Genomic DNA, 56,605 nt, shown 5'->3' with positions numbered 1-56,605 from the left:
CGCCGCAGGGTCACCGCCAGCAACGGCTGACCGTCGCAGAGTCACCGCAAGCAACGGCTGACCGCCGCAGAGGTCGGCCGCGAAGGGCCGCAGTCACTTCCGCACAGGGAAGGGGCTGCGGCGCTTGCGTTCTCCGCAGCGCGCGACCGTATGGATTCGGTAAATATGCGCGGGCGTGCCGCATGGTCCCCGTCAAGGCGGCTGCCGCCATGGCCGGACTGCGAATAGCGTAGGGCCGAGCAAGGATTCGGCCCCGAAGGTGAGGCAGCGGTTCGATGGACAACCAGGCGTACGAGCTGAGCGCACTGCGCGAGCTGGTGAATCACCGTGGGGTGGTGGAGCTTATGGACCTGCTGGCCCAGGAGCCGCAGACCGTCGATGAACTGCGAGGCGCGCTCGGCATGCGCCGCCAGGGCGCGGCGCGCGTGCTGCGCGTGCTCGCCGCGTACGGGCTGGTCGCCACCGACGGTATCGGCAGCTGGGACGAGTCGCTGCGATTCCAAGGAACGGTCCGGCTGACCGAGACCGGCTGGCGCACAGTCGAAATGCTCTCCGATTTCGCGGTCTGGGTCGAGCTGTACGAACAGTCTGGCACGGCCCGCGACCGGTGAATCAGCTCGGCCACGGCTGATCAGCTCGGCCACGGCTGATCACCTCGGCGACAGCTGATCACCTCGGCCACAGTCGCCGCCCCCCGAGAGCGGCGGCTGTGGCCGGGCCGGCTCACGGGGTGCAGGACGCCGGGTCGGGAAGCTCGCTGCACGGGGTATTACCCGCAGCGCGCAGCACGTCCTTGCCCGCGCCGTTCGTGAGATAGCGCAGGAACGAGGCCGCCAGGGAATCGGCGGGCAATTCCCCGTTGCTGTAGGCGTATTCGACGCTCCAGAACGGATAGGCGTGAGCGAGGACCTGCTCCCGGGTGGCGGCGTGGCCGCCGATGGTCACGGTGCGCACATCGGTAGCCGCTGTGGCGTCGGCGTTTTCGCTGTAGCCGATGGCCCCGGGCAGTTCCGCGACGGCGCGCAGCATGTCCTTGGTGACCGGCACCTCGCAGAACGCGGGGCCCGGCGGATTGGTCACCGCGAGGGTCCGGCAGCTGGTGGTGGACGGTGCAGGGGGCTGGTCATCACCGAGCAGCCGGGCTCGGAAGGACTCCCGGGTGCCGGAGCCCAGCATGCGATTCACCACGCGCACAGGCAGATCCGGGCCGCCGATCGATTTCCAGTTGCTCACGCGACCGGCATAGATATCGCGGATCTGCTGGACGCTGAGGTCGGGTATGCCGACGCCCGGGTGCACGACCATGCTGAACACCGATTCCGCCAGGGTGCGGGGGAACAGGGTCGGATAACCGACGCCCTTGGGGCCGTCGCTGACGGCCAGGATGCCGGGATTGTTGCGGCCCTCCTCGTCGACGCGGGTGAGGCCGCGGTCGCTGCCGTCGAATTCGAAGGTGAAACCGGCTCCGGTGCAACGCTTCCCGTACGCGGCCGCGGCGGCGCGGACGGTAGGCTCGAAGGCCGATGATCCCACCAGATCGAGAGCGCCACTGGCGCATTCGGCATCCGGCGGGGCCTCGGGGCCGCGCAGTCCGACGACGTACTGGACTGCGATCATGACCGCCAGGAATGCGACGAGCGCGAGCAGGCGCGGTGACTGCCCGGAGTTGCTGCGCGTCTCGGCGACCCTGCCGCCCTTGATCTTCGCGCGCACGGTGGGCGCGGGCGATTCGTGCGGACCGGTGATCCGCTGCAGAATGGCGAGGATCTTGTAGTGGTCGCCGCGGTTCATCGGCACCTTCGGCAGGTCGATGATGCCGACCTGGTGTGCGGTGTCCTCGGTGGTGCCGATCCCGGTGCCGGGACGCAGCCAGTCGCCGAGCGTCGGTTCGCTCAGTTCGGTGACCGCCATGCCGATGACCCGCCGGTCCGGGAAACGGATGCGCACACCGACGCGCTCGGTCTCGGGGACGGCGTAATCGCTGCTGTCGATGGTGGTGGCGCCGCTGTTCTCGATGCGCACCAGCACCACGGACAGGTCCTGAAGTGCGGGCGAGGCTCCGGTGCCGCCGGGCCGCAATTGCGGTAGGACACCGGGGAATACGGATTCGATCTCGCCGGTGACGGGCGTGTCCATCTGCACCCGGTAGCCCAGTCGCTTGCGGCCCACCAGTACGAATTCCCAGACGAACGCGCCGACCGGCACCGCGATCCCGATGATCGCCAGCACGATATCGATAGGAAACCCGTTCACTGCGCCGCCTCCCCAGGGCTTCAGCGCCCGGTTCGGGCGCCGTCGACAGTGGCAACACGTGTCGGCGTGTGAGCGCCGAACCGATTCCGGGTGCACCCCGGGAGTTACCCGGCACGCACGATATCAGTTGCCGCGCTGGGGAGCCCGGTCACCACCAGCCCAGGATCGGCTGTAGTTGGCGGTCGAGTTCTGGTGCGAGAGAACGTGAATAGCTTGCTGTCAGGTGGTGTTCATCGTGGTAGACGAGGATGTTGCCCTCGACTACGGCGCAGACGGCGGGTTCGCAGACGGCGTTGTTCAGGTCGATATTGTGCACATTGGGCAGGCCGGCGGCTGCGGCGATGGCGGGGTTCACGGGGTTGAGGGCGTCGGTGCGCTTCATACCGCATTCGACGCGATTGCCGCCCGAGGCCAGACAGTCGATGGCGCGGTAGCGAATACCGTTGCGGCGCAACCACGGGGTGTCCCGGATGGTGATCAGCTGTAGGCCGCGGTCCGACAGGGCCGACCACACATCCCGGTAATCGTCGGGAACCTCGTCACCGCCATTGTCCGCGGGGCGGGTGCCGGTGGTGAAGACGAAGTCGGGGCGTTCGGTGCCGAGTCGTTCGAGCACATCGTGCGACCAGTCGCGGCAGTCCGGATTGTGCTGGCCCTTGTACATGGGGTCCTCGTCGGCGACGGTGAGCGGACACCCCATCTTCAGGTACACGACAATGCGGAAGCGGTACTTCTCGCCCAGGATCTGCAGCGCCGGAATCCAGTGCTCGGCATGGGAATTGCCGACCACGGCCAGCGTGCGATGCGCATTGGCGTCACCGTAGTTGCAGGTGATGACCGTGCGATTGTCGAAGTCGGCAATGCAGCCGTCCCGGGTGGGATAGGCGATATCGGCGGGCGCCTCTTCGGTGGTGGGGCGCATGGGCGCACGCGGTACCAGGGCGTGATCGGTCAGGGCCGCGGCGCCCGGGTACTTCGCCGGGTCCAGTTCGCCCACGGCATGGGCCTTGGCGCTATTGCTCCACTGCCATGCCAGCGTCGAACCCAGCAGCAGCACACCGACGGTCGAGACCGCGACCCCGGTGAGCATGCGGGTGCGGGACGGGAGGATCGGGCCCGAGCGCAGCCGCAGCGGCTCCTCCACGAACCGGTGGATGCCGTAGGCCACCACGAACGAGATCGCGATGATGATCAGGCCGCCGAGCGCGCCCGCCTCGCGTTCGTGACGCTCACCCAGATAGAAGATGAGCATCGGCCAGTGCCACAGGTACAGCGCGTACGCGAATCCGCCCAGCCCCACCATGGGCGCGGTGGCGAGCAGCCGGTTGACGACCGGTTGATCGGCGGTGTCCTGCCCGGCCCCGGCCAGAATGAGCGCGGCGGTCGCGGCCACCGGCAGCAGTGCGGCCGGCCCGGGGAACACCATGACGCCGTTGACCAGCCAGCCGCAGGCCACGATCGCGGCGATACCGGCCCAGGCGAATATTTCGCGCACCGGTTTCGGGAGCTTGACCAGGGGAGCGGCAATGGCCAGCAGCGCGCCGGCGAGCGGTTCCCAGGCGCGGGCCAGGGTGTCGTAGTAGTTCCAGCCCTGCTGTGTCGAAACACCCTGGGCGGCATACCAGAACGAGGCCGCGGCGATACCGGTGAACAGCACGGCGGTCGCCAGGCGCAGTCGTTCGGGGTGTGCGGCGCGGCGGCAGCACCAGGCCAGCAGCGCGATGAGCAGCAGCATGCCCAGATAGCACTGGCCCTGCACCGACATCGACCACAGGTGCTGCAGCGGGCTCACCGAGGGATCAGCGGCCAGATAGTCCGACCAGGACAGGGCCAGATACCAGTTCTGGTAGTAGAAGAGCGAGGCGAGCGTCTGTCCCGCGATATCGGACCAGCGGGTGTGCGGGAGCAGGATCACCGTGGTGACCACGACCGCGGCCAGCACCACCACCATCGCGGGTAGTAGGCGGCGCAGGGTCCGCCGGATGGTCGCCGGGACGCCCACCGGGCCGTGGTCGGCGCGGCGCAGCAGCATGCCGCCGAAGAAGAAACCGGACAGCACCAGGAAGACGTCCACGCCGCCGGAGACCCGCCCGAACCAGATGTGGAAGGCGACGACCAGGGCGATGGCGATACCGCGCAGCCCGTCCAGATCGTGCCGGTAGGCGCCGGGAACTCGACTCGGCGCCGGCGCGACCTGCGGGTCGCTGTCCGGCGTTCTGGGCGTGGGTTGCTCGGTGCTGGATAAGGACATGGCGGCGACCATTCTTGTATCGGCAACGCGAAATTTGCCAATCGCCACACATATCTTGACCTGAATGTGCTCTTCGTCCCTGTTCGAAGGGGTGGTCAGACGAAGGCGAAATACCGCAACCACAGATACGGCGCAGCTACCACGATGGTGACCACCGTCACTGCTATGCCCTTGCGGGTGAATTCCCAGAACGAGATGGGATGGTCCGAGCGCCGTGCGATTCCGAGCATCACCACATTCGCACTCGCGCCCACGGCGGTCAGATTGCCGCCGAAATCCGCGCCCAATGCCAGCGCCCACCACAGCGCATGCGCCTGACTTTCATTGCCGACGGTCGCTGCCAGCTGTGCTACCAGCGGACTCATGGTGGCCACGTACGGAATATTGTCGATGACGCCGGACAGGACCGCGGAGACCACCAGGATGAGCATGGTGGCCACCAGGGCATTGCCGCCGGTGAGCTCGGTCGCGTATTTCGCGAGTCGCCCGATCACACCGGTTTTCACCAGTGCGCCGATCATGACGAACAGACCCGCGAAGAACAGCAGGGTCTCCCATTCCACCGCGGCCAGGTAATCCCGCTGTGGCAAACCCGAAATCAGCACGAGCGCGCCCGCGCCGAGCAATGCGACGAGTGACGGTTCGAGGTGGAAAAGCGGCTGCCCGAAGAAGCCCGCGAATACCGCGGCCAGTACGACCGCGCACTTGATCAGCAGTTTCGGATCGCGAATGGCCTCACGCTCGTTCAGTGCCATGATGTCGGCCACGCGTTCGGGATCGACGGTGAACGAGCCGCGGAACAGGCGCGGCAGCAGCAGGGTGAACACGGCAAGTTCGATCAGCACGATCGGAGTCATATTCACCACGAAGTCGTTGAACGACAGGCCCGCCCGGCTGCCGATGATGATATTGGGCGGATCACCGATCAGGGTGCCGGCGCCGCCGATATTGGAGGCCAGCACCTCGGCGATGAGGAACGGCGCGGGCGGGATATCCAGGCGCTCGCACACCAGCATGGTCACCGGGGCGATGAGCAGGATCGTGGTGACATTGTCGAGGAAGCCCGAGGCCGTGGCGGTGATGAGGGTCAGCAGGATCATCACCCGCAGCGCGGAACCCTTGGCGCGCTTGGCCGCCCAGATGGCGGCCCATTCGAAGACGCCGGTCTGCCGCAGCACGCCGACAATGATCATCATGCCGAGCAGCAGGAAGATGACATTCCAGTCGATGCCGGTCTCGTGGGAGTAGAAGGCATCGTCGGAGTCCATGACACCGAGCGCGATCACCACGCCCGCGCCGGTCAGCGCCGCAATGGTTTTGTGGACGCGTTCGGTCGCGATCAGGATGTAGGCGATCGTGAAGACCGCCACGGCCACCGCGGTCACGTGGACCGCGCCGGGGTCAGTGCGTCAGTGACATCTCGCGTCAGTGACTCAGGGCCACTTCGAGCAGCCGCGACGCGGTGATCACGCCGAGCAGCTGCTTGCCGTCCAGCACCGCGATGAGCGGCGTCTTGTACCGCGCCATGAGCGCCGCCACCTCGACGGTATTGTCGTCGGCCTGCGCCGCCGGAATCTTGGTCAGCCGCTCCGGAATCACATCGCGAACCTTCTTGCCGCGCAGCCGATTCGCCACCTGATTGCACATGCTCTCGTTGAGCACCCCGGCCAGTGACGGATCGTCCTGCACATACTTCGGCACGATGAACAGCACCACCTGCGAGGCCGGCAGCACCGAATGCGGCGCGCCCTGGTCGTCGGTCACCAGGATGCCCGGTAGTCGATGTTCGGCCAGTAGTCGCGCCGCGTCCATCGCGTCCGAGTCCAGGTCGATCATCGGGTATTCCTCGGCCATCTGAGCGGCATGCATAACTGCAGGATACGACGCTGCGCCGGGGTATCACGCGAAGAGAATACGTCAAGATCGAATACAGTCGCCGCACCGAAGCTCCCACGTCGAGGCGCACGACCCGAGGCTTCGGGCCGCACGCCGACCAGGCTTCCCGGCACACCGCAAGACAGAATTCCGTTGAAGAATACGTCCGGCGGGCCACTTGTTCGGCATCGGCGAATGGACTGCCCCTTCAGGGCCGCGGGTAGGGGTCCATGGTGCAGAGGCGTTGCCGGTGTAATTCCTGCAGCTCGCTCACCCGGGTGAGAAAGCCTGCGATCATTTCGAGTTCGGCGGGGGAGTACCAGCTCAGCATCATCTTGTAGCCCTCGTCGATCAGTGACGAGATGAGGTCCTGTACGCGGCGGGCGGCGAGTTCGGTGGCCACCACGATCACCCGGCGGCGATCGGTGGGGTGCAGCGAGCGGGCGATATAGCCCTGCTTCTCCAGCCGGTTGAGCATGATCGTGGCGCCCGCGGCGGTGAGGCCCAGCCGTTCGGCCAGCATTCCGGGGGTGGTGGATTTCGCGTCTCCGAGCAGGACGATTTCCAGCGCGCGCCGATCGGTCTCGTTGACGCCAAGCAGCCGGATCAGTTCGCGGGCAAGATCTTCGAGCGTTCCGTGATAGAACTCCAGGGCTTTTCTGAGCTCTACCGCGATCGGGGCCGGTTCGGTTGATATCGGACGCACAGGCTCCCACCCTCGAACAGTTGAAACATGAAACCTCTCAACAGGAGTCACCGTCCACGTCTGGGCCGGACATGCACTGTACGACACAGTGGCGTTGCTATAGTCCGCATTACACACCCGGGCCAGATCGGTTTTCGCGCATGAAAACCGAAGCGGGGCACGGTAATTACCTGATACAACCCGTGGAACCTGGACCGGGCCGCTGCGGGCAGCCCGGTCCAGGCCTTCACCACATGGCGCCGGCGTGTATCCCGGCGGTCATGCTGATCCTTCTGCCCTGCGGATCAGCTGACGGTTGTTGTGGTGAGCGTGGGGGACGGGCTCGGGTAGCACGCGGTCGCGACATTGCCGACGATGGCCACCTTGGTCGTCATGGTCATCCCGGGGTTGGAATAGCTGGTCCCCGCGTATTTGCTGGTGATCGGCGTTCCGGGGGTGCCGGCCGTGACATTGATGGTCACCGCCGGCGGGGTGAAGCTGGTGCCGCCCGCGATCGGACCCGGCACGGTGAGAACGACATTCCCGCCGGAGGTCGACACGGTGCCGGCGACGCTACCGCCGGAAGCGGTGGCCGAGACCAGCGTCGAATTCGCCGGAGTCGGGAAGGTCATCTTCAAATTGCTGATGTTCGTCACCGTGAAGCCGGAGGCCGAACTGGGCACCGAGGACGCACCCGGGGTGAGGGTGATGGCCACGGCGGAGCCCGATGTCGTCGAGCCCGGCGCGGTGCCGGTGACCGAGGTGGACATGCTCGAGGTTTGGCTGATGCCGAAAATGGTGCCCTGACAACTCCAGTTCACGCTGACCGGGGTGGCGCTTGCGGGTGCGGCCAAACAGAAGAGAGTGGCAAGTGCCACCGGAGTAACAACACCGGCACGAAGCAGCACAGATGCGGTCGATCTCATAATAATCTCCAAAATGTGAAGCAATGGCGCGACCCGAGGGGTGGTGGGCCGTAACCGTAAGAGATTTGAAATGTAACCTGTTCTCATCTGGCCGCGGGCGGAATTGAAAATAACGGTTTGGCATCGATGATACATGCCGGACGTTCTGTCCGGTATGTATTTATCTGCAGTTAGTAACTCACTCTGGAAAATTAATATGAGCTCTGAACAGGGGTTCGGTCATATTGTCGACCATCAATTTCCCGGCATATTATTCGGCCTCGATAATTCTTTCTTTCGTCGAGCGGAGATATCGATACGATTACGGCCGGGTCAGTGCCGCATAGCGGGCGGTGTGGTGGGCGGTGGTGCCGTATTCGTACTGGATTGCGGTGAGGCGCTTGAAGAAGTGACCGATGGGCAATTCCTCGGTCATGCCCATGGCGCCGTGCAGCTGGACCGACTCCTGGCCGATGAGACGGGCGGCGCGGCCGATGGTCACCTTGGCAGCGGCGGCCGCCTTGGCCCGTTCGGCGGGGTCGGCGGTCAGTTTCAGCGTCACCAGATATGTTGCGGCTACCGCCTGTTCGAGCTCCAGGTGCATGTTCACCATGCGGTGCTGCAGGGCCTGGAAACTGGCGATCGGGACGCCGAACTGGTGGCGCTGCTTGGCGTATTCGACGGTATCGCCGACCACCTTGCGCATGATGCCCACCGCCTCGGCGGCGACGGCGGCAATGGCCTCGTCGAGGGTGGCGGCCACGGCCTCGCCCGCCTGCGCCAGCAGCAGGGAATCCGCTGGGAGGCGCAGGTTTTCGAAGGTGAGATCGGCGGCGGGGCGCTCGTCGATGGTGCGGAACGCTTCGACGGTGAGACCGGCGGGTGGGGCGGCGGGGTCGACATCGACGACGAAGAGCGCGATTTCACCGTCCGCCACGGCGGTCACCAGCAGGTGGGTGGCCAGCGGCGCCGAGGTGACCACGCACTTGCTGCCGGTGAGCAGCCAATCGTCGCCGTCGCGGCGGGCGATGGTGGCGACATTGGTGTAGTCGTAGCCCGATTGTGCTTCCAGAGCGGCGAATCCGGTGATGACCGCACCCTCGGTGATACCGGCGAGCAGATCCTCGGCCCGCTTACCGGTGGCGCGCCGCAGCAGGCCGCCGCCCACCACCACGGTGTCGATATACGGCTCGACCACGAGCGCGCCGCCCAGTGCCTCGGCGATGATCATCGTCTCGACGGGTCCGCCGCCGATGCCGCCGACCGATTCGGGCAGCGCCGCGCCCAGGATGCCGACCTCCTGCGCCAGTCCGCGCCAGACCTGCGGCTGCCAGCCCGCCCCGATTCGGGCTGCGGCGCGGCTGTTTTCGAGGTCGTAGCGGGCCGCGAGGAACTCCGTGACGGTGTCGCGGAGCAGTTCTTGTTCAGCGGTGAAGGAGAAGTCCATGGCTACAGTCCCAGGGTCGCTTTGGCGATGATATTGCGCTGAATCTCATTGCTGCCGGCATAGATCGAACCGGCGCGGTCGTTGAAATACCGCAGGGGTGCGACCGCCTGCCACTCCTGGCCGCTGACGAAACCGTCTGCGGGCGGGGTGAAGTCGGCGATCGGGCCGCCCGGCATGGTGGCGTGCGGCTGATACGCGCGACCGCGCGGGCCCGCGGCCTCCAGGGCCAGCTCGGTGAGGACCTGGCTCAATTCGGTGCCCAGGATCTTGATGGTGGAGGCGGCCGGGCCAGGATCCTTGCCGCTGGAAACCAGTGCCAGCGTGCGGTATTCGAGAATCTCCAGCACATCCGCGCGGATCCGGGCATCGGCGAGCTGCGCCGCGAAGGCCGGATCATCGATCAGCGCACCGCCGTTCGGCCCCGGCTGGGTTTGCGTGGCCTGGGCCAGCTCCTCGGCCATCACCTGCAGCGCCGGTGCGGCCGCGCCGCCGCCGCGTTCGAAATTGAGCAGGAATTTGGCGACGGTCCAGCCATCGTCGATGCGGCCCAGCACATTCGCCTTCGGCGCCCGCACCTGATCGAAGAAGACCTGGTTCTGCACCTGCTCACCGGAGGTCATGACCAGCGGCCTGATCGTCACGCCGGGCGCGTCCATCGGCATCAGCAGGAAGGTGATGCCCTGCTGCTTCTTGGCCTGCCGGGAGGTGCGCACCAGGGCGAAGATCCAATTGGCCTCGGTGGCATGGGTGGTCCAGATCTTGGAGCCGGTGATCACCAGATCCTCGCCGTCCTCGACCGCGGCCATGGACAGCGAGGCGAGGTCCGAACCGGCCTCGGGCTCCGAATAGCCTTGGCAGAAGAAGACTTCGCCGGTGAGGATGCGCGGCAGGAAGAAGTCCTTCTGCTCCGGCGTGCCGAACGCCATGATGGCGTGCGAGACCATGCGAATACCCATGGGGGACAGGTTCGGTGCGCCGGCGAGGGTGCATTCGCGGCCGAAGATGTAGTGCTGGGTGAGGCTCCAGTCGCAGCCGCCGTATTTCACCGGCCACGCGGGCGCGGCCCAGCCCCGGGCGTGCAGGATGTGCTGCCACTCCATGCTGGCTTCATGATCCGGGTAGACGCTGGTGGCCAGCCGCCCGGCCCGCCGCAGTCGCGGGGTCAGATTCTCATCGAGGAAGTGGCGCACTTCATCGCGAAACGCCAGATCACCGGGTGACCAGTCGAGGTCCACAAAAACTCCTCTTGTGCGAAGAACTGACCCCAACCATCTCACTGCCTCACCCCCGCTGGCAAATGTGCTGGCACCCGCCCTCACTTGCGGCTCTTGACACTCCAATGTGGAGGTTTATTCTGGGCTATACATTCCACTTTGGAATATCTCCGAAAGGCTCGACATGGACATCACCGCCGGTACTCGCGCCGCCGACGCCTCGAATCACCACCAACGCCACCACGTCCGGTAAATGGCCATGGCCGGATACACGGCGCTGCTCGGCCTTCACATCGTCGCGGGCACAGCCGGTCTACTGCTCGGCCCGCTGGTCGCCTGGGCCGCCGCGCGCGGCCGTCGCAGCTCCCGGGAACTCGGCGGCTGGTATCTGGGAATCGTTGTCGCCGTCGCCATTACGGCAACAGCACTGGTGATCTGGAAACGCACAGATCTGCGGTGGCTGGTCCCGGTCTCGGCGCTGACCGTGGCTCTCGCCGTCCTCGGCCGTCATGCGACCGGTCGCCCCGGCAGGTGGACGCACGGCTATGTGCACGGCCTCGGTGGCTCCTACATCGCGCTGGTCACAGCCACGGTCGTGGTGGCCTTTGCCCTGCACGGCCCGCTCCACGGCCCCGCGGAACTCATTGCCTGGCTCACCCCGACGGCCCTGCTCGCCCCGCTGCTCGAAATCTGGCGGCAGCGCTACAACCTCACCGTCATCGTCAGGTGAATGCCGGCGGCCTGCCTGGTCGCGGCATGACAAAAGGCCCGGTGGGAGGCGAGCGGTGGATGCCGCTGCCGTCCTGCCGGGCCTGCAACGAACGGCGGCCCGGCGTATCGGATACGCCGGGCCACCGTTCGATCACCTGCTAAAACTTAGGCAGGGGTGATGTTCTCGGCCTGGGGGCCCTTCTGGCCCTGCGCGATGTCGAAGGAGACCTTCTGGCCTTCCTGGAGCTCGCGGAAGCCCTGTGCGGCAATGTTCGAGTAGTGAGCGAACACGTCAGGGCCGCCACCGTCCTGCTCGATGAAGCCGAAGCCCTTTTCGGTGTTGAACCACTTCACGGTACCGGTAGCCACGATTGACTCTCCTCTTTGTTTTGGTGCGACCCGCACTTTACGGATCTGATGTCGCTGTAATGACCCCGCTAAGGATCACTGGAAACACAAATGCGCGCCTGCGTGATGGTCAGCAGGCGCGTACTGAAGTCTGTGAGAACCAAAAGTTGCAACACCCAGAGAGTACCTGATCTTAGGGACATCCGACGAATTCCCACCTCGTCGACGTGTCGCAAGTCTCTGCGCCGCTGGTTCGCGACGCAGGCCACTGTCTCGACCCTACGCGCCGGCCCGTCGGGGAACCGGACGCGTTCCCGGCATACCCGGGGCAATCGGGGCAGAGCGGGTAACCTGAGCGGCTGTGCATCTGAAGAGTCTGACGCTGAAGGGATTCAAGTCCTTCGCGTCCGCGACGACGCTGCGGTTCGAGCCCGGCATCACCTGTGTGGTGGGTCCGAACGGTTCCGGCAAGTCGAACGTCGTCGACGCGCTCACCTGGGTAATGGGGGAACAGGGCGCGAAAGCGCTGCGTGGCGGGAAGATGGAGGACGTCATCTTCGCCGGCACCTCCGGCCGCGCCGCGCTCGGCCGCGCCGAGGTCACCCTCACCATCGACAATTCCGACGGCGTCCTGCCGATCGAGTACTCCGAGGTCTCCATTACCCGGCGCATGTTCCGGGACGGGGCCGGTGAGTACGAGATCAATGGCAGCTCCTGCCGCCTGATGGATGTGCAGGAACTGCTCAGCGACTCCGGTATCGGCAGAGAAATGCACGTGATCGTGGGTCAGGGCCGGCTCTCGGCCATCCTCGAGTCGCGGCCGGAGGACCGGCGGGCCTTCATCGAGGAGGCGGCGGGCGTGCTCAAGCACCGCCGGCGCAAGGAGAAGGCGGTCCGCAAGCTCGACGCAATGCAGTCGAATCTGGCGCGGCTCAATGACCTCACCACCGAACTGCGCCGCCAGCTCAAGCCGCTCGGGCGGCAGGCCGAGGTGGCCCGCCGGGCCGCGACCGTGCAGTCCGAACTGCGTGATTCTCGGCTGCGACTGGCTGCCGATGATCTGGTGAGCCGCCGCGGCGAGCTGGAGAGTCAACAGAGTAAGGAGTCGTACGCGCGCGAGCAGCAGGTCAATGTGCATGCCGAGCTGGATGCCGCCAATGCCGCGCTGGCGCAGCAGGAATTCGAGCTGTCCCGGCTCACCCCGAGTGCGGAGGCCGCGGCGCAGACCTGGTTCCAGCTCTCGGCGCTGACCGAACGTGTCAACGCCACTATCCGGATCGCCCGCGATCGGGCGCGCAATTTGACCATCGAACAGCCCACCGGCGCCGGTCGCGACCCGGAGCAACTGGAGCGCGAAGCCGAGCGCGTCGAAGCCGAAGAGGCCGAACTTCTCGAAGCGGTCGAAATGGCCACGGCCACTCTGGAAGCCGCCCGCGATCAGCTCTACGACCGCGAACAAGCTGCCAAGGCCGCTGAACAGGCGCACCTGGCCGCGGTACGTGCCATCGCCGACCGCCGCGAGGGTCTCGCCAGGCTGTCGGGCCAGGTAGACACGCTGCGCTCGCGGGCGCAGTCGGTGGACGGGGAGATCACCCGCATCTCGGCCTCCATCGCCGAAGCGCGGCAGCGCGGTGCGACCGCCGATACCGAATTCGAAGCGGTACAGGAGGAATTGAACGAGCTCGACGCGGGCGAGGCGGGCCTCGACGCCCAGTACGAGCACGCCGCCGAGGCACTGCACAGCGCCGATGAGCGCGTCACCGAGCTGCGCGAGAAGGATCGCGAAGCCGGTAAGCGGGTGGCCTCGCTGGGCGCGCGCATCGAAGCGCTCACCATGGGCCTGGCGCGGCGTGACGGCGCGGCCTGGTTGCTCGAACATCGCACTGACGGGCTCCTGGGCCCGCTATCCGGGCTCATTCGGGTGCACGGCGGGTTCGAGGCCGCGGTGGCCGCCGCCCTCGGGCCGCTCGCCGATGCGGTGACCGCCGATACCGGGCCGTCCGCGCACGCCGCCGTGCGCGCGCTCAAGGAGGCCGACGGCGGGCGGGTCGCACTGGTGTATGCCGGTGCCGCACAGTCGAATACGCGCGCCGGGGGAGAGCTACCGGGTGCGGCGCGCTGGCTCGCCGAGGTCGTCGACTGCCCCGATCATCTGCGCGGCGCGATCACCGCGCTCACCACCGGCATTGCCGTCGCCGACAGTCTCGATGCCGCCGCGCAGGTCATCGCGGCTCGCCCGGAATTGCGCGTGGTCACCCGCGAGGGTGATCTCACCGGCGCCGGCTGGGTGCTCGGCGGCTCCGACCGCGCGCCGAGCCAGCTCGAGGTGCAGGCCGAGATCGACTCCGCCGGAATCGAACTCGCCGACTGGCAGCGGCAGGCCGAAACGCTCGAGGCCGCACTCGCGGGCGCGCTCGCCGAACAGACCGACCGCCGCGAAGCCGTGGATCACGCGCTGCTGGCCCTGCACGAATCCGACCAGTCGCTGGTCGCCATCTACGACCGGCTCGGACGGCTCGGGCAGACCGCCCGCAATGCCCAGCGCGAGTGCGAACGTCTGCTCGCTCAGCGCGTCGAGACCGAGACCGGGCGCGAGGAGACCCTCACCAAGCTCGCCGAACTGGAGAACCGGCTCCGGCACGTCGAGGACGAACAGTCCGGCATCGGCTCCGAATCCGAGAGCACCGAGACCGCCGGATACGCCCGCGAACAAGCCGCCGCGGCACTCGCCGAATCCCGCTCCATGGAGGTGGAGGCGCGGCTCACTGTGCGCACCGCCGAGGAACGCGCGGAATCGGTGCGCGGCAAGGCCGACGGTCTGCGGCGCACCGCCCGCGCCGAACGCGAGAACCGGGCCCGCGCCGAACGCCAGCACGCCGCCCGGCGGCAGGCCTCCGCGGTTGCCGCCGTGGTCGCCGAATCCGCCGAGAAGGTCGCCGCCGAACTGGAGAAGGTGGTCGCGCAGGCCGCGGTCCGCCGCGACGAATTGGTGCGCCGCCGTACCGAATTCGCGGCGCAGGTGGATCAGACCAAGGAGCGCGCCCGCGCGCTCAATACGGCACTGGCCCAGCTCACCGATGCCGTGCACCGCGACGAGGTCGCCCGTGCGCAGGCCGCGCTGCGCATCGAACAGCTCGAAACCAATATCTCCGAACAGTTCGGGCTCGCGCTCGAGGATCTGATCAACGAGTACGGTCCGGACACCCTCATGCCGCCGACCGCGCTGGAACTGATGGAGTACGAGCAGGCCAGGGAGCGCGGCGAACAGGTCAGCGAACCGCAGCCCATGCCGTACGACCGTGCCACCCAGGAGCGCCGGGCCAAGCGGGCCGAGAAGGATCTCACCACGCTCGGCAAGGTGAATCCCCTTGCGCTGGAAGAGTTCGCGGCGCTCGAGGAACGCTACAACTTCCTGGCCACCCAGCTCGAGGATGTCAAGAAGGCGCGACAGGATCTGCTCGACGTGGTCACCGAGGTGGATGCCCGCATTCTGCAGGTGTTCACCGAGGCATGGGAGGACGTCGAGCGCGAATTCGTCGGCGTCTTCAGCAAACTGTTCCCCGGCGGCGAGGGCCGGCTGCTGCTCACCGACCCGAACGACATGCTCTCCACCGGAGTCGAAGTCGAGGCGCGCCCGCCGGGCAAGAAGGTCAAGCGGCTGTCGCTGCTCTCCGGCGGTGAGAAGTCGCTGACCGCGGTGGCTTTGCTGGTCGCCATCTTCCGGGCCCGCCCCTCCCCGTTCTATGTCATGGACGAGGTCGAGGCGGCCCTGGACGACACCAACCTGCGCCGCCTGATCGGGCTGTTCGAGCAGTTGCGGGAGAAGAGCCAGCTCATCGTCATCACCCACCAGAAGCCGACCATGGAGATCGCCGATGCGCTGTACGGCGTCAGCATGCGAGGCGACGGCATCACCCAGGTGATCTCGCAGCGGCTGCGCGGGGAGAATCTGGTCGGCGCGACTACGTAATCGGGCGGGCCGGTCATCTCGCGGCAACTCGGCTCCGGGTGCCTCGAACAGGCCGGTCGCGGACGTATCTTCGTCGCTGTCCGCAACGCCCGACGGGCGGATCCCGGTGACCGGGATTCCTTTGTGCGACAGTGTGAAACACCTGCGCGTCGCACATTGCGGCCGCTAGCGTCCCGTGCTCATGAGACGTTCTATCGCAGGTATTGCTCTCGGTGTTGCTGTCACTGTCGCCGTCCCGCTGCCCGCCGCGCTGGCGGACAGCGGGTCCTCGTCACTGTCGGGAGGGACCGGATCCTCCTCGCTGTCCGGGGGCGGCTCCGGCTCCGGTGGCGGCGGCAGCCTGCCCAGCGAATCCCAGTGGATCTCCGATGTCACCACGGTCATCAACTCCGCACAGGCCTACCTCACCACCGCGCTGCCCGGCGCGACCAAGCCCGCCATCGTCCTCGATATCGACAATACGAGCCTGGAGACCCAGTACAGCCCGGGTCTGATCATCCCCGCCATCCCGCCCGTGCTGGCCCTGACGCAATGGGCGAAACAGCAGGGCGCCGCCATTATTTTCGTGACCGGCCGGCCGTCGCTGCTGAACATCTACAGCCAGCTCAACCTGTCCGCCGTCGGATACACCGTGGACGGGCTGTACGGCGGCGGACTCACCACCGGCTCCAGCGGTGCGGGCGCGCTCGCCGACTACAAGACGGCGACCCGCGTCTCCATCGAGCAGCAGGGATACACCATCGTCGCGAATATCGGCAACAGCGCCTCCGATCTGTCGGGCGGGCATGCCCAGCAGACCTTCAAACTGCCCGACTACAACGGCGCACTCTCCTGATTCAGCCGGCCAGTAGCGGCTTCAGTTGGGCCGCACCGGTTTCGGCGAGCCAGGTATCGAAAGTGCGCAGACCCGGATGGATTTCGCGAAGGGCGGGGATATCGGCATGCCAGCCCCTGCCCTCTCGTGACATCCGCCAGACATTGATGATCGAGTCGCCGAGTGTGCTCGCCTCGGCCTCCGAGACTTCCTCGTAGCGCACCGGGTGGCCGGTGACCTCGCTGATCTTCGCGGCCGCGGCCGCCATGGTGCGCGCGTCACCGGCCAGCTCGATCACATGTCCGTGGAAGCGTTCCGGATCGGTGAAGGCCAGCACCGCGAAGTCCGCGACATCGTCCAGCGCGACCATCTGGATCGGACGGCCGGCGGGGAACAGGTGCCGGTGCACACCATTGTGGATACCGTCCACCACCAGGCCGCGTGCCAGATAGTTCTCCATGAACCGGACCGGGCGCAGGATGGTCCAGTGCAGACCGCTGGCCTGTACGGCCTTCTCGATGCGCCGTTTGCCGTTGGCGCCCCACGAATCCTCCTGATCGAACGAGGCGATACCCGTGAAGACGAGGTGCTCGACGCCGGCGGTGCGGGCGGCCGCGACCAGATCCAGGCCGCGCCGCGCCTCCAGTTCGATATTCCAGCCGTCGGGCCCGAATACCGCGGGCGGCACCAGGAAAGCCGCACGCGCGCCGGACATTGCGGTCGCGAGGGATTGCGGATCGTCGAAGTCGCCGTGTGCCAGTTCGGCGCCGGCGGCCGCAAGCTCCTGTGCCGCAGTCGATTCCGGGTCCCGCACCAGTGCGCGTACCGGACGGCCCGCGGCCAGGAGCCGGCGCGCGGTCGCGCCGCCCTGCTGTCCGGTCGGGCCGGTGACCAGAACCAGGTCATTGTGAACCGGCCCAGCATTGTGAACCGGCCCAGCATTGTGAACCGGCCCAGCATTGTGAACAGACATTGCCACCCTTGTCGTTTCGGTAGTATTCGGGTCGGACGACCCGAATACCGACGCTACGAGTGGGCGTATCCGGTTGGCCAGCACCGGAAAGGAACGGCGTAACGAAATGACCGCAGCAACTCCGGTCCGCTCCGGACCCAATGCCCGCGCCGATGCCCGCCGCAATCGCGCCCTCGTACTGGCCGCCGCGCAGCGGGCTTTCGTCGAGTCCGGCACCGAGGTGTCGCTGGCCGAGATCGCGCGCCGCGCCGGGGTCGGCGCGGGCACCGTGCACCGGCATTTCCCCAGCAAAAACCATCTGCTGGAAGCGGTTATGCAATTGCGCATCGACCGCCTCACCGCACTCGCACTGGGGTATCGCGATGCACCCGGCGCCGGCGCCGCCTACTTCGCCTTCTGCGCCGAGGTGGTGACCTCCACCATCGGAAACGGTGCGCTCTGCGAACTCTTCGACAATGACGGCTGGCCGCGCGACGGCCTGCGCGAGGCGGGGGAGCGCTTCCATCTGGCGCTGGGGCAATTGCTCGCCGCCGCACAGCGGCAGCACGCGGTGCGCGCCGATCTCACGGTGCCCGATGTGCTGGCCCTGTTCACCGGATGTGTTGCCATCCAGCGCATATCGACGACCCAGCCCGGTCTCGCCCGGCCCGCGGCACTCGTCTTGGAGGCCATGCGCGCGACCACCCCCGACCGGCGCGTAACGAAACCCCGAAATCCCGCCGCTGCCCGTGACGAAAACGTCCCGCATAACGTCACGGCGCTCTGCCCGGTCTGCGCCACCCCGCTGCGCCCGACCGGCACCGGCCGCCCAGCCCGCTACTGCTCACCCGCCTGCCGCCAGAAGGCCCACCGCCGCCGCCATTCCGTAGCCGCCGCCGGAACAGCGGCAGATGCGGTCGTCGTTGCCACTGCCGCCATCGCCGATACCGGCGGCATGACGGCCATCGCCACTGCCGCCACTGCCGCCATCGCCGATACCGGCGGCACGACGGCCATCGCCGCTGCGGGCGCTACCGCAATTGCTGTCAGAGCGGCCGCTGCCCCCGGTCACCACACGGCCAATTAGGCTGGCGGATATGGCAGAACAGAGCGATGGCCGCACCCTACCGGCGACAGTGACGCGCACGATCGAGCTGGACGTGCGGCTACCCCAGCCGAAACTCACCGAGCGAGTCGAGGTCCGCCGCATTCGCATGGCCGCGGGCACCCACGCGGGACTACACGTCCACAACGGCCCGGTATTCGGCAGCATCGTCACTGGAACCGTCATCTTCCAACTGGACGGTGAGCCCGAGATCGTCCTCGGCCCTGGCGATGTCTTCTACGAACCCGAGACTGCCCGCATCGCCCGGTTCGACGCAGGCGACACCGACGTCGAATTCCTCGGCTACTTCCTGCTCGCCGCCGACCAGCAGCCCGAACTCGAATTCCCGGAGTAGCAGGCCTGATTCGTCGCCGCGCCGCTGTTTGCCGAATACCCCGGCCGAGGGCGTGTCACACCGGCGGCTGAATTCCACTGTCGCAGTGGCCTGCCGCCGCACGGCTCGCTGAGGTGGAAGCGCACGCGCCGGTGCAGCTTTCGATCAGATCTGTGAACCATGCAGCAGGCGTCCTGCCGTGCAGGGCTCTCCCAGGTCTTGACAGCCGAACCCGTCCTGCGCCTGTCCGAAAAAGCAACGGGTCCAGGTTATTTCGTGCAGTCGCATGCCTGTTCGCGGTTATGGGGTCGTGCCCATTGCCGCCATCGCCTGGGGGAGGAAGGCGCGCAGTGCGTCGAAATCGTAGAAGCGGTTGAGGTCGTCGGGGCCGGGGTGGGTGCCGTGGTGGAATTCGGTGGTGACCGGGACGTCGTGCGGGTGCAGTGCGGCGACGAAGTCGTCCGTGAGGTGGCGGATGAGGACTTCGAGTGCGGCGAAGCGGGCTTCGGTGGAGGCGTCGTCGTGCACGCCGGGGAGGCCGTCGCCCGCGCTGACGTACAGGGATGTCCCGCGCAGCCGGTCGGCCAGATCCGTGGGGTTGTGCGCTGCCCAGTTCGCGGCCTGCGCCGTACGGTCTCCCCAGATGCACGGATCGGCGGCGTCGAGGATCACCGGCACCGTGCCGGAGAGGCCGTCGATGTTCACCGCGCCGGAAAGCGCTGCGGCAGCATCGAATACGCCGGGGTTGCGGGCCGCGTAGGACATGGCGCCGAAGCCGCCCATCGAGCTGCCCGCGACCGCGCGATGTCCGGTGGTGCGGAACGTGGCGTCCACCCAGGGCAGCAGTTCGCGCAGGTGGAAGGTCTCCCACGCCGGCGGCGGGAACGGCACCGGTCCGTTCAAGGGATCCGATCCGCTCACCGGAGTGCCGTACCAGTCGCTGTAGAAGCCGCCCGGGCCGCCTTCGGGCTGCACCACGATCACGGGTGTGTCCCCGATGACCTGCTCGACCTCGGCGGCGGGCCAGGTGGTCGGTGAGTTGTTGGCTCCGTGCAGATGCATCAGAACGGGGTAGCGGGCGGTTCCGGTCTCGTACCCGCTGGGCAGTGTGACCCGGACGCGGACGAGCCCGTCCGGCGCGATGTCGCCGACGGCGGCGGACCGGAAGGTGTAGAGCGTGGTGCGCGAATCCACCGGGGTGCTCGAGACGGGGACGAGTCCAGCCGCCGGCGCCGACGTTCTCGGCAGGCACTGCGGTGCGTCCTGTGCGGTCGCGGGCCCCGCGCTGAGCACCCCGGACAGCAGCACCGGGGCGGCGATCGCGGTCCAGCGGCGCCTCATCGGGCCCGCCCGGACTCGCTACCGCGGGGGCCGATGCTGGTGGTTGTGGCGGCCTCGGTGCCGACTTCCTGGTCGATCATGGCGTCTCCGTGCTGTTCACATACGCTAATTCGTATTAGTTCTCCGACGATAGTGAGGGCGGCCACAGAACGCAATAGACTGCGGGCAGGTGACGAGGAGTGAGGTGCAGCTTGGCGCGGGTGACAGCGCGGGACGTCGCGCAAGCGGCAGGCGTTTCGCAGACGACGGTGAGCTTCGTGCTCAATGATCGGGCGGACCAGACCATCTCGGAGAGCACCCGGCTGGCGGTCCTCGATGCGGCCCGCAGACTCGACTACGTTCCCTCCGGCGCGGCACGGAACCTGCGCCGGGGGCGCAGCAATGTCGTGCTGTGCGTGATTCCTGACATTCCGGTCACGGAGGTCATGGAGGTTTTCCGCCGCGGACTGAGCCGCGTGCTCGAGGCGTCCGGATTGACGTGCGTATTCCTGCACACCGAGGACGGCACGCAACTCACCGGGCTGTGGTCGCATGTCGACCCGGTTGTGGTGCTGTCCTTCGGCGCTCTCGGCCGGGCCGACGCCGAGCACATTCGCCGGACCGGCGTCGCCCTCATCGATGATCTGCTCGGCACCTCCGGAAAGGCCCTGACCGGCCTCGACCAGATGCAGATCGGCGAGCTGCAGGTGCGGCACCTCGCCGCGCGCGGGCACACCCGAATCGGGTTCGGCACCGTCGGCGATCCCCGCGAAGCCGCCTTCTGCGCACCGCGCCTGCATGGTGCGCAGCAGGCATGCAGCGGCCTCGGGCTGCTCCCGCCGGTCGTGTTTCCGGTCGAATACACGCGAGCGAGCGGTCTCGCTGCCGCGCGGCACTGGGCCGATCACCAGGTCAGCGCCGTCGCCGCCTTCAACGACCTGGTCGGGTTGACCCTGTTGGCCGGTGCGCGGGATGCCGGACTCGGGGTGCCCGAAGACCTGGCGGTCGTCGGCGTGGACGACCTGCCCATGGCCGCGCTGGTCTCCCCGCAGCTGTCGACGGTGGCGATCGATCCACTCGTCCTGGCCACCGCACTCGCGGGTCACATTGTCGCCGCCGCTGGAATGCCCGAATCTCCCACCGAGCCAAGTGGATCCGCACTGCGGCTCATCGAGCGAGAGTCGACCTGATCGATCGGCCGGCGTCCGCGGAGAGCTCCGCATCGGGCGCATCCACTGCGCGAACACCTCGGGACGGTGTAACCTTCTGCCCCACTGGGTTCCGTTAACGTCCGAGGTCAGGCGCTCGGCTCGACTTGAATTCCGGTCGAATGGGAGATCTTGCGCCATGCTCGGAACCAGGCAGCATACGCTTCGCACCATCAGCAGATGGACTCTGGCACTGCTGATCTCGACCATCGTGGCGCTCGGTGCCCTGTCGGCCGCAGCGGGTCCGTCCGGCGCCGCGACAGGCGGCGTCCCATCGATCGCAGCGCGGATCCAGTCGGCGTCAGCGCCCGGGCCGAATATGCCCGCGCCCGCCCGCCGCGGTCACGGGCATACGCACCACCACTTCTTCGGTTCGTCGAATTCCCACTCCGGCGTGGGCGGCGCCATCGCGGTCGTGGTCCTGCTCCTCATCGTCGGCGTCATAGGCGCAATCGTCTTCGTGATCATCCGGATTCGCCGCCGGCGGCGCTGACAGACTCCTGACCACCGGCGGCTGTTCACTCCCGTTATGAATGCTGTTGTGGCCGTGGGCCGTCGATCATGATCTTCATGACTCGGTCAACCGCGTCGGTGTAGGACCGGTCGGAATCTTCGGTGACCTCTTCGACCAGGTGCGCGCGGCCGGTGATCTCTATTTCGATGCCGTCAGCCGAGTCGGCCTGCCGCACTGGTCGAAAGGCCGCATCACGCTGCTCGGCGATTCCGCCTCCAGCGTCTCACTTTTCGGCGACGGCTCCAGTCTCGCCATCGCGGCCGCGCATACCCTGGCCGAGGAATCGGGCTCGCGGCGAACCGGACACCGCGCCGCGCCGCTACGAACAGCGGCATCGCCGGGTGGCGGGCCCCAAGCAGCGTGGCGCCCGCGCGGCCGGGGCTTTCATCGTGCCCGGCAGCCGGCCGGCAATCCTGCTGCGCGACACCGCTGTCCGCTTCGTGCGCTGAGCGCGGCCCGGATCAGAGCAGATCGCTGACATCGTCCGGAACGTCTACGGCGTATTTGCGGAGAGTTTCCATGGGAACCACCTCGAGCGCGTTCTCATGGGTGGCGGCCAGCACCACCGGCGCCGCCACCCCGTCCTCATGGGCGTGCAGCCAGCGCACCGCCACCACGCACCAGCGGTCACCGGGTTGCAGGCCGGGGAAGTTGTTCTCCGGTCGCGGAGTGAGAAGGTCGTTGCCGATCGACTTCTGGTGCTCCAGGAATTCTGCGGTCACCACGGTGCACACGGTGTGGCTACCAAGGTCTTCGGGACCGGTGCTGCAGCAGCCGTCCCGGTAGAAGCCGGTGAGAGGATCGGTGCCACACTCCTCCAGCGATCCCCCAAGCACATTTCGATCGGTCACGCCGCCGATCCTATTGTCTCGGTGTCGCATTCGCCGCTCCTTCCGCAGTGTGGTGCGTTGATGAACAGACCGGTCGGTCGCAATCGGGCCTGAAGCCGGCCAATTCGGCGCGTTCATAGCCGCGATGCATTGACGTGTGCTAGGCAACACGGCTCCGGAACTCGTGGGTAGGTGTGTGAAACCGGCAATAGTCGGGCCTCTGAAAGGATGGGGGTGTGACTGCACAAGCTTGGATCCTCATTGCCGCTATCGCTGCGGTCCTGCTGGTGGCGTTCGTTTCCGGATTCGTCCTGTACAAGCGCCGCCGCATCTCCCTGACCCCGGCCGCCGAAGAGACGCACGCGGAGCTCACCGACCGGTCGGGAGGGTATGCGGCGTCGGGAGGATTCAACTTCAGTCAAGGCGGCGGGGCGGCCACGCTGCCCAAGCCGGCGCCCGAGCCCGAGCCCGTGCGCATCGAACGCACCGATACCGATGGGCAGCCGCAGATCGGCGACGATGCGGCAGTCCCTCGTGATTCGGGCAAGCGCACCATCCAGGACATTCCGCTACCTGCTCCGGTCCAGGGACCAGAGCTCGCGCCTGAGGCTGTCGCTCCGGCCGGGGAGCAGACCACCGAGGCGGTAGCACCTACCGAGACGGTCGAGCCGACCGCGGCGCCCGCCGAAGCCGAGCCCGTCGCGCCGGTGGAAGCCGCAGCGCCCGAGGTCATCGCGCCTTCCGCGCCCGGCGAGACCGCTGTCGACACTGTCGTTGTCGCAGACGACACCGTCACCCCCGCCGCGCCCGAACTCGACATCGACTTCATCCCCGAGATCGACCCCACCGCGGGCCGCCTGACCCGCCTGCGCGGCCGTCTCGCCCGCTCCCAGAACGCCGTCGGCAAATCCCTGCTCGGCCTGCTCGGCGGCGGCGACCTCGACGAGGACTCCTGGGAGGAGATCGAGGACACCCTGGTCATGGCCGATCTGGGCACCGCCGTCACCGCCACGATCGTCGCGCGGCTGCGCGAGGAGATGGCCGCGCGGACCGTCCGCACCGCCGACGAGGCGCGCGCTGTGCTCCGCGAGGTGCTGATCGAGGCCCTGCGCCCCGAACTCGACCGCTCGATTCGCGCCCTCCCGCATGCCGATCATCCGGCCGTGCTGCTGGTCGTGGGCGTGAACGGCACCGGAAAGACCACCACCACAGGCAAACTCGCGCGCGTCCTGGTGGCCGACGGCCGCCGCGTCCTGCTCGGCGCCGCGGACACCTTCCGGGCCGCCGCCGCCGATCAGCTGCAAACCTGGGGCGAACGGGTCGGCGCGGACACCGTGCGCGGCAGGGAGGCCGCGGATCCGGCCTCGGTCGCCTTCGACGCCGTCAGTGTCGGCATCGAGCGTGGCGTGGATGTGGTGCTCATCGATACCGCCGGCCGCCTGCACACCAAAACCGGCCTGATGGACGAATTGGACAAGGTCAAGCGGGTCGTGGAGAAGCGGGCCAAGGTCGACGAGGTGCTGCTGGTGCTCGATGCCACAGTGGGTCAGAACGGGCTCACGCAGGCCCGGGTTTTCGCCGAGGTCGTCGATATCACCGGCGTCGCGCTGACGAAGCTGGACGGTACGGCCAAGGGCGGCATTGTTTTCCAGGTGCAGCACGAGCTCGGCGTACCGGTGAAACTGGTCGGTTTGGGCGAAGGCGCGGATGACCTCGCACCCTTCGAACCGGGCGCTTTCGTGGACGCTCTGCTCGGCTGAGCAGTACCGAACTGGGCGAACCACGCGAATCACCACAAGCCTCACGTCCCACGCGTAACAGCGGTGCGATTTCGGAAACCTGACCGAAACAGTGCAATCTCATCCGTTCACCTACGCGAAACGCCGCAGGATCACGTCGGAAACACCACTTGCGCAACCTTCATGTCAGGCTCGTTCGCCGGTTGCGGCAGAGCCCGAGATGAGGAGGAACGAAGGTGGCTTATCCCTTGCTCGGTGTGCCGGACACCGGCGACACCGCATGGATGTTGGCTAGCTCCGCGCTAGTGCTGTTGATGACGCCTGGACTGGCGTTCTTCTACGGCGGCATGGTCCGTGGCAAGAACGTCCTGAACATGATCATGATGAGTATCAGCGCGATGGGTCTCATCGGCGTGCTCTGGGTGATCTACGGATTCTCGGTCGGCTTCGCCAACGACAAGTTCGGCGGTCTGATCGGTGACCCCGGCCAGTTCTTCGGTCTGAAGGGCCTGATCGGCAGCAATGGCGCGGCGGCAGTCGCAGCCGACGCGGCGAACGGGGTGACGGCCGCGGATGCGGTCAAGATCCCGCTCGCCGGCACTATCCCGATGACCGTGTTCGTCGCTTTCCAGCTGATGTTCGCGATCATCACCGTCGCCCTGATTTCGGGCGCCGTCGCCGACCGCCTGAAGTTCGGCGCCTGGCTGCTGTTCGCCGGCGTCTGGGCAACGGTCGTGTACTTCCCGGTCGCGCACTGGGTCTTCGACGCGGACGTGAAGGACGCCGCGGGCAATGTGATCCACCACGGTGGCTGGCTGATCAACAAGATTCAGGCCATCGACTTCGCCGGTGGTACCGCGGTCCACATCAACGCCGGTGCGGCGGGCCTCGCGCTCTGCATCGTGCTCGGTAAGCGCAAGGGCTGGCCCACCACCCCGATGCGCCCGCACAATCTGACCATGGTCATGCTCGGCGCCGGTCTGCTGTGGTTCGGCTGGTACGGCTTCAACGCCGGTTCGGCTGTCAGCTCGAACGGTCTCGCCGGTTCGACCTTCATGACCACCAGCATCGCCACCTGTGCCGCCATGCTCGCCTGGCTGCTCGTCGAGAAGATCCGCGACGGCAAGCCCACCACCCTCGGTGCCGCTTCGGGCATCGTGGCCGGTCTGGTCGCCATCACCCCGTCCTGCTCCTCGGTCAACGTGCTCGGCGCGCTGGCTGTCGGCGCCGTGGCCGGTATCGCCTGCGCACTGGCCGTCGGCCTGAAGTTCAAGCTCGGCTTCGACGATTCGCTCGATGTTGTCGGTGTTCACCTCGTCGGTGGTGTCATCGGCACCCTGATGATCGGTTTCTTCCTGGCTCCCGAGTCCGGTGCCTCGCAGGGCCTGGGCGGCGCCAAGGGCATCTTCTACGGCGGCGGTTTCGATCAGCTCGGCAAGCAGGCCATCGGCGCCTTCTCGGTGCTGGCCTTCTCCTTCATCGTCTCGCTGATTCTCGCGTACGCCATCAAGTTCACCATCGGCCTGCGCGTCGACGAAGAAGCCGAGTTTGTTGGCTTGGACGAGTCGGAGCACGCTGAATCGGCATACGATTTCGCTGCTGTGGGTGGCACGGCACGTTCCACCGCCGTCAAGGAGGCATGACGCAAATGAAACTGATCACTGCAATCGTCAAACCGTTCACGCTCGAGGATGTCAAGACCGGGCTGGAGCAGGCAGGCGTGCTCGGTATGACTGTCAGCGAAGTGCAGGGCTACGGACGTCAGAAGGGCCACACCGAGGTCTACCGCGGTGCGGAGTACTCCGTCGACTTCGTCCCGAAGGTCCGGGTCGAGGTAGTTGTGGACGACGCCTCCGTCGAGAAGGTCGTCGAGGTCATCGTCGAGGCCGCCCGTACCGGCAAGATCGGTGACGGCAAGGTCTGGGTCACCCCGGTCGAGGCCATCATCCGGGTTCGCACCGGTGAGCGCGGGTCCGACGCTCTGTAGCAGCATCGTTCGAGCGGCGGCCCCGTTCTCGCCGGATGACCGGCCGGGACGGGGCCGCCCTCGTGCTCGCTGAGAACAACTACACATTCGAAGACCCAAAGGTTCGCGGCCCGTCTCGTTCTGGACTGAGCGGAGCGGGGGAGCGAAGCGGAGGAGCGCAGGGAGGGAAGAACGAGACTCCCAGGGCCGCGAACCCGCCCGCAGCGAAGTGGAGGGCAAATTAGATACAGGTGGTGGGTTTGTGGGATTCCAGCAGGCACGCGACGAGAAGGGCTCCGAGGAGACGATCTCCAACGGCGCTTCGGATCTGGTCCGGGCTCGAAACCAACTGCTCGCCGAGCACCCCGGCGGCCGCACCGCCCGCCTGGAACCCGAGGCGCTGCGCCAGGCGCTGGTGGACCTCTACGAATTGTGGCTGACGACAAAGGGACACGAGGTCGGCATCACCGCCGACAGCGGTCTGGCGATCGTCGCCGTGGGCGGTCTGGGACGCCGTGAGATGCTCCCGTACTCGGATCTGGATCTGGTACTGCTCTACGACGACGTCGATCCGGCGCGGGTCGCCGAGGTCGCCGATCAACTCTGGTATCCGCTGTGGGACGCGCACATCAAGCTCGACCACAGCGTGCGCACGGTGCCGCAGGCGCTGCGCGTGGCCGCGGACGATCTGACCGCGGCATTGGGCATGCTGGAGGCCCGCCATATCGTCGGCGACGAAGGTCTGAGCAATCTGCTGATCAGCGGCATACGGCGGGACTGGCGCTCGGGGGTTCGCTCCCGGTTCGACGGGCTCATCGCACAGGCCGAAACCCGGTGGCGCCGTAGCGGAGAGATCGCGCACCGCGCCGAACCCGATCTCAAGAACGGCCGCGGCGGACTCCGCGATATCCAGCTGCTGGACGCCCTCGCCATCGCACAGCTGACCGATGCCATGCCGGGGCTCGGTCCGGATGTGCCGGGCGGCGGGCTGAAGCAGGCGCATCGCCGATTGCTGGACGTTCGCACCGAACTGCATCGGGTCGCCGGTCGCGCCCGCGACCAATTGCGCGCCCAGGACGCCGATGAGATCGGCGCCGCCCTGCGCATCGGCGACCGCTTCGATCTGGCCCGCACGCTCAGCGATGCGGCCCGGACCGTCAGCTATTCGACCGATGTCGGATTACGGACCGCGGCGAACGCGCTGCCCCGCCGCGGACTCGCCCGCCTGCGCCGCATGCCGGTGCGCCGACCACTCGATGAGGGGGTGGTCGAGCACTCCGGCGAGGTGGTGCTGGCGCGCGATGCGCGGCCACAGCGTGATCCCGGTTTGATACTGCGGGTGGCCGCGGCTTCCGCGCAGTCCGGATTGCCCATGTCCGCAACAACTTTGAACCGTCTCTCCGAGGATGCTCCCGAGCTGCGTGAGCCGTGGCCCAAGGAGGCGCTCAACGATCTGCTGGTGCTGCTGGGCGCGGGTCGCGGCACCATCGACGCCATCGAGGCCCTCGACCGAACCGGTTTGTGGGGCAGGCTCTTTCCGGAGTGGGGCGTGGTGCGGGATCTGCCGCCGCGCGATGCCATGCACACCTGGACCGTCGACCGTCACCTCATGGAGGCCGTCGCGCAGGCCGGTGCGCTCTCCACCCGCGTGGCCCGCCCGGACCTGCTGCTGATCGGGGCGCTGCTGCACGATATCGGCAAGGGGCGCACGGAGGATCACAGTGTGGTCGGTGCGGAGCTGGCCACCTCCATCGGCCGGCGGCTCGGACTGTGGCCGTCGGATGTGCGCACGCTCTCGGCCATGGTGCGGCAGCACCTGCTGCTGCCCGATACCGCGACCCGCCGCGACATTTCCGACCCGGATACCGTGAAAATGGTGGTCGAGGCCCTGCACGGCGATCCGCTGCTGCTCGAATTGCTGCACGCGCTCGCGGAGGCCGATTCGCTGGCGACCGGGCCGGGCGTCTGGAACGACTGGAAGGCCTCGCTCATCGGCGATCTGGTGCGCCGCTGCCGATTGTCCATGGCGGGGGAGGAGCTGCCGCAGCCCGAGCCGATTCCGGACGATCTGCGCGCCCGCGCCGAAAACGGCGGTGTGCATGTGGAATTGAAGCCGGGCGACGGCCGCTACACCCATATCGTCACGGTGGTCGCGCCGGACACCGCGGGCCTGCTCTCGGATGCGGCCGGAATCCTGGCCCTGCATTCGCTGCGGGTGCTCTCGGCCGAGTTGGTGAGCGTCGCGTCTTCGGCGATCGACACCTTTGTGGTCGCGCCGCGTTTCGGTGATCCGCCGGATCCGGGTCTGCTGCGCCAGGAATTGATCAGGGCGATAAACGGAGATCTGGACTTGGTTTCGGTGCTCGCGCGCAAGGAACGGGAAGCCGGTGGCACCCAGCGAAGTCCGTTTGCGCAGGCGGAGCCGCGCGTGATTTGGGTGGATGCGGCGGAACCCGGACGGGTGCTCCTGGAATTGCGCGCGGAGGATCGTATCGGTTTACTGAGTCGTTTGGCAGCCGCTTTCGCGGAATGCGATGTAAATGTGTCGTGGGCGAAGGTGGCCACGCTCGGCGCGGCGGTGGTGGACTCGTTCTACCTGGATCTCGGCGCCTCCGACACGCCGGAACGCCGCGCGGAAATCGAAGCGGCGGTGCTTTCCGTGGTGCCTCCGCAACAACCGAAGAAAACGCCCGAATCAGACACTGAAATAGGATCAACCTCGGGTTTCTGACCATTCGCCAGGTTGCTTGATTAACTGGCAAACCGTACGTTTGCCAGTTAATCCGATCGTTGCACGTAATTTGCTGAAATACCGATCTGGCGGTCCGCGTTCCCCCCTAATATCGCCCTCAACCAATGGTGTCGCGCGTATGAGGGGAGCTGGTCGGTGGCAATTGAAGTTGTTTCGGCGTCGATGATGACGAGCGATATGACCCCGCATATAGCGCGCTGCGTAGGCGGTGATCGCTGGGTGGTTTCCTGGCTGCCCGGTCGTACCCTCTCCGGTCAGCAGGCGGTGACGGCCATGACCATTGCCGGGACGGTGACCATGCCTCCGGTGACCGACTCCGAATGGATCACGCTCGACGGTCTCGCCCTCGAACTCGGGCTCACCGCCCGCGAGGCGGTCGGCATGGTCGCGAGCGAGCCGCACGCCCTCCGGCGCCCCTCCACGAAGCCGCGCCCGCGCAGTCTCGAATAGCCTGGAATAACAGCTCACCGCGGATCCCACTACCCTGGTATCTCGAGTGACGTCCCTCGAGATCAGGAGCATCGGTGTTCGAATCCCTTTCCGACCGGTTGGCCGGTGCCCTCCAGGATCTGCGCGGGAAGGGGCGCCTGTCTCCGGCCGATATCGATGCGACCGCCCGTGAGATCCGCCTCGCCCTGCTCGAGGCCGATGTGGCGCTGCCGGTGGTGCGCACCTTCATCGCCAAGATCAAGGAGCGTGCCAAGGGCGCGGAGGTCTCCGCGGCGCTGAACCCGGCCCAGCAGGTCGTCAAGATCGTCAACGAGGAGCTTGTCGGCATCCTCGGCGGCGAGACCCGGCGACTGCAGTACGCCAAGAATCCGCCGACCGTCATCATGCTGGCGGGTCTGCAGGGCGCCGGTAAGACCACGCTCGCGGGCAAGCTCGCGAAATGGCTGAAGGGCCAGGGGCATCAGCCGCTGCTCGTCGCCTGTGATCTGCAGCGGCCCGGCGCGGTCACCCAGCTCCAGGTGGTCGGCGAACGGGCCGGTGTGCCGGTCTTCGCGCCCAATCCGGGCACCTCCATCGGCGGTGGCGACAACCCGCTCGGTGTTTCCGCGGCAGATCCGGTGGATGTGGCCCGGCGCGGTATCGAAGAGGCCAAGTCCAAGCAGTACGACATCGTCATCGTCGATACCGCCGGTCGCCTCGGTATCGATGCCGAGCTCATGACGCAGGCCTCCGGTATTCGCGATGCCGTCAACCCCGACGAGATCCTCTTCGTCCTCGACTCCATGATCGGTCAGGACGCGGTCACCACGGCCGAGGCCTTCCGTGACGGCGTCGGTTTCACCGGTGTTGTGCTCACCAAGCTCGACGGTGACGCCCGCGGTGGTGCGGCGCTGTCGGTGCGTGAAATCACCGGGCGCCCCATCCTTTTCGCCTCCACCGGTGAGAAGCTCGAAGACTTCGACGTCTTCCACCCCGACCGCATGGCCAGCCGCATTCTCGGCATGGGCGATCTGCTCACCCTGATCGAGCAGGCCGAACAGGTCTACGACGCGCAGCAGGCCGAGGAAGCCGCCCGCAAGATGGGCTCCGGCGAGCTCACCCTCGAGGACTTCCTCGAGCAGATGCTCGCCATCCGCAAGATGGGCCCGATCGGCAATCTGCTCGGCATGCTGCCGGGCGCGGGTCAGATGAAAGATGTACTGGCCCAGGTCGACGACAAGCAGCTCGACCGGGTGCAGGCCATCATTCGCGGCATGACGCCCACCGAGCGTGATAACCCGAAGATCATCAACGCCTCCCGCCGCCTGCGCATCGCGAACGGTTCCGGCGTCTCGGTCTCCGAGGTCAACCAGCTCGTCGACCGCTTCTTCGAAGCCAAGAAGATGATGGGCGCCATGAGCCGTCAGTTCGGCCTCCCCGGCGCGCGCGGCGGCAATAACAAAAAGGGCAAAGGCAAGAAGGGTAAAAAGGGCGGCCGCGGCCCCACCCCGCCGAAGATGCGCGGCGGTTTCCCGGGCATGCCCGGTATGCCCGCCCTCCCCGGCGGCATGCCGGACATCTCCAACCTCCCCGCCGGCCTCAACGAACTCCCCCCGGGCCTGGAAGGTTTCGACCTCTCGAAGCTGAACTTCCCGAAAAAATAAGTGCTGCAATAGAATTCGGCTCCGTCGCACTGCGGCGGAGCCGAATTTCTGTACGGTCCAGAAGTCGGCGCCAAGCACCTCGGTCGTGCTGGGCGTCTCGCATTCATGATCACCAGGAACTGGTGGCGGGCCATTGACGGCGGATGCCGCCATCACTTCCTGCTGAACGGCTGACCAGGCTGAGTGTGTGTGCGCCGCAGAGGGAGTGCGACGATCGTGAGGCGGGAAACGGCGCCTGGACCCGGTCGAGAAGGCTGGGCCGGGTGGGGAATTGGCGGCGCAGTTGCGGCCGACAGCGCAGCGTGACCAGGGCACTCGGTGAGATGTGTGGGTTTCGGGTGGGTCGGCGACCGAGGCGTGCGTGAGTGGCTCAGGGGTGTCCTACCTGGTGGGGTGTGCTGAAGGTAGTGGGGGACAGCCACATTCGGACGGTGCCGCAGGCGCAGCGGGTGTAGGTGACCAGGCCTTCGGAGGTGTGGTGGCGGGAAATCGTGATCGGGGGCTGGGTGGTCGGCCAGCCGCAGGTGCCGCAGTGCTCGTCTGATCTGGTCATGTCATCGAGTCTTTCCGGGGTTGATAGCTGTGGTCCATCGAATAATTTCGTAGTGAATCGTGTGGAATGTCCACATGATCGATCCACGGTTGCAGTCGTTGCGGGTGTTGCGGGAGCAGGGGACGGTGACGGCGGCTGCGGCGGCGCTGCATGTGACGCCGTCGACGGTGTCGCAGCAGTTGCGGGGGCTGGCGCGGGATTTCGAGGTGGAGTTGCTCGAGCATGTCGGGCGGCGGGTGCAGCTGACCCCTGCCGCGAATGCGCTGCTGCGGCATGCGGATCTGCTTGCGGCGCAGGGGGAGTTGGCGCGGGCGGAGTTGGCTGCGCATCGGGCGGGTATTGCGGGGCGACTGCGGTTGAGCGCCATGCCCACCGCGCTCGCGGCCGTGGTGGCTCCGGCGGCGGCGCGGCTGCGGGATACCCATCCGCGCTTGAGCGTTTCGCTGATCGAGGACGAGAGCACGCACTGTTTCGAGCTGTTGCTGGCCGGGGACTGCGATATCGCCGTGATCCTGCCCGCGCCCGGCAGTCCCAGCGCGGACGATCCGCGGTTCGAGCAGCGGCCGTTGCTCGCGGAACCGATGGATCTGCTGGTTCCGCCCGGACATCGGCTCGCGGGGCGCTCGGACGTGCAGCTGATCGAGGCGGCCGCGGAGCCGTGGATCACCGGGCGGGATTGGATCACGCACTCCCTGGTGGTGTCCGCAGCCTGTGCCGCCGCCGGTTTCACCCCTCGAATTGCCGGGCAGGCAGTGCATTTCGTCGGCGTATCGGCAATGGTCGCGAACGGCTTCGGGGTCAGCCTGATCGCCCGGCTGGCCTTGATCCCGCCGGAGCTGGCGGTGGTGCGGGTGCCGCTGCGGGGTGACACCGTGCCCATTCGGCGGCATCTGGTCGCGCTGCGCCGGGGTTCCGCCGAGCACCCGGTCATCGCGGCCGGGGTCGCCGCGATCCGGGCGGTGTGTCATGAGCGAGCGGACATCACCGTGCTGGGCGAATAGCGGGACACGCGGGTTCGGGGGGTGCGAGGCCGCGCGAATTCTTGCGGGGCGGGGCGCAGTAGTTTGTAGTGGAGCAGGGTTTGTGTCGAGGCACGGTGGGCGTGGCGAGGAGGCTGATCATGCGTCTGCATTTTCGCGGAGTGGTGCTGCCTGACGGGGATATGCGGGACCTGTGGGTTCATGACGGCGTCCTGTCCTGTGAACCGGTCGCCGAGGCCGAGACGGTGCACGCCTCGGGCTGGATCGTGCCGGGGCTGGTGGACGCGCACTGCCACGTCGGCATCAAATACGGTGGGGGAGACGAGGATTCCGCGGGCGCGATCGCCCAGGCCGAGGTCGAGCGGGATGCGGGCGCGCTACTGCTGCGCGATGCGGGCTCACCCATCGACACCCGATTCATCGACGACCGCGAGGATCTGCCCAAGATCATTCGCGCGGGCCGCCATATTGCCCGGCCACGGCGCTATATCCGGGAACTCGGCATCGAACTCGAGGACGAACGCGACCTCCCGGAAATCATTGCCGAACAGGCCCGCCGCGGCGATGGCTGGGTCAAGATCGTCGGCGACTGGATCGACCGCTCGGCAGGCGATCTGGCCCCGCTGTGGTCGGATGCCATCCTCAAGGAATCCATCGACGCCGCCCATCGTGAGGGCGCCCGCGTCACCGCGCACGTCTTCGGCGAGGACGCTCTCTACGGCCTGCTCGACGCGGGTATCGACTGCATCGAACACGGCACCGGTCTCACCGACGAGACCATCGACATGATGGTCGCGCACGGCACCGCCCTGGTGCCCACCCTCATCAATATCGACACCTTTCCCGAAATCGCCGACAGCGCAGGCAAATTCCCCGTCTACGCCGCCCATATGCGCGATCTGCACCGGCGTTCGCGCGAAACCGTCGCCAAGGCGCACGATGCCGGCGTGCCGATCTACACCGGCACCGATGCGGGCGGCTCCATCCCGCACGGCCGCATTGCCGACGAGATCACCGCCCTGATGGGCGCGGGCTTTTCGCCGCACGATGCCCTCGGCGCCTCCTCGTGGAATGCCCGGACGTGGCTGGGCCGCACCGGGATCGAACCGGGCGCGCCCGCGGACTTCGTCGTCTATCAGCAGGATCCGCGCATCAGCCCGCAGGTGCTGTCCACGCCGTCCTGGGTGGTGCTACGCGGCCGCGCCTACGACCGGCGCGATCCGGTCACCGGACACCGCTGAACCGATATCATCGGTAGCGGGCGTTCGGGATTCGCACTCGAGGCCTCTGATTATCGTGCGGCACACCATATGACGGAAGGCAGCGGTATGAGCACGGTCTCGCCCGCGCAGCGCAACGGTTCCTACGGTGTGGACGCACCCGCCCAGATCCTCTGGATGGGCGGTTTCGCGGTCGTGTTCTTCGTGGCCGCCTTGATTTTCGGGCTCCTCGGCAGTGCCGGCGCCCTGGGCTGGTTCGTCTTCCTCGGCATCGTCATGCTGATCCAGCTGGCGCTGTACGTACATTCCACTCGCCGAGGCAAATTCGAGGTCTGGGAACAGGTGCTCGACGATCTGCGGCTGCGGGGCGATGAAAGCCTCCTCGATATGGGTTGCGGTCGCGGTGCGGTCCTGCTCGCCGCCTCCCCGGCGGCCGTGCGGTCGGCATCGACCTCTGGCGCACGGTCGACCAGTCCGGCAACGCCGAAGAGGTCACCGCCCGCAATGCCGTGGCGGAGGGCGTCGCCGCCCGGGTGGAGCTCCGGACCGCGGATATGACCGAGTTGCCCTTCGGTGCAGGCGAATTCGACGTGATCGTCTCGAGTCTCGCCATCCACAACATTCCCACCGCCGAGCTACGCGCCCAAGCCGTCCGCGAAGCCCTCCGCGTCCTGCGGCCCGGCGGCCGCCTCGTCATCGCCGACATCTTCAAGACCCGCGAATACGACACCGTTCTCCAGGCCGCGGGCGCCTCCGACGTCACCCTGCGCAGCCTCGGCTGGCGCATGTGGTGGGGCGGCACCTGGGTCTCCACCCGCCTGGTCACCGCGCTGGCTCCCTGAAGTCCGGGGAGACCGTGGGTGCACCGGGCCCGGTGCCGGTCGCGGCGGATACCGCCTCGTTGCGTTGAGTTTGCGGCGGTGGGTTCGACGTTTTTCGCATGCCGACCTTGCGATTTGCCTGCGCGCTCGAAGTGAATAGGTCATGCTTCACATGTTTCAGTTCCAATCTGGTGAGGAGAATGACCTATGGGTTCTGCCGAGAACTTCCTGACTGCCGTACTGGCGGGTCTGGTCGTGAAGCTGCTGACGTCCGGTAGCTCCGGCAACTAGCGGCCGGAAACGGCCGGCAGCCCATCGGAGTCGCGCGGGCTCCGGTGGGCTGTGTCGTTCGCGGACCATGGCGAGTCGGCTCCGCCGAGGGCGATTTCTTCGGGCCGGGACCTCTCTGGCAGAATGGACCACCGTTCTCATCGAGAACAGTGCAGCCCGTCTCCGGATACGTTCCGCGCGGCGGTCACACACTCAACGCAAAACCGGGTCCACCCCGCGTGGACTGCTGAATTGCGGCCGTGACCAACCAGGCTGCCCCATGGGCGGCCGCCACCGAAAGGCACAGCTAATGGCTGTTCGCATCAAGCTGACCCGCATGGGCAAGATCCGCAACCCCCAGTACCGCATCGTGGTCGCCGACGCGCGCACCCGTCGCGACGGCCGGGCCATCGAGTCCATCGGCATCTACCAGCCCAAGGAAGAGCCCTCGCTCATCGAGGTCAACTCCGAGCGCGCGCAGTACTGGCTGAGCGTCGGCGCGCAGCCGACCGAGCCGGTGCAGCGTCTGCTGGAGATCACCGGTGACTGGCAGAAGTTCAAGGGTCTGCCGGGCCAGGAGGGCACCCTGAAGGTCAAGGCGCCGAAGCCGTCCAAGCTGGACCTCTTCAACGCCGCGCTGGCTTCCGCTGACAGCGAGCCGGTCGCCGAGGCCGTCACCCCGAAGAAGAAGGCCGCCAAGAAGGAAGAGGCCGCCGAGGCTGCCTCTGAGGCGACCGAGACCCCGGCCGCCGAGTAATGACAGCCGTCGTCGCCGATGCCGTCGAACATCTCGTTCGCGGCATCGTCGCCAATCCGGACGATGTCCACGTCGAGCTGATCACCAGCCGTCGTGGCCGGACCGTCGAGGTGCATGTGCACCCCGAGGATCTGGGCAAGGTGATCGGCCGCGGTGGACGTACCGCGACCGCGCTGCGCACTCTCGTCGCCGGTATCGGCGGTAAGGGCATTCGCGTCGACGTGGTCGACACGGATCAGTAGATGGAACTTGTCGTCGGTCGGGTCGCCAAGTCGCACGGTGTGCGCGGCGAACTCGTCGTAGAAGTCCGAACCGACGAGCCTGATCTGCGTTTCGCGCCCGGCACCACCCTCACGGGCAAGTTGCCGCGCGCGAAGCAGACGCAGCAGTACGTAGTGGAGTCGGCCCGGGAGCACTCGGGCCGGCTTCTCGTGCGTCTGGCAGGGCTCGACGATCGCACCGTGGCAGATGGATTGCGCGGCATGCTCTTTGTCGTCGACACCGCCGATCTGCCGCCCTCGCAGGACCCGGACGAGTACTACGACCACGAGCTCGAGGGCCTCACCGTGCAACTCGGTGACGGCACCCTCGTGGGTACGGTCCGCGAAGTACTGCATTCCGCTGCGGGAGAACTGCTTTCGATCACCGCGGCCGAGGGTTTCCCGCCCGCGGGCCGGGAGATCCTGGTGCCCTTCGTGAATGCCATGGTGCCGACCGTGTCCCTCGCCGACTCCCTGATTGTGATCGACCCGCCCGAAGGTCTGCTGGATCCGGAGTGAGCACGATGCGCATCGACGTCGTCACGATCTTCCCGGAATACCTGGAGCCGCTGCGAACCGCCTTGCTGGGCAAGGCAATCGACAAGGGCATCCTGGAAGTCGGCGTGCACGATCTGCGCGGCTGGACGCACGATGTGCACAAGGCCGTGGACGACACCCCGTACGGCGGCGGACCGGGCATGGTCATGAAGCCGACCGTATGGGGCGACGCCCTGGACGAGGTGTGCCCGGACGACGCACTGCTGGTGGTTCCCACCCCGGCGGGTCGTCCGTTCACCCAGGCCATGGCCGAAAGCTGGTCTGCCGAAAAGCATCTGGTCTTCGCGTGTGGTCGCTACGAAGGCATCGATCAGCGAGTTTTCGACGATGCCGCCCGGCGCGTCCGCGTCGAGGAAGTCAGCATCGGCGATTACGTATTGATCGGCGGTGAGGCCGCGGTCCTCGTCATGACCGAAGCCATTGTGCGGCTCATCCCCGGTGTGCTCGGCAATCAGCAATCCCACGAACAGGATTCGTTCTCCGACGGTCTCCTCGAGGGTCCCAGTTACACCCGCCCGGTCTCCTGGCGCGATCTGGATGTCCCGGAAATCCTGCTGTCCGGCAACCACGCCAAGATCGACGCCTGGCGCCGCGAGCAGTCGCTGGAACGCACCCGCGATCGTCGCCCCGATCTGCTCCCGCCGGACTGATGTGATTGCCGCGCAACATATTGCGCGGCATTCCGCACCGGCGTCGAGAGCGAATCTGTCGCACCCCGGGCTACATTCTGTGAGCGGCCGCCTGCGAAATCGCAGAGTGCGGCCGTCCGTTTTCAGATGAGGAAAGAGTGGGGGCGAACATGTTTCGCAAAGCTGTTGTCGTGGTGACCGCGAGCGTTGCCATGATGGGAGTCGGTGGCGCAGTGGCGAATGCGTTCACCGTGCAGGACGAGATCAAATTCTTCCTGATGCACGATCAGCAGCAGACGCCCGACTACAAGGCGCTCGACGTCGAGATCGGGCACGCTACCTGTGAGATTCTGGACTTCGGTGTTCCCGGTGACAAGGCCGATCTGATGGCCTTCGATCGCGCGCACCCGAATACCGCGACCGGTCTTCTCGGCGTGACCGAGACCGAGGTCGACACTCTCGTCTACTGCCCGCAGCACATCCTGGCGCCGTAGGCGAATGCGGCGGCGCGCGGGCTTCGAAACGCGTGTCGCCGCAACGTTTCGGTGCGGCACTGTCCCGGCGTGTCAGCGGACGCCGGTAGTGTCTGCGGGCGTGACGACAGCCTCCGAACCCGTCAGCGCGGAAACCACAGGTCCCGCGAGCACCGTGACCACCGGCACCGAGAGCGCCGTTCGACTCGGCAGTGTCAGCCGGCGCATCGCCGATGAGCTGGGCGTGCGCGACGAGCAGGTGCGCGCTACCATCGAACTACTGGACGCCGGCTCGACCGTGCCGTTCGTGGCCCGCTACCGCAAGGAGGTCACCGGCGGGCTCGACGACGCGCAGCTGCGCACCCTCGACGAGCGCCTGAACTACCTGCGCGAACTCGACGAGCGCCGCGGTTCGATCATCGAATCCATTCGCGGCCAGGGCAAATTGGATCCGGAACTGCATTCGCAGCTCATGCTCGCCGATACCAAGGCCCGCCTCGAGGACATCTACCTGCCGTACAAGCCGAAGCGGCGCACCAAGGCGCAGATCGCGCGCGAGGCCGGGCACGAGCCCGTCGCCGACGCCCTGATCAACGATCCGGCCACCGATCCCGCGCAGTACAGCGCCGAACAGCTCGACGGTGCGCGCTCCATTCTGGTCGAGCGTTTCGCCGAGGACGCCGACCTGGTCGGTGAACTGCGCGAGCTCATGTGGACGCGCGGACAGGTCAGCTCCAGCGTGCGCCCGGGCAAGGAGGAGGCGGGGTCCAAGTTCTCCGACTACTTCGAATTCAGCGAGCCGTTCACCAAGCTGCCCTCGCACCGCATTCTGGCGCTGCTGCGCGGTGAGAAGGAAGAGGTGCTCACCCTGCACCTCGCCGCCGATGCGGAAGAGCCCGAGCCCGGCGAGCGCACCATCTACGAGGGGCGCATCGCCTACAAGTTCGGTATTGCCGAGCAGGGCCGTGCCGCTGACACCTGGCTGCTCGATACCGTGCGCTGGGCGTGGCGGACCAAACTGATGGTGAGCCTGGGCATCGATGTCCGCATGCGCCTGCGCCAGTCCGCCGAACGCGACGCCGTCGACGTCTTCGCCATGAACCTGCGCGATCTGCTGCTGGCCGCGCCCGCCGGCACCCGCACCACCATGGGCCTGGACCCGGGCTTCCGCACCGGTGTGAAGGTGGCCGTGGTCGATTCCACCGGTAAGGCCGTCGCCACCGAGGTCATCTACCCGCATACGGGTCAGACCGAGAAGTCGCTCGCCGTGCTCGGCGCGCTGGTCGCGCGATTCAATGTGGAGCTCATCGCCATCGGCAACGGCACCGCCTCGCGCGAGACCGATGCCCTTGCCGCCGAACTCATCTCGCGTATTCCGGAGAACAAGCCCACCAAGATCGTGGTCTCCGAAGCGGGTGCCTCGGTGTATTCGGCCTCGGCGTACGCCTCGGTGGAGCTGCCGGATATGGATGTGTCCCTGCGCGGCGCGGTCTCCATCGCCCGGCGTCTGCAGGATCCGCTCGCGGAGTTGGTGAAGATCGATCCGAAGTCCATCGGTGTCGGCCAGTACCAGCACGATATCTCCGAGACCCTGCTCGCCCGCTCGCTCGGCGCGGTGGTCGAAGATGCGGTGAACGCGGTCGGTGTCGACGTCAATACCGCTTCGGTGCCGCTGCTCTCGCGCGTTTCCGGCATTACCGGTTCGGTCGCGGAAAGCATTGTCGCGCACCGCGATGCCAATGGTCCCTTCCGTAGCCGCACCGCACTGCTGAGCGTGCCGCGCCTGGGCCCCAAGGCTTTCGAGCAGTGCGCCGGCTTCCTCCGCATTCGCGAGGGCGAGGATCCGCTCGACACCTCGTCCGTGCACCCGGAGGCGTACCCCGTCGTCCGCCGCATGCTCGAGGCCAGTGGTCGTGGTGTGCACGAGCTCATCGGCAACACCACGGCGCTGCGCGCGCTGCGGCCCGCGGACTTCACCGATGAGCGCTTCGGTGTCCCGACCGTCACCGATATCATCGCCGAACTCGAGAAGCCCGGCCGCGACCCGCGTCCGGAATTCAAGACCGCCGAATTCGCCGCGGGCATCGAGAAGGTCGCCGACCTCGAGCCCGGCATGGTGCTCGAGGGTGTGGTCACCAATGTGGCCGCCTTCGGCGCCTTCATCGATATCGGCGTCCACCAGGACGGCCTGGTGCACGTCTCGGCCATGTCGCACAACTTCATCAAGGACCCGCGCGAGGTCGTGAAGTCCGGCGATGTGGTGAAGGTCAAGGTCATGGAGGTGGATGTGCAGCGCCAGCGCATCGGCCTGTCCCTGCGCCTGGACGATGAGCCCGGCGCCCCGAAACCCGAACGCGGCGAAGGCCGTCCGCGCGGCGGCCAGGGCCAGCGCCCGGCGGGCAATGACAATCGCCCGCGCCAGGGCGGCCAGGGCAACCCGCGTCAGGGCGGTCAGGGCGGTGCCGCACGCCAGGGTGGCCAAGGCAGCGCGGCCCGCCAGGGTGGCCAGGGTGGCGGCGCTCGCCAGCAGGGCAACCGCCCCCAGTCCGCCCCGAGCGGTTCTATGGCCGACGCCCTCCGCAAGGCCGGCTTCGGCAAGTAACCGCGGCAGGTCACCACACAGCCCGAAATCGCAGGCCAGCCACAAGAAGTGGCTGGCCTGCGGCATTCCGGCTGCCGTGCCACCAGTTCAACCCGGCCTCCCGACCGGTGGGACCTTGGCCTGCCCACCAGCGCGATCCTGGCCTCCCGACCGGTGGGACTCTGGTCTGCCGACGGTGCGACCCTGGTTCCCGACCGGTGCGATCCTGGTCTGCCGACGGTGCGACCCTGGTTCCCGACCGGTGCGATCCTGGTTTGCCGACGGTGCGACCCTGGCCTGCGGCAGATGGGCCGCGTCATCCCGGCATGCTTTTCGCCGGGATCCACACCTCAGCACCGCAGGGTGCGAGGAATTCAGTCTGTTTCGGAGCGACAGGTAGCGTTGCTTCGTCAGGTGTGTGCGAATTGATCGCGGAGGCGACGAGGGCATGGGGCATGTGCGGCGGTGGTGGATCGACGGTGTGGTGGATACCGGCCGACTGCCCCTGGCCTGCCTACTGCTCGGATTCATCGTCGGATTCCTGCTGATCCGAATCAGTGTGCGGCTCATCCGCAAGGAAGTGCGCTGGTGGCCGGGCAATGTGCGGGCCGGCGATGTGCACATCCACCACATGGTGTTCGGCGTGGTGCTGGTGCTCAGCTCGGGGGTGGGCCTGGTCACCCTGTACGACAGCAGTGTCGGGGTCATCAGTGTTTTCGCGGCCGTCTTCGGGGTCGGTGCGGCGCTGGTGCTCGACGAGTTCGCGCTCATCTACTACCTGCGTGATGTGTATTGGGAGGAGCAGGGCCGCACCTCGGTGGATGCCGTCTTCGTGGCGGTCGCCGTCACCGGTCTGCTGCTGCTCGGCTTCCATCCGCTGTGGCTGCTCAATCTCGGTGATGTCCGCCATGATCCGAACTCCGCCGATCGCACCTTCGTCATTGTGTTCGCACTGGTGAATCTGGTGCTGGCTGCGATCGTCATTGCCAAGGGCAAGATCTGGACGGGTCTGTTCGGCATGTTCTTCCTGCCGCTGCTGTTGATCGGCGCGCTGCGTCTGAGCCGTCCGGGCGCACCCTGGGCGCGGTGGCGCTATTCCTCGCGCGCCGGGCTCATGCGGCGGGCGGTGGTGCGCGAACGCCGGTACCGGCGGCCGATGATCCGGGCGAAGATCTTCGTCCAGGATCTGGTGGCCGGTAAGCCCGATGTCGCGCACGTCCGCCGGGCCGCGGAGGAGGAGTTGGCGCGCACGGTGCTCCCGGCTCCGCCCGCTCCGCCCTCGACGCACCATCTCGTAAGTAGCCGTAAGGTTGCTGACTGACGACCGGCGTGCCACTGTTGCCGAATGGGCTACGTTGTCGGCGATTACCTGCTCGATCGGCTCCACGAACTCGGAGTCACCGAAATATTCGGTGTCCCGGGGGATTTCAATCTGCAATTCCTCGATCACGTGGTCGAGCACCGCGGCATCCGCTGGGTCGGCAGCGCCAATGAGCTCAATGCCGGCTACGCCGCCGACGGTTATGCCCGACTACGCGGCATCGGCGCGGTGGTCACCACCTACGGCGTCGGCGAACTCAGCGCGGTCAATGCGATTGCGGGCAGCTATGCCGAATACGTGCCGGTCGTGCACATAGTCGGGGTGCCTGCCAAGGACATCCAGGCCAATCATCGCGTCATCCACCACACCCTCGGCGACGGCGATTTCCATCACTTCCGGCGCATTGCCGCCGAAGTCACCTGCGCCCAGGCCGATCTCGGCGCGGCCGACGCCTGCCAGGAAATCGACCGGGTGCTGAATTCGGTACTGGTGCACCGGCGTCCGGGCTATCTGATGCTCGCCACCGATACGGCACGGGTGGAGGTCCAGCCGCCGGCCACGCCGCTGTCCCCGCCCGCGGACTTCAGCAGTGCCGGTGCGCGAATGGCTTTCGAGCAGGCCGCCCTCGATTTCCTCGTCGACCGCCGGGTGACCGTGCTGGCCGACGTCTTCGTCAATCGCATCGGCGCGACCGATCAATTGCGGTCACTGCTGCACGCTGCCGATTTGCCGCATGCCACGCTCGCCTGGGGCAAAACGCTGGTGGACGAATCGACGCCGAATTTCCTCGGCGTCTACACCGGTGCGGCCTCACCCGAGGCGGTGCGCGCGGCGGTCGAGGATTCCGAGCGCCTGGTCACGGTCGGCGTGCAGTACACCGACAGCATCACCGCCGGATTCAGCCATCGCATCGACCCGCGTCGGACCATCGATATCGGCCCGGAGCGCACAGTCATCGGCGGTATGGACGCGTACGCGCCGCTCTCGCTGACAGCTGCCCTGGAAATTCTGACCAGGATCTCCGGCGCGTTCGCCGAACCGGATCCGACCACCCCGGCCGCCGATGTCATCCCCGTCATCACCGATCCCGGCGAGACCCCGCTCACCCAGGCGACCCTGTGGCCGCTCGTGGCCGGAGCCCTCGACAACGACAATGTGGTTGTGGCAGACCAGGGTTCGGCCTTCTTCGGCTTGGCCGCCCTGCGCATGCCCGCCGGCATCACCTTTGTCGGCCAGCCGCTGTGGGGTTCCATCGGATATGCCCTGCCTGCCGCGCTCGGAGCCGGGCTGGCCTGTCCGGACCGCCGTCCCGTGCTGGTGATCGGCGACGGTGCGGCGCAGCTGTCCATTCAGGAGCTGGGCACCTGGATCCGGGAACGCCTGACCGGCGTCATCATCCTGGTCGACAACAACGGCTACGCCATCGAGCGTGCCATTCACGGTGAAGCAGCGCCCTACAACGACATCGCGCCCTGGCGCTGGGGTGAACTGCCGCACGCCTTCGGCGGCGACGAGGATTCGGTGCTGACGCTGCGCGCCACTACGGTCGGAGAGCTACGCGAGTGCATGGAGGTTGCCGCCGCCGCCCAGGACTGCCTGGTTTTCCTGCAGGTTGTCACCGGCGCCACGGACTATCCGCCGCTCGTCTCGGATATCGCCTCCGCGATCACCCGGGCGAACTCCGGGTCGTAGCCGGTGCCGGGGGACCCGATTTCCGGGCGCGCGCTGCCGTCTGGCACTATGGTCAGGTTGCCTTGGGCGCTGGTATGCCCGGGCACCGCCCATTATCCGGAGCACGAACCGGTAGAGCATCTCCATTCGAGGTAGCCACCAGGTTCCTCTGTTCGCGCGAACATCATAAGGACGGAAATGAACACCCTCGACTTCGTCGACGAAAAGTCGCTCCGCAGCGACATCCCGGCTTTCCGCCCGGGTGACACGGTCAACGTGCACGTGAAGGTTATCGAAGGCAACAAGGAGCGCGTCCAGGTTTTCAAGGGCGTCGTCATCCGCCGCCAGAACGGTGGCATCCGCGAGACCTTCACGGTCCGCAAGGTGTCGTTCGGCGTCGGCGTGGAGCGCACCTTCCCGGTGCATTCGCCGAACATCGATCACCTCGAGATCGTCACCCGTGGTGACGTCCGCCGCGCCAAGCTGTACTACCTGCGCGATCTGCGCGGCAAGGCCGCCAAGATCAAGGAAAAGCGCTGAAGTAGCTTTTCGCTCCGAACGCCGAGTAGCCCGGCACCGCATAGTTCTTCGCGGTGCCGGGCTACTCTGTTCCGGTGGCAGACGAGAGCGAGTCGTTGAAGGTGTCCGGGCCCGGCGATGAGGGCCGTGCGGATGAGCCGGCGACCACCAAGCCGAAGAAGAAGCAGCGCCCGTTCTGGCAGGAACTGCCGATGCTCATCGGCATTGCCGCAGTGATCACCGCGCTGGTCGTGACATTCATCGGCCGGCCGTACGTGATCCCGTCGCAGTCGATGGAACCGACCCTGCACGGTTGCACGGGTTGTACGGGTGATCGCATCTATGTGCAGAAGCTGAGCTACTACTTCGGTGATCCCAAGCCGGGTGATGTGGTGGTGTTCGTCGGGCCGAGTGATTCCTGGAACAAGCACTACACGTCGATCCGCTCGCGGAACACCGTGGTGCGCGGCGTCCAGAACTTCTTCTCCTTCTTCGGCCTGGTGCCGCCGGACGAGAACGATCTGGTGAAGCGGGTCATCGCCACCGGCGGGCAGACCGTGCAGTGCTGTGATGCGCAGGGCCGCATCCTGGTCGACGGGAAGCCGCTGGACGAGCCGTATATCGGCACCTACCCCGACGGCCGCAGCCGCAACAATCCGTTCAATCCCGCACAGCCCGATCTGCCGTACAACGCCGGCGGCCGGGCCTTCGGACCGGTCAAGGTGCCCGACGGCAATCTCTGGGTGATGGGCGACAATCGTGCCGAATCCGCGGATTCGCGCTACCACCAGGACGATCAGTATCACGGCACCGTGCCGATCAAGGATGTGCGCGGCAAGGCAGTGTACAAGATCTGGCCACTGGGCCGGATCGGATCCGTGCGGTCCCAAGACCCGCAGACCAACTGAGTCCTGCGGGATAATCGACCGGTGGGGAAGATGGCGAACGGTGCGGGTACGCGGGCCGCGAGCGGTCCGGCGCGGAAGCCGCGCGGCGGCAAGATGATTCAGCAGCCGATAGAACGCGGCGACTGGCCGCCGCGCGTGGTCATGCGCCGCGCCGGCGGGCTACGCACCCTGGAATCGGCGCTCATCCGCAGCGGGCTGGGTCCGGTCGCGGGTGTCGACGAGGCGGGCCGCGGCCCGTGTGCGGGACCGCTGGTGGTGGCCGCCTGCCTGCTGGCGCCCAAGGCGTACACCTCCCTCGCCGGGCTCGACGATTCCAAGAAGCTCACCGAATCCGCGCGCGAGGAGCTGTTCCCGATCATCAAGCGGGTCGCGCTGGCCTGGAAGGTGATCGTGGTCCCGGCCTGGGAGGTCGACTCCATCGGTATCCACGTCGCCAATATCGAGGGCATGCGGCGTGCGGTGGCGGGGCTGGACCCGGTGCCCGGGTACGTTCTCACCGATGGGTTCCGCGTACCGGGCATTCCGGTGCCGTCGCTGCCGGTGATCGGCGGCGACGCGACGGCGGCCTGCATCGCGGCGGCGAGCGTGCTCGCCAAGGTGACCAGGGACCGCATGATGGTGCAGCTCGACGAGCAATTCCCCGGCTATGGATTTGCCGGTCACAAGGGCTACAACACGCCCGAACACACCGAGGCCCTGCAGCGGTTGGGCGTCACCAGTGAGCACCGGCGGTCCTGGCGCAATGTGCGGGAGACCGGCCGGGTGGCTACCGATACCGCGTATGCGGGATGATGTCTCTACACCCAGTTGGGCGACAAGGAGGACGTTCCACCCGATGAGCGCCGAGGATCTCGAGAAGTACGAAACCGAGATGGAACTCTCGCTATATCGAGAGTACAAGGACATCGTCGGCCAGTTCTCGTATGTGGTGGAGACCGAGCGCCGCTTCTACCTGGCCAACACAGTCGAACTGCGGCCGCAGAACGCTGACGGCGAGGTGTACTTCGAGGTGCGTATGTCCGATGCGTGGGTCTGGGATATGTACCGGCCCGCCCGCTTCGTGAAGCACGTTCGAGTCATCACCTTCAAGGATGTCAATATCGAGGAGTTGGAGAAGCCTGACCTGCGGCTTCCCGAGTAGTCCACAAGCTCCTCGCTATCCACAGGCAATCTGTTTCCGCAGGTCGGCATGGCCGGGTCCGTCATGGGCCCGGCCATGCTGGCTGAATGGGACACAATCTCGCGCTGGGCGCACACGGGGAGGAACTGGCGGCGCGGTATCTGAGCGCCGCCGGTATGGAGATCGTCGCCCGCAATTGGCGGTGCCGGTACGGTGAACTCGATCTGATCGGGCGCGATCGCGCGGGCGTCACGGTGTTCATCGAGGTGAAGACCCGCCGGGGCGTGGCCTTCGGCCCGCCCGCAGAGGCCGTCACCTACCTCAAACAGCAACGTATACGCCGCCTCGCGCTGCTGTGGCTGCACGAGCAGTCCGGCCCGTGGCCGCGGGTCCGGTTCGATGTGGTGTCGGTGCTCATGCGGCCGGGCACGGAGCCGGTGATCGATCACCTCGAGGCGGTGTTCTGAAATGCCTTTGGGGAGGGCGTATTCGGTGGCGGTGGCCGGGGTGGACGGGCAACTGGTCGAGATCGAGGCCGATATCGGGCAGGGCCTGCCGTCGGTGCACCTGGTGGGGCGTCCGGACACCACGCTGCAGGAATCCCGCGATCGCGTGCGGGCAGCGGTCACCAATACGGGGGAGAAGTGGCCGGACGGCCGGGTGATCCTGGCGCTGTCTCCGGCGACCCTGCCCAAGGTCGGCAGTGTCTACGACCTCGCACTGGCGGCGGCGGTGCTCGATGCGGCCGGGTCCATTCCGGCGCAGCGTCTCGCCGATGCGGTGCTGTTGGGTGAATTGGCCCTCGACGGGCGCGTCCGGCGGGTGCGTGGCATCCTGCCCGCGGTGCTGGCGGCCCGTACCGCCGGGCGCAGCACGGTTGTCGTCCCCACCGCAGCACTGGCCGAAGCCGGGCTGGTGGACGGCATCCGCGTACTCGGCGCCTCGACCCTGGGCGAGCTGGTGGATTGGCTGCGCGGTGCCACCGATCTGGCTCTGCCCGATCCGGTCCAGCCTGCCCCGATCCCGTCCATCGGCGATCTGAGCGAGGTGGTCGGCCAGGACGAGGCCCGCTGGGCCCTGGAGGTAGCTGCCGCCGGCGGCCACCACCTGCTCCTCACCGGCCCACCCGGAATCGGCAAAACTATGCTGGCACAGCGTCTTCCAAGCCTCCTCCCGCCCCTGCGGGAACGAGAATCCCTGGAGGTCACCGCAATCCACTCGGTAGCAGGGATCCTCTCCGACGACCACCCCCTGATCTTCGCCCCGCCTTTCGTCGCCCCACACCACTCGTCCTCGGTCACGTCCATGATCGGCGGCGGATCAGGCACCGCCCGCCCGGGCGCGGTCAGCTGTGCCCACCGCGGTGTTCTCTTTCTCGACGAATGCGCCGAGATCGGAAGCAAGGTCCTCGAAGCTCTGCGAACTCCCTTGGAGGAGGGCGAAGTTCGCATTGCCCGCCGCGATGGCGTCGCGCGGTACCCGGCCAGATTTCAGCTGGTCCTGGCCGCCAACCCGTGCCCGTGTGCGCCCGCTCGCGATATCGATTGCATCTGTGCGCCTTTGGCCCGCCGCCGCTATCTCGGCAAACTGTCGGGTCCACTGCTCGACCGTATCGATCTGGCGGTCCAGATGCATGCGCAGTCGGCAGGCGCCTTCAGCGGTGACAAGGTCGAGAACAGCGAGGTGGTCCGGGCCCGCGTGACCGCGGCCCGCAATGCCGCGGCCAAACGCTGGGAAGGTCTGGGACTCTCGACCAATGCCGAAGTCCCCGGACACGTTCTGCGGCAGCAATTCCGGCTGCCCCGGGAGGCGCTGGCCCCCGTCGAGACCGCGCTCAGCCACGGCCGCATGTCGGCCCGCGGCGCGGATCGCGCCATCCGAGTCGCTTGGACCGTCAGTGATTTACGCGGCGGCGGCATCCCCAATGCCCAGGACGTCCTGCAGGCATTGAGCTTCCGTCAGCGAGGTGTGGCATGAGTGACATGCCGCCGGAACAACATCGAACGTTGGCAGCCCCGGAGCGGTCACCCGCCCGAGGCACTGCCGCCGCAGCGGAGATGTCGGCCCGATGCCCTACTGCCGAACCCGCCGGTCGAATCGTCGACGTGCCAGAGCGCGCGGCCGAACAGGGCGGTCCTGCTGCGACGGTGCGTAAGTCCCCGGCCGACTCGGTCGGCACTGCGGCGGCGCGGGCTGGATCAGGCACCAGTCCGAACGGGAGTCCCGCTGTTCTGCACGGCCGACCTTCCGGGCCGAGTGGGTTGCCCTTGGGGTCGGCCAGTTCGGTCGCCGATCCCATCGAGCCGGTGGCCGATTGTGAGACTCCGGACAGCCCGGGCTCGTCAGTGGGTGGTGCCGACGAGTCGATTCGAGTGGATCGGTCCGACGGTGATGAGCGGAGGCTGGCCTGGGTCTATTTGTCCCGGGTGGTCGAGGGGCCCTGTGCGGCACTGTCTTCGCTGATCGAGTCGGTGGGGGTGGTGGAGGCGGCTCGGGCGGTGCGGGAGTGTGCGCTGCCGGAGGTGTTGCGGGGGCCGACTGAGTTGCGGCGTGGGATCGAGCGGGCCGAGCAGGATTTGGCATTGATGGATCGGCTGGGTGGGCGTGTGGTGACGCCTGACGATCCGGAGTGGCCTGCCTGGCGGATGCTCGGGCTGCGGCAGTTGGATCCGGCGCAGGATGAGTCCGCGGCGGTGCCGCTCGTGCTGTGGGCGCGCGGACCGCGATCACTGCTGGAGTGCACCGAGCGGGCGATCGCGGTGGTGGGTGCGCGGTGCAGTACCGGGTATGGGAATCACGCGACGGGGGAGATTGCCGGGGAATTGGCGGTGCGGGGGTGGACCGTGGTGTCCGGTGCGGCTTTCGGGATCGATGGGATGGCTCATCGCGCGGCGCTGGCGGTGGGTGGCTGCACCGTCGCCGTGCTGGCCTGCGGGCCGGACCGCCCGTACCCGGTGCAGCACGATCGGCTGCTGGCCGAGATTGCCGCGACCGGGTTGGTCGTCACCGAATATCCGCCCGGAACCGGAGTGCGCAAACACTCTTTCCTGGCCCGCAACCGCCTCATCGCGGCGCTGGCCGATGCCGTGGTGGTGGTCGAGGCGGGTGCCCGCAGCGGTGCCCGCAATACGGTGAAATGGACTCGCCGCCTGGGCCGTCCGGCTCTTGCCGTTCCGGGCCCGATCACCTCCGCCGCATCGGTCGGCTGCCACCGCATGATCCGCGAAGGCGAGGCCTTCATCGCCACCACCGCCGCGGAAATCCTGGACGAAGCGGGGCCGCTGCGCCTGTCCCTGCCCGGGGTCGTCCCGCCCGCCCCGGAGGACGATCTCTCCGAGCACGAGGCACTCCTCTTCGCCGCCCTTCCCGCAGTAGGTTCCCGTCTCCCACGTGCCTTGGTGACAGACACCGGTCTGGCCCTACCACTGGTTCGCGCGACCCTGTCCGCCCTGGAGATCGCAGGCCTGGTTGCCTGCGACGACAACGGCTGGCACCGCCTCGCCCAATCGAAGCGGCAGCAGGCGCAATCCGAACCCGCGGTCCGTGACCGGTCTCGCTGAACTGGGGGTCTGCTCTGAGCAGACCCGGCACACCGCGCGGCCCGCCGAGAGGTGCCCTGCCGTGCCACGCTGGGTCCTTGCCTTGCGGTCTCGCGCTGCGCCTTCCGCATTGCGCTGGTCTACCTCGCCGAGATGGGCACCGCCGCAGCCGATGGGGCCTGGATGCACTCGGAGGGGCGTTGCCGGTCATCGGTTCGATGGGAAAACCGCGCTGTGACCTCTGCGGAGGTGGGGAGTTGGCGGCGCGGGGGCTTGCTTTGCGGGGGAGGGGCGGTGACCGTGGGGGCATGAGTGGATTGCCCGAAGACGTGGAGGCATTGCTGGCCGAGTACGGGCGGCATTTGCGGCTGGGGCGAAACCGGTCGGAGCACACGGTGCGGGCCTATGTGGGGGATGCGCGGTCGCTCCTGGAGCACCTGCTGGAGCGGGCGGCGGATTCCGGTGTGGGCGAGGTGGATCTGGCCTTGCTGCGGTCCTGGCTGGCGCAGCAGGCGGCGGCCGGGGCGGCGCGGACCACCATGGCGCGCCGGACCTCGGCGGCGCGCACCTTCACCGCCTGGCTGGCGCATACCGGGCGGCTGGGCGTGGATCCGGGGCCGCGGCTGGGATCGGCGCGGGCGCACCGGGTGCTGCCCGCGGTACTGGGGCAGGACCAGGCGCGGGCAGCCATGGATGCAGCGGAATCCGGTGCGGCACAGCATGATCCGATGGCTCTGCGCGATCGGCTGATCGTGGAGATGTTGTACGCGACGGGGATTCGGGTCAGTGAGCTGTGCGGGCTCGATATCGAGGATGTGGATCGGGAGCGGCGGCTGGTACGGGTGCTCGGCAAGGGCAACAAGGAGCGCGCGGTGCCGTTCGGCGGACCGGCCGACAAGGCGCTGGACGCCTGGCTCCGGCACGGTCGTGCGGCCTTCGCGAACACGACGTCCGGCCGGGCGCTGCTGCTCGGCCGCCGGGGTGGCCGACTCGATCAGCGGCAGGCCAGAACCGTTGTGCACGAAGTGGTTTCCGCCATACCCGGCGCACCTGATATGGGGCCGCACGGTTTCCGGCACACCGCCGCCACCCACCTGCTGGAGGGCGGCGCGGATCTGCGTGTGGTGCAGGAGATTCTGGGCCATGCCAGCATGGCAACCACCCAGCTCTACACGCACGTCTCCATAGATCGGCTGAAGAAGGTCCACGATCAAGCCCACCCCCGCGCCTGACCTCATGCCCCGAATTCCGGACTCCGTCGAACTCCGCCCCGGTGCGGCGAATTCGCCCGTGATCCTGCATATTCCGCACTCCGCGCGTGCCATCCCACCGCACGTCCGCTCCGATATGCAGCTCGACGATCGGCAGCTCGCACGCGAACTGGACCACATCACGGACGCGCACACCGCGGCGCTGGCCGAGACGGCCGCCGGGCTCTCGGCAATCCGCCCCTGGCAGTTCGTGAACCGCTTGTCCCGCCTGGTGGTCGACCCCGAGCGCTTTCCGGACGAGCGGGAGGAGATGCGTGCGGTGGGCATGGGCGCTGTCTACACCCGGACGACGCACCGAACCCCGCTGCGCCCCGCGGACTTCGACCCCACCGCACTGCTCGACGGCTACTTCCACCCGTACGCCCGGGCGATGGCGGACGTGGTCGCCGACCGCCTGCGCGCGACCGGGCGGGCCGTCATCATCGACGTGCACTCCTATCCCACCGCCCGCCTGCCGTATGAATTGCACGGCGACGGCAGCCGTCCGTCGATCTGCTTGGGCGCGGACGACTTCCACACGCCGCCCGCCCTGCTGGCCCGGGCCCTACGGAATTTCGGCGATTTCGGCGGCGTTGCCACCAACAGCCCGTTCGCGGGCACCTATGTGCCCCTGGATTTCTACGGCACCGAGCCGCGGGTGACCGCCCTCATGGTGGAGATTCGCCGCGACAACTACATGACCGAACCGGGTGGCCCAGCCGGCCCGGGTCTCGCAGTTCTTGCCGCAGCACTGGCGGCGCTCATTGCCGAATTGCGGTGATCCGCACCTTATCGAAACTCTATCGACGAGCTATCGACAATCATGCTACGGTCTATTAGGTAACCCTAATTATGGAGGTGCCCCCTTGGCTCGCGCCCGCACAACTTTTGTGGTTCAGAACACCATCCGTCTGACCGACCACCTCATTCGTGTCCATCTGGGCGGCCCCGGCTTCGCGTCGTTCCAGCCCAACGGCTTCACCGACGCCTACGTCAAACTCGCCTTCCCCGGCGCGGACGGCGAGACCATGCGCACCTACACCGTGCGTTCGGTCGATACCGCCGCCGAGGAGATCGCCATCGATTTCGTGTACCACGGCGATGAGGGCGTCGCAGGTCCCTGGGCTGCGGCGGCGGAGCCCGGCGACACCATCGACCTGCTCGGTCCCGGTGGCGCGTACGCACCCCGCGCCGACGCCGACTGGCATCTGCTCGCCGGCGACGACTCCGCGCTGCCCGCCATCGCGGCGGCCTCCGGGGCGCTGCCCTCCGATGCGGTCGGCCGCATATTCGTCGAGGTCGACGGTCCCGCGGACGAACTCGCCTTCGTACACCCCGAGGGTGTGACCCTCACCTGGGTCCACCGCGAGGGCGCGGAACCCGGCGTGCGTCTGGCCGCGGCCGTGCGTGCCGAGTCCTGGCTCGACGGCCAGGCCCAGGTCTTCATCCACGGTGAAGCCCAGGCCGTCATGCACGACCTGCGCCCGTACGTGCGCAAGGAGCACGGCGTGACCGCCGAGTGGGCATCGATCTCCGGCTATTGGCGGCGCGGCCGCACCGAAGAGGGCTTCCGTCGCTGGAAGTCCGAGCTCGCCGAGAGCGAGAAGTCCGCTACCGCAGCCGTATAGCGGCGCGCGGCAGGCAGGCGCGAGGGTGGCGTCCCTGGTTTCCGGGCCGCCACCCGGTCGGCCGCGAATCTATGACTGCAGGCGGCGCAGACCGGCTGCGTCAAATGCTCGACGCATGCGGACTGCGACCGTAGCGTCCTTGCTCATGACGACCGACCGGTCCACAGAAGTATTGCCGTTGCGCGACAGGCTGCGCGCCGCCCTCCCCGTCGCTATGAAGGCCCGTGACAAAAGCGTCACCGCCGCTATCCGTTCCGCCCTCGGTGCTATCGACAATGCCGAAGCGGTCGACGGTTCCGACGTGCACGCAGGCGCAATCGAATCCAGCGCCGTCGGATTGGGCGCCGCCGAGCGCCCCCGCCGCGCCCTCACCGAATCCGATATCGAAGCCATAGTTCGCACCGAAATCGACGAACGCCATACCGCCGCAACCGAATACGAAGACTTGGCGGGTGGCGCCGACCGTGCGGCCACCCTCCGGGCCGAAGCCGCCGCCCTCGCCGCCCATCTGGGCAACGGCTGACCGCCGAACACGTTGCCGGACCGGCCGGCTCGGCTCACCTCGGCAACGGCCGAAGGCTGAACGCGCCACCCGATTGATCAGTGCTGCCGCCCTCGGCAGCCGCTGCCGGCTGCACCTCTGCGGCGCTGGTCAGTGCGGCTCATCCGGGCGGCTCGCCGCCTTCGGAGTGTGACCGGAACCATTTGTGCAGCGGGACGAGGTGCGATGGCTGCGCGTGCCGGCCGATTGATCAGCGTGGCTGGATGGTGGCGATGTAGCGCGTCGCGAACCAGTGCTGGATGAGCCGGACCACCGGTCCGCCGAGCCGGGTGTACCAGGCGCCGGGGCGGGAGAATGCAGCGACGATGCCGTGGACCGATTCGTCGGCCGGATCGTATTCGACGGCGAACAGCTCCTCTCCGCTCTCGGGATGGCCGGGCAGCGTGCCGTAGGCGAAGCCGCGGCGGTTCGGCTCGTCCAGGACGTACACCACCCGGCAGGGTGCGCTGATGCCGAACGGGCCGAGGCCGAGGCGGACGGTCAGTTCGGTGCCGGGCTCGGCGTTCGGCGTGGTGGCCCGCTCGAAAATGCCGGTGCCCCGTTGCATGCGGTATGCCAGGATCTGGATCCCCGCCTCCTCGAACAGCGCACGGCCGGAACCGATTCGGCGGCGTATCCGGAAGTGGTGATACCCCGGCGGGAACTCACCCCTGGTAGCTCCGGCATCGGCGTATGTGAACGGGACCGTTGCGGGGTTCTGCGGCATACCCTCATCCTGACCGCCCGCCCCGGCCTCGGATAGAGGCAGGCCCGGTGCGGCTCGTCTCAGCCGACCCCGGGTAGCGACTGCGATGCCAGTGGCTGGAGCCGAATGGGCCCGTGCCGAACCAGTCCGAGCGGATCGAGATAGTCGTGCCCGCGCCGCAGACCCCAGTGCAGACACGCGCTGACGGGGCACCGGTCATGGCCGGATTGCAGCTCGCCGATCGGCATGCCACGAATTACCCTGCGCCCCAACGGAAGCGATGACTTCACCGGTTCGTAGGTGGTGCGCAGCCCGCCGGTGTGGTCGATCGACAGCACGGGTTTGCCCGCCACGATCCCCGCGAATGCGACCGTCCCGTCGCCCGCCGCCAGCACCTGCTGCCCGGGACTGCCGCCCAGATCCACGCCTCGATGCCCCGGCAACCAGTCCCGTTCGGGTTTGTCGAATGCCCGCACCACCGCCGGTCGCGGCCGTAGCGGCCAGTCGAACCCGCTGATCGGCGCGGCAGCACCCGGTGCGGCCAGACACTGCGGTGTGAGCAGGACCAACCAGCCGAGGACGATCGACACGATCAGGCGCATACCTTCACTGTGCACCCCGGCAAACCCGTCCGGGCTACCGTGAATGCGAATTGTGGATAGCCGCACGGAGTGTGAATACCGTGTGGTTGAGAAGGGCCGTACCAGCTACCGCACACGCGCAGACGAAGGAGAAATCGAATGGGCTCCGCCGAGCCGTCCGGCAGCGCCGCCGATTCGGAGACGGCCGCGGTCGAACACCAGATCGCCGTGACCGAAGCGCAGATCGAAGGGCTCATCGAAGCAGAGGAGCAGGAGCTCGACTACCGCTTCACCCTCGCCAACGAGCGCACCTTCCTGGCCTGGATTCGCACCGCCCTGGGCCTGCTCGCCGGCGGTGTCGCGGTCCATGAACTGGTGAAACCCTTTCGCCACCACGGTGTTCGCTCCGCGGTCGCGCTGAGTTGCATCGTGCTGGCAGGCGTAGTTGCGCTCGGCGCCTACGGCCGCTGGCGGCATGTGCAGGAGTCCATGCAGCGCGGTGACACACTCCCGCGCACGCTCATGGTTCCGATTCTGGCCGGTGGCATCGCGGTCATCGCGGTACTCGCGGGCATCGGCCTGCTGCTGTCGTGACCAGCCCGGAGGCCGGTCTCGCGGCCGAGCGCACCGCGCTGGCGTGGCGCCGGACGGCGATCTCGGCGATGGCGAACGCGGTGCTGTTCCTGAAGGCCGCCTACAGCAGCGATTGGCCTCCGGTCTCGGTGGCCGCATTTATGGCGACCATCGCATTGCTGGTGGTCACGGCGGTGTGCGTACAGCGTGGCCGGGTGCTGCATTCACATCGCAAGGGTGCGCGGAGCCGGGGCTATCGCGGTATTACCGCAGTGGCGGTCGCCGTCGCCGTCGTGGCGGTCGTGGCACTGGTGTTATCGATCGAATACGCGGTCACGCAGCGGTGACTATGCCCAGGTCGGAAGCCTGCGGACAGGGCGATTTCGGTCTCGGATAACAACACCGTAAACTGATCGAGCGGTTTGCTTGACTGCAGACCGACTTCGCGCGCCCACATCGAGGGTCGCCGGCTGGTCCCCCTGGTTTTTGCGGAGGGTCCGGCGGCCGTGGGCGCCAGGGCAGAGGTCGCCGACCTTTGCGTCAACCAGCAATTGAAAGGGTTACGTAGCCATGCCTGTCGTAACAATGAGGCAGCTGCTCGACAGCGGCGCGCACTTCGGTCATCAGACCCGTCGTTGGAACCCGAAGATGAAGCGTTTCATCTTCACCGACCGCAACGGCATCTACATCATCGATCTGCAGCAGACGCTGACCTACATCGATAAGGCCTACGAGTTCGTCAAGGAGACTGTCGCCCACGGTGGCACCGTCCTCTTCGTCGGTACCAAGAAGCAGGCCCAGGAATCGATCGCGGCCGAGGCCACTCGCGTCGGCATGCCGTACGTCAACCAGCGTTGGCTCGGTGGCATGCTCACCAACTTCGGCACCGTGCACAAGCGCCTTCAGCGTATGAAGGAGCTCGAGGCCATGGAGCAGACCGGTGGCTTCGAGGGTCGCACCAAGAAGGAAATCCTCATGCTCACGCGTGAGAAGAACAAGCTCGAGCGCACCCTCGGCGGCATCCGGGACATGGCCAAGGTTCCCTCGGCCATCTGGGTCGTCGACACCAACAAGGAGCACATCGCCGTCGGCGAGGCTCGCAAGCTGAACATCCCGGTCATCGCGATCCTGGATACCAACTGCGATCCCGACCTGGTCGACTACCCGATCCCGGGTAACGACGATGCCATCCGCTCGGCCGCGCTGCTGACCCGCGTTGTCGCTTCCGCCGTTGCCGAAGGTGTGCAGGCCCGTGCCGCGCGCGCCGGTGGCGACTCCAAGCCGGAAGCCGGCGCTGCCGGCGAGCCGCTCGCCGAGTGGGAGCAGGAGCTGCTGTCTTCGGCTACTCCGGCTGCCGAGGCCACCGAGGCTGTTGCCGAGGCGCCCGTCGAGACCGCGGCCGAGGCCGCTGTGGCCGAGGTTCCCCCGGCTGCCACCCCGGCCGACTTCTGAGTCGCGACAACGAAGTTCGTTCACTCTGCCGCCCCTTCCTGTTAGGAAGCGGGCGGCAAGGTGTGACCACCACATTCCCACACTGAGGAGGCTCGCCCGACATGGCGAACTACACCGCCGCTGACGTGAAGAAGCTTCGCGACCTCACCGGCTCCGGCATGATGGACTGCAAGCGGGCGCTCGAGGAGACCGACGGCGACTTCGAGAAGTCAGTCGAAATCCTGCGTATCAAGGGTGCCAAGGACGTCGGCAAGCGCGCTGAGCGCTCGACGGCCGAGGGCCTGGTCGCCTCGCAGGACGGCGTCCTGATCGAGATCAACTCCGAGACCGACTTCGTCGCCAAGAACGCGGAGTTCCAGGAGCTGGCCAACAGCATCGTCGCGGCTGCCGCCAAGACGCGCCCGGCTG

55 protein-coding genes and 1 pseudogene (1 of these 56 running past the window's edge) are annotated in these 56,605 nt (G+C 67.2%); 41 read left to right on the top strand and 15 right to left on the bottom strand.

What is annotated here, in order from left to right; translation table 11 throughout:
- The first annotated feature begins 275 nt into the window (after nucleotides 1-275).
- Nucleotides 276-611 (top strand): hypothetical protein, encoded by a 336-nt coding sequence (locus OG716_RS21075; RefSeq protein ID WP_405139186.1) that lies wholly within the window; start codon nucleotides 276-278, stop codon nucleotides 609-611.
- Between the two features lie 112 nt (nucleotides 612-723).
- Here OG716_RS21075 and OG716_RS21070 read toward each other — a convergent pair whose 3' ends face one another.
- The 8 genes from OG716_RS21070 to OG716_RS21035 all read right to left on the bottom strand — a co-directional run bounded on the left by OG716_RS21070 (nucleotide 724) and on the right by OG716_RS21035 (nucleotide 10,651).
- Complete coding sequence (locus OG716_RS21070) at nucleotides 724-2,253, bottom strand: substrate-binding domain-containing protein (RefSeq protein ID WP_405139185.1); 1,530 nt, start codon at nucleotides 2,251-2,253, stop codon at nucleotides 724-726.
- 148 nt (nucleotides 2,254-2,401) lie between these two features.
- Nucleotides 2,402-4,504 carry an acyltransferase family protein gene (locus OG716_RS21065; RefSeq protein ID WP_405139184.1) on the bottom strand — a complete coding sequence of 701 codons (2,103 nt, stop codon included), beginning with the start codon at nucleotides 4,502-4,504 and terminating at the stop codon, nucleotides 2,402-2,404.
- Between the two features lie 95 nt (nucleotides 4,505-4,599).
- Nucleotides 4,600-5,889 (bottom strand): SLC13 family permease, encoded by a 1,290-nt coding sequence (locus OG716_RS21060; RefSeq protein WP_405139183.1) that lies wholly within the window; start codon nucleotides 5,887-5,889, stop codon nucleotides 4,600-4,602.
- A gap of 40 nt (nucleotides 5,890-5,929) precedes the next feature.
- Entirely contained in the window at nucleotides 5,930-6,373 is a 444-nt protein-coding gene (locus OG716_RS21055; protein ID WP_405139182.1) for a CBS domain-containing protein, read from the bottom strand.
- A 214-nt stretch (nucleotides 6,374-6,587) separates the two neighbouring features.
- On the bottom strand, nucleotides 6,588-7,085 hold the full coding sequence (locus OG716_RS21050; RefSeq protein ID WP_405139181.1) for a MarR family winged helix-turn-helix transcriptional regulator: 498 nt from the start codon (nucleotides 7,083-7,085) through the stop codon (nucleotides 6,588-6,590).
- A 284-nt stretch (nucleotides 7,086-7,369) separates the two neighbouring features.
- Nucleotides 7,370-7,918: a hypothetical protein gene (locus OG716_RS21045; protein WP_355129977.1), complete on the bottom strand. Its 549-nt coding sequence runs from the start codon at nucleotides 7,916-7,918 to the stop codon at nucleotides 7,370-7,372.
- 373 nt (nucleotides 7,919-8,291) lie between these two features.
- The gene (locus OG716_RS21040; RefSeq protein ID WP_405139180.1) at nucleotides 8,292-9,416 is read right to left on the bottom strand and encodes an acyl-CoA dehydrogenase family protein; all 1,125 of its coding nucleotides are present in this window, start codon (nucleotides 9,414-9,416) and stop codon (nucleotides 8,292-8,294) included.
- Between the two features lie 2 nt (nucleotides 9,417-9,418).
- Nucleotides 9,419-10,651, bottom strand: coding sequence for an acyl-CoA dehydrogenase family protein (locus tag OG716_RS21035; RefSeq protein WP_405139179.1), 1,233 nt, complete (start codon nucleotides 10,649-10,651; stop codon nucleotides 9,419-9,421).
- Between the two features lie 238 nt (nucleotides 10,652-10,889).
- On the opposite strand from OG716_RS21035, the gene OG716_RS21030 reads away from it, so the two are divergent.
- Nucleotides 10,890-11,360 (top strand): hypothetical protein, encoded by a 471-nt coding sequence (locus tag OG716_RS21030; protein ID WP_405139178.1) that lies wholly within the window; start codon nucleotides 10,890-10,892, stop codon nucleotides 11,358-11,360.
- Between the two features lie 146 nt (nucleotides 11,361-11,506).
- Here OG716_RS21030 and OG716_RS21025 read toward each other — a convergent pair whose 3' ends face one another.
- A complete protein-coding gene (locus OG716_RS21025; protein ID WP_297628059.1) occupies nucleotides 11,507-11,710 on the bottom strand; it encodes a cold-shock protein in 204 nt (67 codons plus the stop codon).
- A 340-nt stretch (nucleotides 11,711-12,050) separates the two neighbouring features.
- On the opposite strand from OG716_RS21025, the gene smc reads away from it, so the two are divergent.
- Together smc and OG716_RS21015 are read left to right on the top strand one after the other, a co-directional pair.
- Nucleotides 12,051-15,659 (top strand): chromosome segregation protein SMC, encoded by a 3,609-nt coding sequence (smc, locus tag OG716_RS21020; protein WP_405139177.1) that lies wholly within the window; start codon nucleotides 12,051-12,053, stop codon nucleotides 15,657-15,659.
- A 181-nt stretch (nucleotides 15,660-15,840) separates the two neighbouring features.
- The gene (locus OG716_RS21015; RefSeq protein ID WP_405139176.1) at nucleotides 15,841-16,494 is read left to right on the top strand and encodes an HAD family acid phosphatase; all 654 of its coding nucleotides are present in this window, start codon (nucleotides 15,841-15,843) and stop codon (nucleotides 16,492-16,494) included.
- Between the two features lies 1 nt (nucleotide 16,495).
- Here OG716_RS21015 and OG716_RS21010 read toward each other — a convergent pair whose 3' ends face one another.
- Nucleotides 16,496-17,446, bottom strand: a complete 951-nt coding sequence (locus OG716_RS21010; protein ID WP_405139175.1) for an NmrA family NAD(P)-binding protein — start codon at nucleotides 17,444-17,446, stop codon at nucleotides 16,496-16,498.
- 106 nt (nucleotides 17,447-17,552) lie between these two features.
- Between OG716_RS21010 and OG716_RS21005 the strand changes: the two genes are divergently transcribed.
- Nucleotides 17,553-18,512 carry a TetR/AcrR family transcriptional regulator gene (locus OG716_RS21005; protein ID WP_405139174.1) on the top strand — a complete coding sequence of 320 codons (960 nt, stop codon included), beginning with the start codon at nucleotides 17,553-17,555 and terminating at the stop codon, nucleotides 18,510-18,512.
- A 10-nt stretch (nucleotides 18,513-18,522) separates the two neighbouring features.
- Entirely contained in the window at nucleotides 18,523-18,885 is a 363-nt protein-coding gene (locus tag OG716_RS21000) for a cupin domain-containing protein (RefSeq protein WP_405139173.1), read from the top strand.
- Between the two features lie 279 nt (nucleotides 18,886-19,164).
- On the opposite strand, the gene OG716_RS20995 is transcribed toward OG716_RS21000, so the two are convergent.
- Nucleotides 19,165-20,205 (bottom strand): alpha/beta hydrolase, encoded by a 1,041-nt coding sequence (locus OG716_RS20995; RefSeq protein ID WP_405139172.1) that lies wholly within the window; start codon nucleotides 20,203-20,205, stop codon nucleotides 19,165-19,167.
- 200 nt (nucleotides 20,206-20,405) lie between these two features.
- Between OG716_RS20995 and OG716_RS20990 the strand changes: the two genes are divergently transcribed.
- The 3 genes from OG716_RS20990 to OG716_RS20980 all read left to right on the top strand — a co-directional run bounded on the left by OG716_RS20990 (nucleotide 20,406) and on the right by OG716_RS20980 (nucleotide 22,384).
- On the top strand, nucleotides 20,406-21,374 hold the full coding sequence (locus OG716_RS20990) for a LacI family DNA-binding transcriptional regulator (RefSeq protein ID WP_405139171.1): 969 nt from the start codon (nucleotides 20,406-20,408) through the stop codon (nucleotides 21,372-21,374).
- Between the two features lie 157 nt (nucleotides 21,375-21,531).
- Entirely contained in the window at nucleotides 21,532-21,885 is a 354-nt protein-coding gene (locus OG716_RS20985; RefSeq protein ID WP_405139170.1) for a hypothetical protein, read from the top strand.
- 40 nt (nucleotides 21,886-21,925) lie between these two features.
- Nucleotides 21,926-22,384, top strand: coding sequence for a hypothetical protein (locus OG716_RS20980; protein ID WP_405139169.1), 459 nt, complete (start codon nucleotides 21,926-21,928; stop codon nucleotides 22,382-22,384).
- Here the strand turns inward: OG716_RS20980 and OG716_RS20975 are convergent.
- Nucleotides 22,368-22,757 (bottom strand): DUF2237 domain-containing protein, encoded by a 390-nt coding sequence (locus OG716_RS20975; RefSeq protein WP_327144786.1) that lies wholly within the window; start codon nucleotides 22,755-22,757, stop codon nucleotides 22,368-22,370. The genes OG716_RS20980 and OG716_RS20975 overlap by 17 nt on opposite strands.
- A gap of 215 nt (nucleotides 22,758-22,972) precedes the next feature.
- On the opposite strand from OG716_RS20975, the gene ftsY reads away from it, so the two are divergent.
- The 6 genes from ftsY to ffh all read left to right on the top strand — a co-directional run bounded on the left by ftsY (nucleotide 22,973) and on the right by ffh (nucleotide 31,286).
- Nucleotides 22,973-24,496, top strand: a complete 1,524-nt coding sequence (ftsY, locus tag OG716_RS20970) for a signal recognition particle-docking protein FtsY (RefSeq protein ID WP_405139168.1) — start codon at nucleotides 22,973-22,975, stop codon at nucleotides 24,494-24,496.
- A gap of 263 nt (nucleotides 24,497-24,759) precedes the next feature.
- On the top strand, nucleotides 24,760-26,118 hold the full coding sequence (locus OG716_RS20965) for an ammonium transporter (protein WP_355130031.1): 1,359 nt from the start codon (nucleotides 24,760-24,762) through the stop codon (nucleotides 26,116-26,118).
- Between the two features lie 5 nt (nucleotides 26,119-26,123).
- Nucleotides 26,124-26,462, top strand: coding sequence for a P-II family nitrogen regulator (locus tag OG716_RS20960; protein WP_297628039.1), 339 nt, complete (start codon nucleotides 26,124-26,126; stop codon nucleotides 26,460-26,462).
- A 241-nt stretch (nucleotides 26,463-26,703) separates the two neighbouring features.
- Nucleotides 26,704-29,172: a [protein-PII] uridylyltransferase gene (locus OG716_RS20955; RefSeq protein ID WP_405139167.1), complete on the top strand. Its 2,469-nt coding sequence runs from the start codon at nucleotides 26,704-26,706 to the stop codon at nucleotides 29,170-29,172.
- Between the two features lie 156 nt (nucleotides 29,173-29,328).
- Nucleotides 29,329-29,643, top strand: coding sequence for a hypothetical protein (locus OG716_RS20950; RefSeq protein ID WP_327144789.1), 315 nt, complete (start codon nucleotides 29,329-29,331; stop codon nucleotides 29,641-29,643).
- Between the two features lie 74 nt (nucleotides 29,644-29,717).
- On the top strand, nucleotides 29,718-31,286 hold the full coding sequence (gene ffh, locus OG716_RS20945) for a signal recognition particle protein (RefSeq protein ID WP_405139166.1): 1,569 nt from the start codon (nucleotides 29,718-29,720) through the stop codon (nucleotides 31,284-31,286).
- A 370-nt stretch (nucleotides 31,287-31,656) separates the two neighbouring features.
- Here ffh and OG716_RS20940 read toward each other — a convergent pair whose 3' ends face one another.
- Nucleotides 31,657-31,839 carry a hypothetical protein gene (locus OG716_RS20940; RefSeq protein WP_405139165.1) on the bottom strand — a complete coding sequence of 61 codons (183 nt, stop codon included), beginning with the start codon at nucleotides 31,837-31,839 and terminating at the stop codon, nucleotides 31,657-31,659.
- Nucleotides 31,840-31,913: 74 nt separating this feature from the next.
- On the opposite strand from OG716_RS20940, the gene OG716_RS20935 reads away from it, so the two are divergent.
- The 22 genes and pseudogenes from OG716_RS20935 to OG716_RS20830 all read left to right on the top strand — a co-directional run bounded on the left by OG716_RS20935 (nucleotide 31,914) and on the right by OG716_RS20830 (nucleotide 52,867).
- Nucleotides 31,914-32,840 carry a LysR family transcriptional regulator gene (locus tag OG716_RS20935; protein WP_405139164.1) on the top strand — a complete coding sequence of 309 codons (927 nt, stop codon included), beginning with the start codon at nucleotides 31,914-31,916 and terminating at the stop codon, nucleotides 32,838-32,840.
- Between the two features lie 119 nt (nucleotides 32,841-32,959).
- Nucleotides 32,960-34,060 (top strand): amidohydrolase family protein, encoded by a 1,101-nt coding sequence (locus OG716_RS20930; RefSeq protein WP_405139163.1) that lies wholly within the window; start codon nucleotides 32,960-32,962, stop codon nucleotides 34,058-34,060.
- A gap of 87 nt (nucleotides 34,061-34,147) precedes the next feature.
- Nucleotides 34,148-34,881, top strand: a pseudogene (locus OG716_RS20925) (class I SAM-dependent methyltransferase).
- 559 nt (nucleotides 34,882-35,440) lie between these two features.
- Complete coding sequence (gene rpsP, locus OG716_RS20920; protein WP_327144794.1) at nucleotides 35,441-35,887, top strand: 30S ribosomal protein S16; 447 nt, start codon at nucleotides 35,441-35,443, stop codon at nucleotides 35,885-35,887.
- The gene (locus OG716_RS20915) at nucleotides 35,887-36,129 is read left to right on the top strand and encodes an RNA-binding protein (protein ID WP_067827290.1); all 243 of its coding nucleotides are present in this window, start codon (nucleotides 35,887-35,889) and stop codon (nucleotides 36,127-36,129) included. Before rpsP ends, OG716_RS20915 begins: the two co-directional genes overlap by 1 nt.
- On the top strand, nucleotides 36,130-36,666 hold the full coding sequence (gene rimM, locus OG716_RS20910; protein ID WP_405139162.1) for a ribosome maturation factor RimM: 537 nt from the start codon (nucleotides 36,130-36,132) through the stop codon (nucleotides 36,664-36,666).
- Nucleotides 36,667-36,671: 5 nt separating this feature from the next.
- Nucleotides 36,672-37,355, top strand: coding sequence for a tRNA (guanosine(37)-N1)-methyltransferase TrmD (gene trmD / locus OG716_RS20905; RefSeq protein WP_405139811.1), 684 nt, complete (start codon nucleotides 36,672-36,674; stop codon nucleotides 37,353-37,355).
- 149 nt (nucleotides 37,356-37,504) lie between these two features.
- Complete coding sequence (locus OG716_RS20900; protein ID WP_405139161.1) at nucleotides 37,505-37,828, top strand: hypothetical protein; 324 nt, start codon at nucleotides 37,505-37,507, stop codon at nucleotides 37,826-37,828.
- A gap of 100 nt (nucleotides 37,829-37,928) precedes the next feature.
- On the top strand, nucleotides 37,929-40,409 hold the full coding sequence (locus OG716_RS20895) for a Tex family protein (RefSeq protein WP_405139160.1): 2,481 nt from the start codon (nucleotides 37,929-37,931) through the stop codon (nucleotides 40,407-40,409).
- A 427-nt stretch (nucleotides 40,410-40,836) separates the two neighbouring features.
- Nucleotides 40,837-41,709: a hypothetical protein gene (locus tag OG716_RS20890; RefSeq protein WP_355130023.1), complete on the top strand. Its 873-nt coding sequence runs from the start codon at nucleotides 40,837-40,839 to the stop codon at nucleotides 41,707-41,709.
- A gap of 24 nt (nucleotides 41,710-41,733) precedes the next feature.
- Nucleotides 41,734-43,401 carry a thiamine pyrophosphate-binding protein gene (locus tag OG716_RS20885; protein ID WP_355129928.1) on the top strand — a complete coding sequence of 556 codons (1,668 nt, stop codon included), beginning with the start codon at nucleotides 41,734-41,736 and terminating at the stop codon, nucleotides 43,399-43,401.
- 177 nt (nucleotides 43,402-43,578) lie between these two features.
- On the top strand, nucleotides 43,579-43,920 hold the full coding sequence (gene rplS / locus OG716_RS20880) for a 50S ribosomal protein L19 (protein ID WP_355129926.1): 342 nt from the start codon (nucleotides 43,579-43,581) through the stop codon (nucleotides 43,918-43,920).
- Between the two features lie 74 nt (nucleotides 43,921-43,994).
- A complete protein-coding gene (gene lepB, locus OG716_RS20875; protein ID WP_405139159.1) occupies nucleotides 43,995-44,807 on the top strand; it encodes a signal peptidase I in 813 nt (270 codons plus the stop codon).
- Between the two features lie 93 nt (nucleotides 44,808-44,900).
- Nucleotides 44,901-45,599 (top strand): ribonuclease HII, encoded by a 699-nt coding sequence (locus OG716_RS20870; RefSeq protein ID WP_405139809.1) that lies wholly within the window; start codon nucleotides 44,901-44,903, stop codon nucleotides 45,597-45,599.
- Nucleotides 45,600-45,642: 43 nt separating this feature from the next.
- Nucleotides 45,643-45,948, top strand: coding sequence for a DUF2469 domain-containing protein (locus OG716_RS20865; protein ID WP_067514125.1), 306 nt, complete (start codon nucleotides 45,643-45,645; stop codon nucleotides 45,946-45,948).
- An 86-nt stretch (nucleotides 45,949-46,034) separates the two neighbouring features.
- Nucleotides 46,035-46,394 (top strand): YraN family protein, encoded by a 360-nt coding sequence (locus tag OG716_RS20860; protein WP_405139158.1) that lies wholly within the window; start codon nucleotides 46,035-46,037, stop codon nucleotides 46,392-46,394.
- Nucleotide 46,395: 1 nt separating this feature from the next.
- A complete protein-coding gene (locus tag OG716_RS20855; RefSeq protein ID WP_405139157.1) occupies nucleotides 46,396-47,904 on the top strand; it encodes a YifB family Mg chelatase-like AAA ATPase in 1,509 nt (502 codons plus the stop codon).
- Nucleotides 47,905-48,299: 395 nt separating this feature from the next.
- Nucleotides 48,300-49,487, top strand: a complete 1,188-nt coding sequence (dprA, locus tag OG716_RS20850; RefSeq protein WP_405139156.1) for a DNA-processing protein DprA — start codon at nucleotides 48,300-48,302, stop codon at nucleotides 49,485-49,487.
- A gap of 287 nt (nucleotides 49,488-49,774) precedes the next feature.
- Nucleotides 49,775-50,698, top strand: a complete 924-nt coding sequence (locus OG716_RS20845) for a tyrosine recombinase XerC (protein WP_355129918.1) — start codon at nucleotides 49,775-49,777, stop codon at nucleotides 50,696-50,698.
- 4 nt (nucleotides 50,699-50,702) lie between these two features.
- Nucleotides 50,703-51,497 carry an N-formylglutamate amidohydrolase gene (locus tag OG716_RS20840; RefSeq protein WP_405139155.1) on the top strand — a complete coding sequence of 265 codons (795 nt, stop codon included), beginning with the start codon at nucleotides 50,703-50,705 and terminating at the stop codon, nucleotides 51,495-51,497.
- 85 nt (nucleotides 51,498-51,582) lie between these two features.
- A complete protein-coding gene (locus OG716_RS20835) occupies nucleotides 51,583-52,344 on the top strand; it encodes a siderophore-interacting protein (protein WP_405139154.1) in 762 nt (253 codons plus the stop codon).
- 145 nt (nucleotides 52,345-52,489) lie between these two features.
- Complete coding sequence (locus tag OG716_RS20830; protein ID WP_405139153.1) at nucleotides 52,490-52,867, top strand: hypothetical protein; 378 nt, start codon at nucleotides 52,490-52,492, stop codon at nucleotides 52,865-52,867.
- 229 nt (nucleotides 52,868-53,096) lie between these two features.
- Here OG716_RS20830 and OG716_RS20825 read toward each other — a convergent pair whose 3' ends face one another.
- Both OG716_RS20825 and OG716_RS20820 read right to left on the bottom strand, forming a co-directional pair.
- Nucleotides 53,097-53,612 carry a DUF1990 family protein gene (locus OG716_RS20825; RefSeq protein WP_405139152.1) on the bottom strand — a complete coding sequence of 172 codons (516 nt, stop codon included), beginning with the start codon at nucleotides 53,610-53,612 and terminating at the stop codon, nucleotides 53,097-53,099.
- 59 nt (nucleotides 53,613-53,671) lie between these two features.
- Entirely contained in the window at nucleotides 53,672-54,193 is a 522-nt protein-coding gene (locus tag OG716_RS20820) for a M23 family metallopeptidase (RefSeq protein ID WP_327144811.1), read from the bottom strand.
- Between the two features lie 138 nt (nucleotides 54,194-54,331).
- Between OG716_RS20820 and OG716_RS20815 the strand changes: the two genes are divergently transcribed.
- The 4 genes from OG716_RS20815 to tsf all read left to right on the top strand — a co-directional run.
- Complete coding sequence (locus OG716_RS20815; RefSeq protein ID WP_405139151.1) at nucleotides 54,332-54,766, top strand: YidH family protein; 435 nt, start codon at nucleotides 54,332-54,334, stop codon at nucleotides 54,764-54,766.
- On the top strand, nucleotides 54,763-55,092 hold the full coding sequence (locus OG716_RS20810) for a DUF202 domain-containing protein (protein ID WP_405139150.1): 330 nt from the start codon (nucleotides 54,763-54,765) through the stop codon (nucleotides 55,090-55,092). Before OG716_RS20815 ends, OG716_RS20810 begins: the two co-directional genes overlap by 4 nt.
- Nucleotides 55,093-55,315: 223 nt before the next feature.
- The gene (gene rpsB / locus OG716_RS20805; RefSeq protein WP_327144814.1) at nucleotides 55,316-56,197 is read left to right on the top strand and encodes a 30S ribosomal protein S2; all 882 of its coding nucleotides are present in this window, start codon (nucleotides 55,316-55,318) and stop codon (nucleotides 56,195-56,197) included.
- Nucleotides 56,198-56,298: 101 nt separating this feature from the next.
- Nucleotides 56,299-56,605, top strand: partial view of a translation elongation factor Ts gene (gene tsf / locus OG716_RS20800; RefSeq protein WP_327144815.1) — the 5' end (the start) only. 518 nt of this gene lie beyond the right edge of the window; the window shows 307 of its 825 coding nt (coding positions 1-307); the start codon lies at nucleotides 56,299-56,301; its stop codon lies off the right edge, out of view.

It is taken from the genome of Nocardia sp. NBC_01388, from assembly GCF_045040085.1.
Lineage (GTDB): Bacteria > Actinomycetota > Actinomycetes > Mycobacteriales > Mycobacteriaceae > Nocardia.
Note: the sequence above shows the minus strand (reverse complement) of the source record. Positions and strands in the feature narration are given on the sequence as shown.

What these genes read in the sequence shown, in the direction of transcription:
- OG716_RS20825 (WP_405139152.1), bottom strand. Translation starts at nt 53,612, where the DNA reads ATGCCGCAGAACCCCGCAACGGTCCCGTTCACATACGCCGATGCCGGA.
- OG716_RS20935 (WP_405139164.1), top strand. Translation starts at nt 31,914, where the DNA reads ATGATCGATCCACGGTTGCAGTCGTTGCGGGTGTTGCGGGAGCAGGGG.
- OG716_RS21040 (WP_405139180.1), bottom strand. Translation starts at nt 9,416, where the DNA reads ATGGACTTCTCCTTCACCGCTGAACAAGAACTGCTCCGCGACACCGTC.
- OG716_RS20855 (WP_405139157.1), top strand. Translation starts at nt 46,396, where the DNA reads ATGCCTTTGGGGAGGGCGTATTCGGTGGCGGTGGCCGGGGTGGACGGG.
- rplS (WP_355129926.1), top strand. Translation starts at nt 43,579, where the DNA reads ATGAACACCCTCGACTTCGTCGACGAAAAGTCGCTCCGCAGCGACATC.
- OG716_RS21075 (WP_405139186.1), top strand. Translation starts at nt 276, where the DNA reads ATGGACAACCAGGCGTACGAGCTGAGCGCACTGCGCGAGCTGGTGAAT.
- OG716_RS21015 (WP_405139176.1), top strand. Translation starts at nt 15,841, where the DNA reads ATGAGACGTTCTATCGCAGGTATTGCTCTCGGTGTTGCTGTCACTGTC.
- OG716_RS20890 (WP_355130023.1), top strand. Translation starts at nt 40,837, where the DNA reads ATGGGGCATGTGCGGCGGTGGTGGATCGACGGTGTGGTGGATACCGGC.
- OG716_RS20820 (WP_327144811.1), bottom strand. Translation starts at nt 54,193, where the DNA reads ATGCGCCTGATCGTGTCGATCGTCCTCGGCTGGTTGGTCCTGCTCACA.
- OG716_RS20865 (WP_067514125.1), top strand. Translation starts at nt 45,643, where the DNA reads ATGAGCGCCGAGGATCTCGAGAAGTACGAAACCGAGATGGAACTCTCG.
- OG716_RS21055 (WP_405139182.1), bottom strand. Translation starts at nt 6,373, where the DNA reads ATGCATGCCGCTCAGATGGCCGAGGAATACCCGATGATCGACCTGGAC.
- OG716_RS20830 (WP_405139153.1), top strand. Translation starts at nt 52,490, where the DNA reads ATGACGACCGACCGGTCCACAGAAGTATTGCCGTTGCGCGACAGGCTG.
- rpsB (WP_327144814.1), top strand. Translation starts at nt 55,316, where the DNA reads ATGCCTGTCGTAACAATGAGGCAGCTGCTCGACAGCGGCGCGCACTTC.
- OG716_RS20960 (WP_297628039.1), top strand. Translation starts at nt 26,124, where the DNA reads ATGAAACTGATCACTGCAATCGTCAAACCGTTCACGCTCGAGGATGTC.
- OG716_RS20885 (WP_355129928.1), top strand. Translation starts at nt 41,734, where the DNA reads ATGGGCTACGTTGTCGGCGATTACCTGCTCGATCGGCTCCACGAACTC.
- OG716_RS20995 (WP_405139172.1), bottom strand. Translation starts at nt 20,205, where the DNA reads ATGAGGCGCCGCTGGACCGCGATCGCCGCCCCGGTGCTGCTGTCCGGG.
- OG716_RS20965 (WP_355130031.1), top strand. Translation starts at nt 24,760, where the DNA reads ATGTTGGCTAGCTCCGCGCTAGTGCTGTTGATGACGCCTGGACTGGCG.
- OG716_RS20860 (WP_405139158.1), top strand. Translation starts at nt 46,035, where the DNA reads ATGGGACACAATCTCGCGCTGGGCGCACACGGGGAGGAACTGGCGGCG.
- OG716_RS20980 (WP_405139169.1), top strand. Translation starts at nt 21,926, where the DNA reads ATGCTGTTGTGGCCGTGGGCCGTCGATCATGATCTTCATGACTCGGTC.
- OG716_RS21030 (WP_405139178.1), top strand. Translation starts at nt 10,890, where the DNA reads ATGGCCGGATACACGGCGCTGCTCGGCCTTCACATCGTCGCGGGCACA.
- OG716_RS21065 (WP_405139184.1), bottom strand. Translation starts at nt 4,504, where the DNA reads ATGTCCTTATCCAGCACCGAGCAACCCACGCCCAGAACGCCGGACAGC.
- OG716_RS20870 (WP_405139809.1), top strand. Translation starts at nt 44,901, where the DNA reads ATGATTCAGCAGCCGATAGAACGCGGCGACTGGCCGCCGCGCGTGGTC.
- trmD (WP_405139811.1), top strand. Translation starts at nt 36,672, where the DNA reads ATGCGCATCGACGTCGTCACGATCTTCCCGGAATACCTGGAGCCGCTG.
- OG716_RS20930 (WP_405139163.1), top strand. Translation starts at nt 32,960, where the DNA reads ATGCGTCTGCATTTTCGCGGAGTGGTGCTGCCTGACGGGGATATGCGG.
- OG716_RS21000 (WP_405139173.1), top strand. Translation starts at nt 18,523, where the DNA reads ATGGCAGAACAGAGCGATGGCCGCACCCTACCGGCGACAGTGACGCGC.
- OG716_RS20915 (WP_067827290.1), top strand. Translation starts at nt 35,887, where the DNA reads ATGACAGCCGTCGTCGCCGATGCCGTCGAACATCTCGTTCGCGGCATC.
- OG716_RS20940 (WP_405139165.1), bottom strand. Translation starts at nt 31,839, where the DNA reads ATGACCAGATCAGACGAGCACTGCGGCACCTGCGGCTGGCCGACCACC.
- OG716_RS21010 (WP_405139175.1), bottom strand. Translation starts at nt 17,446, where the DNA reads ATGTCTGTTCACAATGCTGGGCCGGTTCACAATGCTGGGCCGGTTCAC.
- OG716_RS20900 (WP_405139161.1), top strand. Translation starts at nt 37,505, where the DNA reads ATGTTTCGCAAAGCTGTTGTCGTGGTGACCGCGAGCGTTGCCATGATG.
- rpsP (WP_327144794.1), top strand. Translation starts at nt 35,441, where the DNA reads ATGGCTGTTCGCATCAAGCTGACCCGCATGGGCAAGATCCGCAACCCC.
- OG716_RS20815 (WP_405139151.1), top strand. Translation starts at nt 54,332, where the DNA reads ATGGGCTCCGCCGAGCCGTCCGGCAGCGCCGCCGATTCGGAGACGGCC.
- OG716_RS20845 (WP_355129918.1), top strand. Translation starts at nt 49,775, where the DNA reads ATGAGTGGATTGCCCGAAGACGTGGAGGCATTGCTGGCCGAGTACGGG.
- rimM (WP_405139162.1), top strand. Translation starts at nt 36,130, where the DNA reads ATGGAACTTGTCGTCGGTCGGGTCGCCAAGTCGCACGGTGTGCGCGGC.
- OG716_RS20985 (WP_405139170.1), top strand. Translation starts at nt 21,532, where the DNA reads ATGCTCGGAACCAGGCAGCATACGCTTCGCACCATCAGCAGATGGACT.
- OG716_RS20840 (WP_405139155.1), top strand. Translation starts at nt 50,703, where the DNA reads ATGCCCCGAATTCCGGACTCCGTCGAACTCCGCCCCGGTGCGGCGAAT.
- OG716_RS21005 (WP_405139174.1), top strand. Translation starts at nt 17,553, where the DNA reads ATGACCGCAGCAACTCCGGTCCGCTCCGGACCCAATGCCCGCGCCGAT.